Genomic DNA, 56,924 nt, shown 5'->3' with positions numbered 1-56,924 from the left:
CCGCCTGCGGATCCTTGGCCGTCTTCGGGATGACCCAGGTCCGGGCGTAGTTCTTGGTCGCCGCGTAGAGCGGGGTCTTCGGCCAGGGCATCACGTCCCAGTCGATGTCGGCGTTGACCTGCGCGGCGACGTCCATCCCCTGCCAGGCCATGGCCAGCTTGCCGGAGTTGAACAGCGGCAGGGTGTCGATGTCGACCGTCGGCGCGAAGCCACCGCGGATCAGCTGGATCAGACCGTCGATCGCCTGCTCGGTCTCGGGCTTGGTGAATCCGCACTCGGTCTGATCTTCGTTCAGGGCGACGTCGCCCGCGCCGTAACCGCACGGCTGCACCACGTTGGCGGCGAACTGGATCCCGTACACCTCGGTCCGGTCGCCGTCCCGGACGGTCAGTCGGTTGACCGCGTCGACGAACTCGTCCCACTCCCAGGCCTCAGCCCACGAGGTCGGCGCCTGCAGCCCGGCCTTGGCGAACAGCGCCTTGTTGTAGAACAAGGTGTTGGCGCTCACCGCCGGCGTGACCGAGAACTGGTAGCCCTCGACCGCGACCTTGGTGGCGAAGCTGTCACTGTAGGCATCCAGATCCCAACCCAGGTTGGGATCCAGCATGAACGGGTCGAGCTGGTGGATCTTGTTGTCGACCGCGAGGGCGTAGACCCGATCATCGTCGATCCGCTGCACGTCACAGACCGTGCCGGACGCGAACTGCAACATCACGCTGTCCCAGCCGTCACCCGGCGCCGGCTTCCAGATGATCTTGATCTTGAGCTCGTCCAGCGTCTCCGTCTGGGCGGCGGCGATCATGTCCTGGAACATCTGCTGCGACTTCGCGTCGCCGATCGAACTGAACGTCACCTCGGTCCAGCCGGGCGGCGTGGTCGACTGCGGGCCACCGCTGCAGCCGGCGAGCATCGAGCCGCCGGCCACAGCGGCCGCGACGCCCCCGGACAGGAAGCCGCGGCGCGAGAGCGAACCGTTTCCGTTCATGTCTCTGATCCCCCTCGATCGAGTGCCTGGTCGCACCCCGCACGCCGGACTCAGGAAATGTTTTCCGTTAGACGGAATTTTACGTCCGTCATCCGATCGGAGACAGGGCCAATTCTGACCGATTGGTCCCTCGTGGCGGGCGGAGCGTACGGCGGCCGGACGGCTACCGTGGTGCGGGCAGGTCGGAGAATTCGGACGGGGCTGGCAGGAAGGGATGCGAATGACGCGGCGGAAGGCGACGGACGTCGCCGTCGACCGGGTCTACCTCGGCGACGTGTACGCCCGGGTCAGCACCGTCGGCGACACCGGCACCCGGGCGTTCGTGCTGGTGCCCGGGATCGGGGTGTCGGCCAACTACTTCGAGCAACTGGCGGCCGAGCTGAACGAGTTCGGCCCGGTCGTCGCGCTCGACCTGCCCGGCTTCGGCGGCGTACCGCATCCGCGCGGCCGCCGGTTCGGCATCGGTGAGTACGCCGAGCTGGTCGGCACCGTGATCGAGCGACTCGGCCTGCGCGACCCGATCCTGGTCGGTCATTCGATGGGCACCCAGATCGTCGCCGAACTGGCCGCCCGCTCGGCGCCGGGCACCTTCCGTTCGGTGGTGCTGCTCGGCCCGGTGATCAATCCGGCGGAGCGCCGGCTGCGCACCACGGTGCTGCGCTTCCTCCAGTCCTGCCGCCGCGAGCCACCCCGGGTCGCCCTGCTCGCGATCTACGCCTACCTGCTCTGCGGCCCGCGCTGGTTCGCCCGGACGCTGCCCGAGATGCTGGCGTACCGGATCGAGGAGACCCTGCCCAAGATCACCGCCAGCACCTTGATCATCGCCGGCGAACACGACCGCCTCTGCCCCCGACCCTGGCTCGAACGCGCCGCCGAACTCCTCCCCCGCTCCCGGATCTGGATCATCCCCGACGGCGCCCACTCCGTCATGCACGCCCAAGCCGACCAGGTCGCCCAACTCTGCGTCGAACACGCCCGCCACCCCGACGCCGCCGACGAGGACGAAGCCCGGGTCGCCACCGACGAACCCGACACCCCCGACCACGCCGAGCCGGCGAAGCAACTGGCCGGCCAGGCCGAAGAACTGATCGGCATCGTCACCGACGACGACGCCCTGATCGCCGCCGGCAAGACCAAGCAAGCCGAAGCCCTGGACCACCCCGAGGAGTAGCGCCACCTGCTCGGACCGAACCAAAGAAAGGACCCCGCGACCAAGAAGATCTTGGTCGCGGGGCCCTTGTCGATCAAGAAATCACCCTTCGGCGGCGGCCTGCTTGTCGCCACCATCAGAGGCGGTCCCCTTGACGATGTTGTCGAATTCCACCGGCGGCGAGTCCGGCAGATCGGAGCGCGGCGTGCCGACGAAGGTGAAGGCGTTCTCCGAGCCCTCGTCCGCGACGTCCACGACCACGATCTCGCCCGACTTCACCTCGGAGAACAAGATCTTCTCCGCCAGGACGTCCTCGACGTCGCGCTGCAGCGCCCGCCGCAACGGCCGGGCCCCGAGCACGGGGTCGTAGCCGCGCTTGGCGACCAGGCTCTTCGCCGCCGGGGTGAGCTCGATGCCCATGTCCTTGTCCTTCAGCCGGACCTCGATCTCGGCGACCAGAAGGTCGACGATCTTCTCGATGTCCTCGATGCTGAGCTGGCGGAAGACGATGACCTCGTCCACCCGGTTGAGGAACTCGGGCCGGAAGTTCTGCTTCAGCTCGTCCGAGACCTTGGCCTTCATCTTCTCGTACGAACCCTCGGCGTCACCGGCCTGGGAGAAGCCCAGGCTGACCGCCTTGGCGATGTCCCGGGTGCCCAGGTTGGTGGTCATCACGATCACCGTGTTCTTGAAGTCGACCACCCGGCCCTGGGCGTCGGTCAACCGACCTTCGTCCAGGATCTGCAGCAGCGAGTTGAAGATGTCCGGGTGCGCCTTCTCGATCTCGTCGAAGAGGACCACGCTGAACGGCTTGCGCCGCACCTTCTCGGTCAGCTGGCCGCCCTCTTCATACCCGACATAGCCGGGCGGGGAGCCGAACAGCCGGGAGGCGGTGTGCTTCTCGGAGTATTCGGACATGTCCAGCGTGATCATCGCGTCCTGATCACCGAACAGGAACTCGGTCAGCACCTTGGTCAGCTCGGTCTTACCGACACCGGACGGGCCGGCGAAGATGAACGAGCCGCTGGGCCGGCGCGGGTCCTTCAGGCCGGCCCGGGTCCGCCGGATCGACCGGGACAGCGCCTTGACCGCGTCGTCCTGACCGACATACTGCTTGGCGATCTCGGATTCCATCCCGATCAGCCGCGAGGACTCCTCCTCGGTCAGCTTGAAGACGGGGATGCCGGTCGACGAGGACAGCACCTCGGCGATGGTCTCCTCGTCCACCTCGGCCACGATGTCCAGGTCGCCCGACTTCCACTGGGCTTCCCGTTCGGCCCGCTGGGCGAGCAGCTTCTTCTCGTCGTCGCGCAGTCCGGCCGCCCGCTCGAAGTCCTGCGCGTCGATCGCGGTTTCCTTCTCCAGCCGTACGGCAGCGACCCGCTCGTCGAACTCGCGCAGATCCGGCGGCGCGGTCATCCGGCGGATCCGGAGCCGGGCGCCGGCCTCGTCGATCAGGTCGATCGCCTTGTCCGGCAGGAACCGGTCGGAGATGTAGCGGTCGGCCATCTGGGCCGCCCCGACCAGCGCCTGGTCGGTGATGGTGACCCGGTGGTGCGCCTCGTACCGGTCGCGGAGACCGCGCAGGATGTCGATCGTGTGGGCGATTGTCGGCTCGGCCACCTGGATCGGCTGGAACCGGCGCTCCAGCGCGGCGTCCTTCTCCACGTACTTGCGGTATTCGTCGAGCGTGGTGGCACCGATGGTCTGCAGCTCACCGCGGGCCAGCATCGGCTTGAGGATGCTGGCGGCGTCGATCGCGCCCTCGGCCGCACCGGCTCCGACCAGGGTGTGGATCTCGTCGATGAACAGCACCACGTCACCGCGGGTACGGATCTCCTTGAGCACCTTCTTCAGCCGCTCTTCGAAGTCACCGCGATACCGGGAGCCGGCCACCAGCGCGCCGAGGTCCAGCGTGTAGATCTGCTTGTCCCGGAGCGTCTCCGGCACGTCGCCGCGGACGATCGCCTGGCTCAGCCCCTCCACGACGGCGGTCTTGCCGACGCCGGGCTCGCCGATCAGCACCGGGTTGTTCTTGGTGCGGCGGGACAGAACGGTCATCACCCGCTCGATTTCCTTCTCCCGGCCGATCACCGGGTCGAGCTTGTTCTCCCGCGCGTCCTTGGTCAGGTTGCGGCCGAACTGGTCCAGCACCATCGACGACGAGGGGGCGTTGCTGCCCTGCTCCGGCGCGCCGGACGTCGCGGACTCCTTGCCCTGGAAACCGCTCAGCAGCTGCAGCACCTGGTTGCGGACCCGGTTGAGGTCGGCACCCAGCTTGACCAGCACCTGCGCAGCGACGCCCTCGCCCTCCCGGATCAGCCCGAGCAGGATGTGCTCGGTCCCGATGTAGGCGTGGTTGATCTGCAACGCTTCGCGCAGGCTCAGCTCGAGCACCTTCTTGGCGCGCGGCGTGAACGGAATGTGCCCGCTCGGGGACTGCTGACCGTGACCGATGATCTCTTCGACCTTCTGGCGGACGGCCTCGAGCGAGATGTTCAGCGACTCGAGCGCCTTGGCGGCGACTCCTTCGCCTTCGTGGATCAGGCCCAGCAGGATGTGCTCGGTCCCGATGTAGTTGTGGTTAAGCATCCGGGCCTCTTCTTGCGCCAACACCACGACGCGCCTGGCCCTATCGGTAAACCGCTCAAACATTCCCATCTCCCTCGGCTCGGATGCGGCCCGTCTGGAGCCGGAGTCCGCATCTCGTCACCACTGTACTCAGCGGGATCGGCTCGACCCGCCGGTGTTCCGCCCCGAGAGCCCCTCATCGCTAACAGCGAAACGCGGGCCGTCCGTTCAGCCGCCGTCCGGGCAAGCAAAGAGGGGCCGGAGTGACCCGACCCCTCAGCACGCAGCAAGCTCAGTGCGCCTTGTCGTACGCCTCACGGATCTCGGCCGGAACCCGACCGCGGCTGCTGACCTCGTAACCCTGGTCGACCGCCCAGGCCCGGATGTCGCTGGTGCTGCCCCGGCCACCGGACTTCGCGGCGACGGCCCGGGTCGAATTGCGCCGGCGACGACCGCCGGTCCGCCGGGCCACACCGACCCACGGATCGAGGGCGTTACGCAACGCCTTCGCATTCTTGGCCGACAAGTCGATTTCGTAATCGACACCGTCGAGCCCGAAACTCACTGTCTCCTCGGCTTTGCCGCCGTCGAAGTCATCCTCAAGGATGACCTGAACGCGCTGTGCCATGAAGGCCCCTCTCGCTGTCAAGAATTAGTGGGATGCCCAAAACTCACGCCATGGTATCGCCTGTCCAAAGTCCGGACAAACCGTGCTTTCAGGGCTCCACGAAATCAAGGGCGAGATCGAGAATTGGCGCCGAGTGGGTGATTGCGCCGACCGCCACATAGTCCACCCCGGTGGCCGCCGCGGCCGCCGCATCGGCCAGAGTCAATCCGCCGCTGGCCTCAAATACCACGGCATCCCCGAATTCCGCAACAACGCTTCGCATCGTTTCCGGTGCCATGTTGTCCAGCAGTATCTCGGTGGCTCCGGCGGCGACGAGTTCTCCGACCTGCTCGGGTTTCGTCACCTCGACCTGAATGGGCAGTTCCGGATAACGGGCGCGGACCGATCGATAGGCCGGGACCACTCCGCCGGCGGCGATCACGTGATTGTCCTTGATCAACGCGGCGTCGGCGAGGCACTTGCGGTGATTCACGCCACCGGCGATCCGGACGGCGTATTTCTGCAACGTGCGCAATCCCGGGGTGGTTTTCCGGGTGTCCCGGACCCGGGTCGAGGTGCCGGCCAGCGCGTCGACCCAGGCGCTGGTCGCGGTGGCGACCCCGGACATCATCGTGATCAGATTCAGCGCGATCCGCTCGCCCGTCAACACCGCCCGGGTGTTGCCCTCGACGGTGAGCACCAGGTCGCCGCGGCGCACCGGGGAGCCGTCGACGCCGGTCACCTCGATCGCGTACGGACCCGCCGGTTCGCAGACCCGGGCGAACGTCGCAGCCGCAACCGCCGTACCGGCCAGCACACCGTCCTCCCGGAGCACCAGCCGGGCCACGGCCCGGGCGTCGGCGGCGATCGTCGCCACCGACGTGACATCGACCCCGTAGCCGGCACCCTCGGGCAGCACGCCACGACCACCGAGATCCTCGGCCAACGCGTCATCGATGATCATGAACACCGCGGCGACGTCCAGCCCGGCGGCCTTGATCAATTCGCCGGCCCCGGCCAGGTCGGTGATGCTCATCGATGATCTCCCCTCGGTTCGAAACCATGATCAAGTCGGGCCGGGCCGCGGGCGCCGGCCGGATCCGAATTCCCCGCCAGCCAGGTGATCAGGTGTCCCTGCCACTCCGCGCACTCGGCGTCGAAATCATCGCGCCAGTGGGCGCCCCGGGATTCTTCGCGTAACCGGCCCGAGGCGACGATTGCCGCGGCCACCGTGAGCAGGTTCGTCGCCTCCCACGCCTCGAGTCCGGGCTCGGCGTGATTGCGTTCCGCCAGCCGGCGCAATTCCCTAGCCGCCCGATCCAATGACACCGCCGATCGCAACCCACCGGCATCGCGACTCATGATCTGCTGGAGTTCGGTGATCACCGACGCGTTGATCAATCCGGGCGGCCGACCGTCATTCGCCGGGGCCCGCCGCTGCGGCAACGATTCCCGCAACCGGGCGGCGATCCGACGAGCGAACACCAATCCCTCGAGCAGCGAATTCGACGCCAACCGATTGGCCCCGTGAACACCCGACGATGCCACCTCACCGCACGCGTACAAGCCGCCCAGACTCGTCGCCCCGTCAAGATCGGTTTCCACCCCGCCACAGAAATAGTGACAGGCCGGTGCGACCGGGATCAGATCCTTCGCCGGATTGATTCCCATCTGCCGGCAGCTGTGCAGAATCGTCGGAAATCGGACCCGCCAGGTCTCCTCACCGAGCATGGTGCCGTCGACGAAGACGTGATCCGTCCCGGCGGCGGCCATCTGGCGCATGATCGCCTTGGCCACGACATCGCGCGGCGCGAGCTCGGCGAGCTCGTGCTGGCCGACCATGAACCGCTCGCCGGCGGCGTTGAGCAGATGGCCTCCCTCCCCGCGGACGGCCTCGCTGACCAGCGGCAACTGGCCCCGGGCGCCCGCGCCGAGGAAGAGCACCGTGGGGTGGAACTGGATGAACTCGATGTCGCGCAGCCGGGCCCCGGCCCGCAGCGCCGCCGCGATCCCATCGCCGGTGGACACTCCGGGATTGGTGGTCACGGCATAGATCTGGCCGATCCCGCCGGTGGCCAGGACGACTGCGCGGGCGTGCACCGCGCCGACCCCGGTCCGGCTGCCCTCGCCCAGCACGTGCAGCGTCACCCCGGCGACCGCCGGCGGCTCCCCCGGCGCGGTCGCGGCCGGGATCAGGTCCAGCACCAGCGCGTGTTCGATGATCTCGATCGCCGGATCGGACCGGACCGCGTGGACCAGGGCCCGGGCGATCTCGGCGCCGGTCGCGTCGCCGCCGGCGTGCGCGATCCGGTTGCGCCGGTGACCGCCCTCCCGGGTCAGCTGCAGGTCGCCATTGGGATCCCGGTCGAACTCCGCGCCGCGCGAGATCAGGGTGTCGACCGCTTCCGTACCCTCACCGACCAGGACCCGGACCGCTTCCTCGATGCAGAGCCCGGCACCGGCGATCAAGGTGTCGTTGACGTGCTGTTCGACCGTGTCGCCCTCGTCCTGCACCGACGCGATACCACCCTGCGCCCAGGGGGTCGAGCCGGCCGCGACGACGTCCTTGGTGACGACCATGACCCTGCCGAGGTCACGGCATTCCAGGGCCGCGGTCAGTCCGGCGATGCCGGAGCCGACGACGACCACATCGACCTCACGGACCCACCCCGGAGCCTCGGCCGCCAGCCGGAGCGGCAACTCGGGCAGCGGCGGCGGATCGGCGGCGCCGGCACCGTCAGTTCGACGGGACGGCAATGGACCAGCGGGAACGGAGCCCAAGGTCTCGAGCATCTGAATATCGTCCCGCACCACCGCGGGTCGATCCCGGCCGGGTCCGCTCTGCGGGCACCGCCGGGGTGATGATCACATGGCCTGTTTGTGCTCCGGATGGGCCTGCTCGCGCTCTTCGGCGTCGACCAGTTCGAGCATCGCGGCGACCGCCTTGAGGTCGATCACCGTCGGATGATCACCGTCGCTCCACAGCTCGTCGGCCTGCGGCACCCGATCCCAGAGCGACTCGTGCTCGGACCGGACCCGGCGCGGCAGCGCGTGCACCTCGGCGTCGCCGGCGTGCTCGGCGGCCTCGTCGGACTCGGCCGGCTCGCGCAGCCCGGCGATCGTGTTCTCGCGCAGCGCGACCTCGGCCTTGAGCGCGGCCTTGTCGCCGTGCAGCGAGGCGATCACGCGTTGCAGCTGAACCCGGTCGACCCGCAACCGCTCGGCCTCGCCCGCAGCCGCCTTGGCCCGGTCGGTGAGCGTATCCACGACGGAGGTGTTGTGCCGGCGTTCCTCCGACAGGGCCTTGCCGTGATTACGGGCAGCGGACAGCATCGCGGTCGAGTGCTCGCGGCGGGCCAGAGCCAGCTCACGCCAGGCACAGGCACAGGCGACGGCGGCGGCGATCACCAGGGCGGCGACACCGGCGCGGATCAGCCAGACCGGGCCGAACGCGGCAGCCACCGCGACGGCGATACCGAGGACCAGGACGACCTTCGAGGTCGTCACCAGGGCTGAGGTGGCGGCGCGTCGTCGCGCTGCTGGTGGAAGTGGTGGAGTAACTGGGCGCGTAGGGACATCGGCAGGGGAAGTCACATTGAAACGATAGGTCTCAGGCACTCGCGGATGTGGGATTTCACGCTGAGTGTCACCGCTGCGCCGGGCGTGGAACCGGCGTTCTCAGTCGCCCGAATCGGCCGGTTCGTCCCGTTTCGCGGAATCGGTTTCAGAATCCGGATCGTCCTTCGGCACCTTGCAGGCCCGTTCCAGCAGCATCCCGGCCGCGCAGAGGGCCACCCCGCCGACGACCGCGACCAGGGACAGGATCACCCGTTCCCGCGGCGACTCACCGTCGATCCGGGCCAGGAACATCAGCGCGTAGACCAGATAGCCACCACCGACCAGGGCCCCGGCCAGCGCCGAGGCCTTGCCCAGCACCAGGAACGAGACCGCCCGCTGCGAATCCATCCGAAGCCGGCGCCGATGGATGCGGACGTACGTCTGCCAGGCCAGCACGCCCACCGCGAGGGCGAGCAGGATCACCGCGACCGGCGCAGTCCCCGGCACCTGCGGCGGACTGGTGCCCAGCGCGCGGGCCCCGACGACGACCAGCCAGCCGGTCAGGCCGCCGAACAGGGCCGCGACCCCGATCGCGAGCGGAGGGGTCGTCTTCAGCGTCCCGCCGTTCTGGGGATCAGCCAAGGTGCGGACCCTATTCGGTGATGGCGAGGTCGTCGCGACGGACGACGCCGGACAGGTCGGCGGTCTTGATCAGATCGGAGATCTTGCCCTGCCCGGGCACCTCGCCGGCCGGATCGACCTCCAGCCAGGGCACCAGCACGAAGCCGCGCTCATGCGCCAGCGGATGCGGCAGCTTGAGGTAGTCCTCGTCCTTGACCGTGTTGCCGACGATCACCAGATCGACGTCCAGGGTGCGCGGCGCCCAGCGCTCCTCCCGCTCTCGGCCGTACGCGTCCTCGATCGCCAGCGCCCGCTCGAGCAGCGTCCGCGGCTCCAGGGTCGACTCGGCGACGATGACCAGGTTGAGGAACTTGTTGGAGTCGTCCGGACCACCGAGCGGCTCGGTCTCGTACACCGAGGACACGTCGACGACGATCACGTCGGGGGTGTCCTTGATCGCGTCCACGGCGCCCTGCAGGATGGTCAGCCGGTCGCCGAGGTTGGAGCCGATCGAGTAGACGACCTTCCGCAACGGTTTCATGCCACTGAGCGTGTCGGCGTCGATCGCGTATGGGTTGGGGCTGCTCATATCGGTCTGCTCCTCGTCACTGTGACGGCCACGTCGGCCACCTCTACCGGCATCGGCGCCCCCGGCTTGTGCACGGTGACCTGGACCGTGTCCAAACGCTGATGCTGCTTCAGGCACGTCTGTGCAATTCTCTCCGCCAAGCCCTCAATGAGGTTCAGCGGGTCCCGCTCGATGTCGGCCACCACCGCAGCCGCCAGCGCACCGTAGTCGATCGTGTCATCAAGATCATCACTGGCCGCGGCCGGAGAAAGATCGAGCTGGCAGGTGACGTCGACCACGAACTGCTGGCCCTGACGCCGTTCGAAGTCGAACACGCCATGGTGCCCGAAACCGACAATACCCCGCAGAGCAACGGAATCCCGCCCGGCCGTCGCGGCCGCATTCGACTCTCTCGCCCCCGCCGTCATCACCCTCCCTTCGCCCGCCGACCCTATCGAACCGGTTACCGGACGGGCAGTCCCCGTCCGCGAATCCGATGACGGTATCGCTCCCGCTCCGTCTTGGGTACGATCGCGCCGCTATTGCGACGTGGCAGGCTGCTCGGCCGAGTCGATCCGGTGCAGCCGTTCGATCACCTCGATGGCGTCCCGATGGGGCCGTACGGCATGGACCCGGACCCCCCACAGCCGCTGCTGCCGAGCGGCGATCACGGTCAGCGCCATCGACGCGTCGTCGCACTGGCGGGCCGGCCGCAGCCGGTCGCCGTCGGCCAGCAGCCGGCTGAGGAATCGCTTCCGGGAAACCCCGAGCAGCAGTGGCAGGCCGAGCACGTCGAACTCGTCGAAGCGGCGCAGCAGCTCCCAGTTGTGCTCGGCCGTCTTGGCGAAGCCGAAGCCCGGATCGATGATCAACCGGCCCGGCTCGATCCCGGCCGCGACGGCCTGATCGAGCTGCTCCCGCAACTCGATGATCACTTCGGCGACGACGTCCCGGTATACGGCACGGCTGTACATGTCCTCGGAGTGGCCGCGCCAGTGCATGCAGATGTAGGCGACCCCGAGCCCGGCGACCGTGCGCAGCATGGCCGGGTCGGCCCGGCCGCCCGAAACGTCGTTGATCATCCGCGCCCCGGCCGCCACGGCCGCCTCGGCGACCACGGCCCGCATCGTGTCGACGCTGACCACCGCACCGGCCGCCGTGAGTTCACGGATCACCGGCAGCACCCGGCGCAGCTCCTCCTCGATCGACGGCCGCACCGCCCCGGGCCGGGTCGACTCGCCGCCGACGTCGATCAGGTCGGCGCCCTCGGCGATCAACTCGTGCCCGTGCCGGATCGCGTCGTCGGGGTCGAGCCATTCGCCGCCGTCGGAGAAGGAATCGGGTGTGACATTGACGACACCCATCACCGTGGTCCGCCCTGGTGCGGGCAGCCCGGTCACCACGGGAATCCTCTTCATCGCCGTGATCCTAGTGGTCTGGCTCGGGCCGAAGTACGTACACGATCGGCAGCAGCTTGCCGAGGAACTGGTACGCCTCCCAGTGCAGGTTCGCCTCCACGTGCGCGACGATCTCCGCGCCGTGGGCGGCGACGAACCGGGCCCGGTCGCGGCGCAGCCGGGCGAGCCGGAGCAGGGCCTTCGACACCGGCCGGCCGCGCTCCTCCGACCACTCCCGCCACTCGGTGCCGATCTCGTGCGTCGCCACCGTCGCGAGCCCGGCCGCGGTGAACGCCGCCTCGACCGCATCCCGGGACAGGTTCGCCGCCACGTTGCCCAAGTGATGCCCGAGCAGCGCGGCCTCCGCCGGGGCAAGCAGCTCCGTGGTCACGGTCGTGAACACCACCAGCAATCCGGCCGGACCGGTCAGTCGGGCAAGATCAGCGACGGCTCCGGGCAGGTCGGCGACCTGCTCGAGCACGTCCCGGCACCAGACAAGATCGAAGGTACGACCTTGCCCGGCGACGGTTGCGATCTCGCCGAGGATGATCTTCACCCGGTCGGAGAGGCCAGCCGCGACGACCGCCTCCTCCGCCGCCCGGACATGGACCGGCACCGGCTCCACACCGACGCCGGTGATGCCCGGCAGGTCCCGAGCCAGTTGGATCAGATGGGCCGCGTCGCGGCAGCCGGCGTCGAGGACGCTGCCGTCCGGTGGCAGCAGACCGGCCGCCAGCCCGCGCAGCCAGTCGGGGCTGCGCGGATTCGACGACACGTCGAGCTGTTCGTACAGGGTCCAGGTCAGTGGTCCGTACACCCGCTCGAGGTTCCGGCCGTGGTCCTCGGCGTCCCGGCTCACGTCGCCTCCCGGGGCGCACCGAAGGGCAGCAGTCCGGTCAGGTCGCGGTGCGGGAACCCGCGGTAGTAGGTCTCGGCCGACATCCGGGTACGGTCCCGCATCGCCGACAGGTGGACAACCCGATTTCCGCGATCGAGCCGTCAGATCGACTGCGACACGCCGCCGAAAACGGCCGCGGATGTGACGGGTCGGCGGAATTGGGGAGTGACAAACGGCACTGGTGGATGGGCTCCTGTTCACTAGGATCGGTGGATCCCTTGTCTGGCAGGAGTCCTCGCATGCGCATGCCCGAAGCTGAAATCGACCTGTCCGCCGACCTGGTGCGGACCTTGATCACCGATCAGCATCCTGATCTTGCCGGCCCACTCACCCTGATCGCCAACGGCTGGGACAACGTGATCTTCCGGCTCGGTGACGATCTGCTGGTCCGGCTGCCCCGCCGCGCGGTCGCGGCCCGGCTGGTGATCAACGAGCAGCGCTGGCTACCCGTGATCGCCGATCAGCTGCCGGCTCCGATCCCGACCCCGGTGCGGATCGGTGCCGCGACCGCGGACTATCCGTGGCCCTGGACGATCTGCCGCTGGCACACCGGCATGCCGCTGATCGACGTACCGGTCGAGCAGCGGACAGTCCTGGCCGTGCCGTTGGCCGAGTTCCTGGCCGCCTTGCATCAGCCGGCGCCGGCCGAGGCGGTGACCGGCCCGGACCGGCCGGAGAATCCGGTCCGCGGAATCCCGCTGGCCGGCCGCAGCGAACTGGCCGAAGATCACCTCGGCAGCGGCGCGATCCCCGACCCGGAACGGTTCCGTACCCTCTGGGCCGAACTCGTCGCGACCCCGACCTGGAGCCACGACCCGGTCTGGGTGCACGGCGATCCGCATCCGGCCAACCTGCTCGCCGACCATGATCAACTCGCCGCGGTGATCGACTTCGGCGACATCACCGTCGGCGACCCGGCCACCGACCTGGCCGCCGTCTGGCTCGCCTTCAATGCCGCCGGCCGCCGCACGTTCCGCGACCGCTACATGGAGCTGACCGGCCCCGACCCGGACACCTGGCAACGCGGCCGGGGCTGGGGCCTCTCGATCGGCATGTCCCTGCTGGCCAACTCCGACGACAACCCCCAGCTCGCCGCCGTCGGCCACCACGCTCTTAGCCAGGTCGTCCTTGACATGCAGTGATATCGTGATATCACCAGCCGAGTTCGGAGGTGTCCGGTGACTGACGTTCTGATCCGAGGGCTTTCCCGAGAGGCCGTCGCCCATCTCGATGAGCAGGCGGCCAAGGCCAACCTGTCCCGCAACGAATATCTCGTGCGCACGCTGGAAGCCGATGTTCAGCGGAACCGACCCGCAGCAATCACCGCGCAGGACTGGGCGGACTCGGCCGACGCGTTCGCCGACTTGTCCGACCCCGTGGTGATGAAGGGCGCCTGGGAGTGACGACCTGGTTGATCGACAAGTCTGCTCTCGTCCGTCTGGCCCAGGGACAGGTGGCCGATCGCGCCGAGTGGGATCAGCGAATCCAGCGGGGCTTGGTGCACATCAGCACGATCACGCGACTCGAGCTCGGCTACTCGGTTCGCACCGGGAAGGACGGACGCGCTGCGTTCGCCCGCCCGCCGGTGTCTCTGATGCCGGTCGAGTACTGCACCCCGCGTGCTGAGGATCGGGCCCACGAGGTGCAGCTGCTGCTCGCCGACGCAGGCCGGCACCGAGCACCGTCCGTGCCCGACCTGTTGCTAGCCGCGATCGCGGAAACCGCCGGGTTGTCGATTCTCGCGGTCGACAAGGATTTCGGCCTGATCGCGGAGATCACCGGCCAGCCGGTCCAGCAACTGACGGTCAGCGACCTGAGTCGCTGAAAGACGAAAGACGCGGCAAGGACGGGCGGTTTGATCGGGGCTCGAGCAGGGCGGCCGACTGTTGGATGGTTGCCGTGGTCGGCTGCGCCGATTCTTGTGCGAGTGGACACTTTGGCCACGCTTCAGGCACAGAATCGTGGCCAAAGTGTCCACTCGCGGATCCCCTTGGCGGGCACCGGGCCGAAAGCCGGCCGCACCAGCCGCACACCACCCGGCGCGCCCGTCCTGGGCGCGTCTTTCACTCCGAGGACCGATCCGACGCCCGCACGGAGACTCAACCTCAGCGATCCCTGAAGCTTCAGCGAGCGAAGCTCAGAGGGGGAGGACGGCGGGGCGGGGGAGGCCGGCGACGTCCGTGGTCGGCCAGTCCGGGTCGGTGGTGAGCACCTCGAAGCCCTGGTCGGTGCGGAGCAGGGTGTCCTCGACTTTGCAGCCGGGTGCGGTCGGGTTCCAGGCGAAGGCCTGGTCGGCGACGATCCGGTCGGTGGCGCCGACGACGCCGCGCGGGTCCCGGCCGTTATAGCCGGCGATGCCGCCCTGGTGGTGTCGGGTCCACTCGTCGGCGGCGAAACCGTGTTCGGCATAGCCGGCGCAGCCGGCGCGGAAGGCGTCACCGAGGGTCGCCCCGGGTACGGTCGCGGCCAGGAACTCGGCCTCGACGGCCAGGATCCGCTCGTCGGCCGACCGTTCGGCGTCGGTCGCCGGACCGAACCGGACCCAGCGGCTGACGTTGATCACCAGGCCGTGCCGCCGGGCACAGATCACGGCCAGGAAGCGGCGGCCGACCGGCTCGTCGGTCGGCAACGGATGCCGGTACGACGACCGGGTGGCACCGCCGATCAGCGCAACGAGCGGCTCCGCCCCGGCCTCGGCGATCCGGCCGGTCAACGATGCCGCGAGGGCCCGCTCCGAGGCGTCCGGCGTGCTGGCGCTCAGCACCTCGGTCATCAGCCGGGCCGCGTCCCGGCCCAGCTCACGGAACCGGCCGAGCTCCCCGGGCAGCAACGGCGCCCGCGCGGCCCGGAGCTGGTCGGCGACCTGATCTTCGACCAGCGTGCCCGGGCCCGGGTCGACACCGCCCGGCGCGACGGCCCAGTCGAGCTCGCGGACCGCGATCCCGGCCGGCAGTTCCTCGGCCCGGAGCCGCTCGGACTCGTTGCCGGTCAGGATCACCTCGTCGCCTTCCGCCGAGACCCGGACCGCGACGATCGGCGGGGCGGCCAGGCTGACGTGCACCCGGGCGCCCTCCAGATACCAGCCCAGGGCCGGCTGCGAGGTCAGCAGCAGCCGCTGCGCCCCCTGGTCGGCGATGATCTTGAGCAGCCGGTCCCGCTTGATCGCCTGATCATCGACCGATCCGCCCATGCCCGATTCGATCACTTGAGTCCCGTCGTCGCGATGCCCTTGATCAGGAAGCGTTGGCCGAAGAGGAAGGCCAGGAAGATCGGCAGCAGTGAGATCACCGACATGGCGAACATGGCGCCCCAGTTGCTGCCGCCGGTGGAGTCGATGAACGACCGGAGCGCGATCGGCACGGTGAACATGTCCGGCGCGGTCAGATAGATCAGCGCGGTGAAGAAGTCGTTCCAGGTCCAGATGAACGTGAAGATCGCCGCGGTGGCCAGGGCCGGCACCATCAGCGGCAGGATGATGTAGCCGAAGATCTTGATGTGGCCGCAACCGTCGAGCCGAGCGGCCTCGTCCAGCTGGGTCGGGATGCCGCGGATGAACTGGACCATCAGGAAGACGAAGAACGCGTCGGTGGCCAGGAACTTCGGCACCAGCAGCGGCCAGAACGTGTTCACCCAGTCCAGCTGGGAAAACATGATGTATTGCGGCACCACGGTGACGTGGAACGGCAGCATGATCGTCACCAGCATCATCGCGAACCAGACCCGGCGCAGCTTGAACTTCAGCCGGGCGAAGGCGTACGCGGCCAGGGAGCAGGAGACCAGGTTGCCCACGATCGAGCCGAGCACCACGATCGCCGAGTTGGCCAGATACTGCCCGAACGGGAAGGCCAGCGCGTGCCAGCCGACCTGGTAGTTCTCCACGTTGAGGCTGCTCAGCCACAGCCCGGGCTGACGGAAGATCAGATCGTTGGGCCGCAGCGAGCTGACCGCCATCCAGAGCAGCGGATAGATCATCAGCACGCCGGCGGCGATCAGAAGCACGTGCTTGATCACCGACCGGACCATCGCCCCGACCGGGCGCTGCCTGGTCTGGTTGCGGCGCACCGGCGGCGGCGCGGTCCGGGTCCGTTCGGCCTCGATCAGCTCAGTCATCGTAGAACACCCAATACTTGGCAGCCAGGAAGTTGATCGCGGTGAAGCCGCCGATGATCACCACCAGCAGCCAGGCCATCGCCGAGGCATATCCCATGTCCAACTGCCCGAATCCCTTCTGGTACAGGTACAGCGTGTAGAACATGGTCGAGTCCGACGGCCCACCGGAGCCGCCCGAGACGATGAACGCCTGGGTGAAGGACTGGAACGCCCCGATGATCTGCAACACCAGATTGAAGAAGATGATCGGCGACAGCAGCGGCAGCGTGATGCTGACGAACCGGGTCCTGCGACTGGCCCCGTCGACCTCGGCCGCCTCGTAGTACATCCGCGGGATCTGTCGCAGCCCGGCCAGGAAGATGATCATCGGCGAGCCGAAGGTCCAGACGTGCAGCAGGATGATCGCGCCCAGGGCCGTGTCCGGGTTGGAGATCCAACCCGGCGGCGACTGCACTCCGAGGAACAGCAGCAGCTGGTTGACCAGGCCGGTGGTGCCGAAGATCTGCCGCCACAGGATCGCCACCGCGACCGAGGAGCCGAGCAGTGACGGCAGATAGAAGATCGACCGGTAGAAGGCCAGGCCACGCATGCCGCGATCGAGCACGATCGCGATGCCCAGCGCCAGCATCAGCTGCAGCGGCACCGAAACGATCACGTAGGTGAACGTCACCCGGAGCGAGTTCAGCAGCCGGGCGTCGTTCGCCATCGCGATGAAATTCTCCAACCCGATCCACTTCGGTGCCTGGATCAGGTTGTAGTCGGTGAAGGAGAGGAACAGCGAGGCGATCATCGGCCCGATCGTGATGCCGAACAGACCGATCAACCATGGCGCCAGGAACAGGTAGGCGACCTTGTTGTCCGGCGTCTCCTCCTTGGTGCCGCCCTTCTTCGCCCGGCGCAGCGCGCTGAGCTCCCCGACAACACTCATCGTGTGACCCTGTCCCTACTTCTTGATGTTGGCGTTGATCTCGCCGATCATCTTGGCCGCGGCATCGGCCGGCTTGGACTGGCCGAACAACACCTCCTGCCCGTACCGCTTGACCACGTCGGGCAGGTTTCCGGCGCCGATCGGCGGCGGCAGCGGGGTGTCGCCGAGCTCGGGCTTGATCTTGTCGAGGAAGGTGATCACCTTCTTGTCCGACGCGTTCAGGTCGGCCTCGATCGCGCCGCGGACCTCGGTGTTCGGCGGGACGCCGCGCTCGGTCAGCCCGATCTTGCCGGACTCGACGGAGTTGACCAGGAAGTTGACGAAGGCGACGGCCGCATCCGGATCACCCGACTCGGCCGAGATCGACCAGAACTGGGACGCCTTGTACCAGAGCTTGGCCTCGGCGGCGCTGCCCGCCTCGCTCGGCAGCCGGAGCAGCGTGATGTTCTCGCCCGAGGCGTTGTCGAAGGCGCTGACCTGGTTGGACCAGGCGAAGCCGAGGCCGAGCTTGCCGGTCGCGAAGGCCCCCTGGTCCAGCGACTGGCCGTCCTCCTCGGCCACCACGCTGGCCGGCTGACCGGCCTTGGAGTTCATCACCTCGAGGTTGTACGCGTACCACTCGGTCGCGTCGGCCTCGTCGAAGGCGAGTCCGGTGGCCGTGAACAGGCCCTTGCCGCGCTGCCGGAGGAAGGCACTGAAGGCGGCGTCGTTGGAGATCATCGACCCCATCCCGAAGGTGCCGTCCGGGCTGTTCTTCGTCACCTCGGCCGAGATCTTGATCAGGTCGTCCCAGGTCCAGGTCGAGTCGTCGGGCGGCTCGACCCCGGCCGCGGCGAAGACCTTCGGGTGGACCATTCCGACCGGCGCGTTGACCCCGGCATTGATCGCCATCAGGCCGGTGTCCGTCTGACCGGGTTCGACCGTACCCGGAGCGAACTTGGACACGTCGACCTTGCCGTTCAGATCCAGCAGGGCCCCGCGGCCGCCGTACTCGCGCACGTACTTCTCGTCCATCTGGATGATGTCCGGCGCATCGTTGCCGGCCACCTGAGTGGCGAGCTTGTCCCAGTAGGCACTCCAGTCGCCGGGCTCGGGACTGAGCGTGACGTCCGGTTTCACGGCCTTGAAGGCCTCGATGATCTTGCGGGTGTTGGCGTTTCTGGTGTCGTTGCCCCACCAGGTGACGCGGAGCTGGCCGGTGCCGCCGCCGCTCTGACCGCGGCCACAGCCGGCCAGCGCGACCGCCCCGGCCGCGGACAGCCCGAGGCCGAGCACAGAGCGCCGGCTCAGTGCCGCCGGGCGTTGGTTCGGGGATCCTGGAATCATCGTCGACTCGTCCTTCCGATTCACCGAGCTGGGTTGGGAAGCTCAGTAATCGCTTTCTAACAGCCCCGAGGTGGCTGTGTCAATGTCGGCGAGAAGAGCCCAGAAACCGATTCCGGTCAGTTTCCGGCGGTCGAGACGCGGGCCGTGCTGCTGCGGGCCACCAGCCGGGGACGGAACATGGCGCTCCGCTGCGGCTTCTCGCCGTTCAGCATCGCCCGCAGGCTCTCCCAGGCCAGCTCACCGAGCTCGAGCTGCGGCACCGAGGCCGTGGTCAGGGCCGGGCTGGTGAACTTCGCGAACGGGATGTCGTCGAAGCCGGCGACGGAGAGCCGGTCCGGCACCTCGACGCCGAGCTCGTGCAGTGCGCCGAGCAGCCCGAGAGCGACCACGTCGTTGAACGCGATCACCGCGGTGGCACCCGAGTCGAGCACCTCGCCGGCGGCCGCGTGCCCGTCGGAGAACATCGCCCCGCAGGGGATGGAGACGAGCTCGATGGTGTCGGCGAAACTCTCGAACCCGCGCAGCCGGGCGGCATTGGAGGCGCTGATCGGCGGACCGGCGAGATAGGCGATCCGGCGGTGACCGAGCCCGGTCAGGTGCCGCACCAGATCCCGGATCCCGGAGGCCCAGTCAATCCCGAGCAGCGGTGAGGAGTCGTCGGTCGGCTCCCGGTTGAGCAGCACCACCGGCGCCAGCTCGGGCAGCAGCCGGCGCAACTCTTCCTCCGGCATCCGCGGCGCCACGAGCACCAGGGCGTCGCAGCGGCGACGGGACTCGACGGCGAGGATCGCTTCCTCCTCCACCCGCTCGGCGGTGTCGGCGACCAGCACCCGGTAGTTCTCCTTGGCGGCGGCGAGGCTCAGGCCCCGCATCGCGCCGTGGAATGCCGGGTTGGTCAGATCCGGGACGATGTAGCCGATCGTGTGGGTCCGGCCCAGAGCCAGGCTGCGGGCGGCGGCGCTGGGGGTGTAGTTCAGCCGCTCGGCCGCCTTGAGCACCCGTTCGCTGATCTCGCGATCAACCGTCGGCAGGCCGTTCATCACCCGGGAAACGGTTGCTCGTGAAACCCCCGCCTGAGTGGCAACGTCCGCAATGGTGACTCTGGCCTTGTCGCGCGAACGCGCCATCAACTCCCCGCTCTCTCCCAGGCCGGATCCCGGTTTGCCTCATGACCCCCGTCGATTTAATCCAATAACGCGCAGCATATCCGGTCGCCGCTCAGACTGGGGACCTTTGGCTTGCGATTGCCGCGACTGCCCGAATAGAGTGCAGAAATCGGTTACTCACGGCGGTAACGCCCACGAGGAGAGATGTGATCATGACCAGGAAACGGTACGCACTCGTCGGGACCGGCTCCCGGGCCCGGATGTATCTCAAGGCCCTGACCGAGACCCACGCCGACGTCGGCGAGCTGGTCGCCCTGTGCGACACCAACCCGGTCCGGCTGGCGTACCACTCCGAGCAGTTGCAGCCGGCGACCGTGGCCACCTACCCCGCCGCCGACTTCGAGAAAATGCTCGACGAGCAGCGGCCGGACTGTGTGATCGTCACCTCGATCGACGTGACCCATTCCGACTACATCTGCGCCGCCCTCGATCGCGGCCTGGACGTGATCACCGAGAAGCCGATGACGACGACGGCCGAGCGGATCGGCAAGATCGTCGACTCGGTGGAGAAGTCGTCCGGGACGCTGACCGTCACCTTCAACTACCGCTACTCGCCGCGGAACTCGATGGTCCGGAAGCTGATCGCCGACGGCGAGATCGGCACCGTCACCGCGGTGCACTTCGAGTGGCTGCTGAACACCTCGCACGGCGCCGACTACTTCCGCCGCTGGCACCGGGAGAAGAAGAACTCCGGCGGCCTGCTGGTGCACAAGTCCACCCACCACTTCGACCTGGCCAACTGGTGGCTCGGCCGCTCACCGGAGAGCGTGTACGCCCGGGGCGGACTGCGCTACTACGGCGACGAGAATGCCGCCGCCCGCGGTCTGGAGCCACGACCGGCGCTGAGTCGGGACACCGATCCGGCCACCGACCCGTTCCACTTCGACCTGGCCGCCAACGAGACCAACCGGCGGCTCTACCTCGAGGCCGAGCAGGCCGACGGCTATCACCGCGACCAGGACGTCTTCGCCCCCGGCATCACGATCGAGGACAACCTCAGCCTGCTGGTCGGCTACGCCGGTGGCGCCAACCTCTCGTACAACCTCACCGCGCACGCGCCGTGGGAGGGTTACCGGGTCGGCTTCACCGGCACCGCGGGCCGGCTGGAGATCGAGGTGGTCGAGTCCTCCTGGGTCCGGCCGGCCACGACCAACGTCGACCCGACGGCGAACGACGACGGCGAGCATGCCGACGTCCGGCCCAAGGGCGCCCGGATCCTGCTGCAGAAGCACTGGCAGCAGGCGACCGAGGTGGAGGTCCAGACGAGCAGCGGCGGCCACGGCGGCGGCGACGTGATCTTGCTCGACGACCTGTTCCGCGAGCCGCGGGAGGACGCGCTCGGGCGCAAGGCCGGCTACCTCGACGGGATCCGGAGCGTGCTGGTCGGGGTCGCGGGCAACCAGAGCCTGGAGACCGGGCTGCCGGTCCGGCTGGCCGACCACGGGTTCCCGTTGGAGGAAGGTCCCGCATGAGGGTCGTGGTGACCGGCGGCGCCGGCCGACTGGGGCGGAGCGTCGTCGCCGGCCTGGCCGGCCATGGGCACGAGATCGTGTCGGTCGACCTGCGGGAGCCGCTGCGGCTGGCGCTGGACGGCGTGACCGAGCGACAGGTCGACCTGACCGATGCGGCGGCCTGCGACGCCCTGTTCGCGGCCGTCCGACCGGAGGCGGTGGTCCACCTGGCCGGGATCGCGGTGCCGTTCGCGGCGCCGGAGCGGCAGATCTTCACCACCAACTCGACGATCGCGTTCACCACTCTGCAGGCGGCGATCGAGCACGGCACCCGGCGGATCCTGGTCGCGTCCAGCCCGACCCCGCTGGGCTACGGGTCGCCGCACGGCTGGATGCCGGAATACCTGCCGATCGACGAAGATCATCCGCTGCGACCGTGGAACGCCTACGCGCTGTCGAAGCAGACGATCGAGAACACGGTGGCGACGTTCAGCCGGCAGACCGGCGGCTCGGTCCGGCTCGGCGTCTTCCGGCCGTGCTTCGTGATCTCGCCCGAGGAGTGGCGCGGCGCGCCGACCCAGCAGGGCCACACGGTACGGGAGCGACTCGACGACCCCGGCCTGGCCGCGGTCTCGCTGTTCAACTACATCGACGCCCGGGACGCCGCCGACTTCATCGACACCTGGATCGGCGCCGCCGACGAGGTGCCGGGCGGTTCGATCTTCTACGTCGGGGCGGCGGATGCGATGGCCCGCAAGCCGCTGGCGGAGTTGATGCCGCTGTACCATCCAGGCACCGAGCAACTCGCCGCCGGGCTGACCGGCACCGAGCCGGCGTTCTCGATCACCAAGGCCGAGCGACTGCTCGGCTGGCGGCCGAAGCGCAGCTGGCGGTCCGAGTTGATCGACTCCGACGAATCCCCGCTGTCCTAGGAGCCCGATGTCCATGAAGTTCGATGGCGTGCTGTTCTTCCCGGTCACCCCGTTCGATGATCATTCCCGGGTCGTGCCGGAGTTGATCACCGAGCAGATCCGGTCCCGGCTGGAGCACGGGCCGGGCGGCATCTTCGCGGCCTGCGGCACCGGCGAGTTCCACGCCCTGTCGGTGGCCGAGGTCGGCCAGGTGGTCGCGGCGACCGTGGCCGCGGCCGGCGGGAAGGTGCCGGTGATCAGCGGCGCCGGCGGACCGCTCGGACACGCGATCGACTGCGCCCGGGCCGCGCAGGACGCCGGGGCGGACGGCTTGTTGCTGTTGCCGCCGTATCTGGTCAACGCGCCCGTCGCCGGCTTGATCAACTACGTCGAGACGGTGGCCGCGGCGACCGAACTGCCGATCATCGTCTATCACCGCGCGAACGCGAAGTTCACGGCGGCGGCGATGGCCCGGCTGGCCGCGAACCCGAAGGTGATCGGCTTCAAGGACGGCGTCGGCGACCTGGCCGAGGCGCAGCGGATCGTGCTCGCCGTGCACGCCGCCGGCCGGACCGACTTCCAGTTCTTCAACGGCCTGCTCACCGCCGAACTGTCCCAGGCGGCCTACCGGGCCGTCGGCATCCCGCTCTATTCCTCGGCCGTGTTCGCGATGGCGCCGAAGATCGCCACCGCCTTCTACACCGCGCTGGCCGAGGGCGACGAGCCGCGCCGGCTGGAGTTGCTGACCGGCTTCTACGAGCCGCTGGTCGCCCTGCGGGACCGGGTGCCGGGCTATGCCGTCTCGTTGATCAAGGCCGGCGTGGTCGACGGCGGGCTGGCGGCCGGCGGTGTGCGGCCGCCGTTGGTCGACCCGACCGCCGAGGATCTGGCCCGGTTGCGGGAGATCCTCGCCCGCGGCCACGAGCTCGTCGGTTGACGATGATCGGAACGGTCGCGAAGGTCAGGACCCGGCTGCTGACCGCGCCGCTGCCGCGGCCCTGGGGACCGGACGTGCCTGAGGTGCACGTGATCGTGGTCGAGGTGATCACCGATGACGGCCGCCGGGGCACCGGGTTCAGCTGGACGCCGACGATCGGCGCGGCGGCCGTGCAGGCCCTGCTCGATCACGACATCACCGCTTTCCTGATCGGCAAGCCGGCGCACCCGGTCGCCGTCTGGGACGATCTCTGGGCGCACCTGCACGAGGCCGGTGGCGGCGGGATCACGACGATCGCGATGGCCGGAATCGATCTTGCTCTCTGGGACCTGCAGGCCCGCGATCTCGACCGGTCGGTGCCGGCCCTGCTCGGCGTACGACATCGGGAGCTGCCGGGGTACGGCAGCGGGGTGAACCTGCACTATCCGACCGACGAACTGCTGGAGCAGGTCCGCCGCTGGCTCGCCGTCGGCTATCGGGCGATCAAGATCAAGATCGGCAGCCCCGAGCTGGAGCGCGATCTGGACCGGGTCGCGGCGGTCCGCGAGCTGATCGGCCCGGGCGTGGCGCTGATGCTGGATGCCAACCAGCGCTGGGATCTGCCGGCCGCCCTCCGCGGCGCGAACGCGCTGACCCGGTTCGATCCGTACTGGCTCGAGGAGCCGGTCCGCGCCGACGACACCCACAGCTACGTCGAGTTGCGCCGCCGGACCTCGATCCCGATCGCCGCCGGCGAGAACGTCCATCACCGGTATCGGTTCGCCGAGTTGATCAAGGCCGGTGGCATCGACGTGGTGCAGCCCAACCTGGTCCGGGTCGGCGGCATCACCCCGTTCCTGCGGATCGCCGACCTGGCCGCGACCAGCGGGCTGCAGCTCGCACCGCACCTGCTGGCCGACGTGTCGGCGCAACTGGCTGTGACCTTGCCCGGGCCGGTGTGGGTCGAGGAGGTCGAGGACACCTCGTTCGAACAACTGGGGCTGGTGACGACGCCGACGCCGGTGGTCCGGGACGGCGCCCGGATCCGGATCGAGGATCGCCCCGGCCTCGGCCTCGCCTTCAGCTGACCCTCAATCGTGATGCCGCAGGCGTGTTCCGGGCCGCCTCACGTTGTCTATGCTGACCCCCGATGACTCAATCGGGACCACCGGGTTGGCCCCCGCCGTCGGGCCAGCCCTCCTGGGGTCCAACGTCGACCGGTCCCTCCGATCCCCGGCCAACCTGGGGCGCCGTCCCGCCGGGATCGCCGCCGTCCGGACCGCCGACGGGGTTCGGCTGGTCCGCTCCGCCGCCACCCCCGCCGCCCAAGCGCGGTGGCGGGCTGATCATCCTGCTGGTCGGCGGGATCGTCGTGATGCTGATCGCCGTGGTCGGCATCTCGGTCGGGGTCCTGTCGGCGCTGAGCAACCGCGACCAGGACGCCGGGTCGATCCCGACCTGGACGCCGACCGAAACCCCGAGCCGCCGGCCCACGCCCACCCCGCGACCGACCACGCCCTCCCCCAAGCCGACTCCGACACCGACCAAGCCGTCGCCGACCAAGCCGCCGCGCCAGGAGCCGGAGACCGGCTTGACCAAGAACTCGCTCTACAACCTCGAGCTGAAGCGCGGCGCGGGTGAGTGTTCGATCAAGGTCCGACGGCCGAAGCCGGCGCTGAAGAATTCCAAGCTGAAGCCCTACCTGGAGGACCTGGTCGACTGCATGGTCAAGGTCTACCGCAAGCCGTTCGCCGGGCTCGGCTTCGAGTTGAGCACGCCGAAGGTGCGGCCGTACTCCGGCAAGATCGAAGCGCCCTGCGGCGACCTCGACCAGGACGGTTCGCCCGCCTACTACTGCTCCGCCGACGAGACGATCTACTGGCCGGTGACGAGCGACGACGACCGGGAGGCGTACACCTTCGCCCGGCTCGGCTACGTCGGCCTGCTGGCGCACGAGTTCGGCCACCACCTGCAGTCGGAGACCGGGATGTTCCGCGAGTACTCGTACGCCTGGGCCGAGGCCAGCGAGAAGAAGCAACTGGAGTTGAGCCGGCGGCTGGAGTTGCAGGCGCAGTGCTTCGAGGGTGTGTTCCTCAGCTACGCCGAGGACTCGATCGAGCTGGACAGCGATGATCTCTACGAGATCCGAGAATGGCATTCCTACACCGGCGACGAGGACCCGCCGGAGTCACGGAAACCCGATCACGGCTCCAGCTCGGCCCAGTACCGCTGGCTGGAACGCGGCTACGAAAGCACCGACTTCGGCCGCTGCAACACCTGGCGCGCCACTTCCAAATCAGTGAAGTAAACCCCGAGTTGTCAGAACGAGGGCACGCTACAGCGTCCCCTAGTTCTGACAAGTCGGGGTTTAGTGCTGGCCGTTCATGATCAAGGACATGGCCTCGGCCCGGGTGGCGGCGTTGCGGAGCTGACCGCGGACCGCACTGGTGACGGTCCGGGAGCCGGGCTTGCGGACGCCGCGCATGGTCATGCACAGGTGCTCGCACTCCAGCACCACGATCACGCCGCCGGGCTCGAGGAAGTCGACCAGGGCGTCGGCCACCTGGGTGGTCAGCCGCTCCTGCACCTGCGGCCGTTTGGCGAACACGTCGACCAACCGGGCCAGCTTGCTCAGCCCGGTGATCCGGCCGTGCGCCCCCGGGATGTAGCCGACGTGGGCGACGCCGGTGAACGGCACCAGGTGGTGCTCGCAACAGCTCCACACCTCGATGTCCTTGACCAGCACGAACTCGTCGTGGCCCAGGTCGAAGGTGGTGGCCAGCACGTCCTCCGGGCGCTGGGTGAGCCCGACGAACATCTCCGCGTACGCCCGCGCCACCCGGTCCGGCGTGTCCTGCAGCCCGTCGCGATCGGGATCCTCCCCGATGCCGATCAGAATCTCGCGCACCGCCGCGGCGATCCGATCATGATCGAAGGGCTTGCCGTCACTCACCGCTGCTCGGGGTCGTGCGGCGGCTGGGACGGCTGCGGCGGCCACTGAGACGAGTCCAGCGGCTGCTGCGGTCCGGGCCCACCGGTCGGCGGCTGCGGCCCGGTCGGCGGCTGGCCCGGCAGCTGCGGCGGCATCGGCTGATGCCCCGGCGGCAGCGACGTGCCGCCCGGCGAGCCGTGCGAGCCCGGCACGCCGTTGCCGCTGGCGTGCTGCCCGTTGGGCGAGGCCGGCTCGAGCTGAGGCGGCGGCGGCATCACCGGCGGAATGCTCGACGGCTGGCGCTGGTCCGAGCCGGTCCAGGCCGGGCGCTTCGGCCACAGCTTCAGCGGCTTGAACACCTCCGCGACCTCTTGCCGGTCCAGGGTCTCCCGCTCGAACAGCGTCCGGACCAGGTCGTCCAGCACGTCGCGGTTCGCGGTCAGGATGTCGAACGCCTCCTGGTGCGCGGTGGCGATCAGGGCCGCGACCTCCTCGTCGACCGCGGCCGCCTTCTGCTCCGAGTAGTCGCGGTGGCTGGCGCCCATGTCGCGGCCGAGGAACGGTTCCGCGTCACCGCTGCCGAGCTTGACCGCGCCCAGCCGCTCGGTCATCCCGTACTGGGTGACCATGGCGCGGGCCAGGTTGGTGGCCTTCTCGATGTCGTTGCTGGCGCCCGTGGTCGGGTCGTGGAAGACCAGTTCCTCGGCCGCCCGGCCGCCCATCATGTAGGCGAGTTGATCAAGGAGCTCGGCCCGGGTGTTGGAGTACTTGTCCACCTCCGGCAGCACCATCGTGTAGCCGAGGGCGCGGCCGCGGGGCAGGATCGTCACCTTCTGCACCGGGTCAGTGCCGGGCAGCGCCGCGGCGACGAGGGCGTGGCCGCCCTCGTGATAGGCGGTGACCAGCTTCTCCCGCTCGTTCATCAGCCGGCTGCGCTTCTGCGGCCCGGCGACGACCCGGTCGATCGCCTCGTCCAGGAAGTGGTTGGTGATCATCCGCGCGTTCTGCCGGGCGGTCAGCAGGGCGGCCTCGTTGAGCACGTTGGCCAGGTCGGCACCGGTGAATCCCGGGGTCCGGCGGGCCACCGCTTCAAGATCGACATCGGGCGCCATCGGCTTGCCGGCCGCGTGCACCTGCAGGATCGCGAACCGGCCCTTCAGGTCCGGGCCCTCGACCGAGATCTGCCGGTCGAACCGGCCCGGCCGCAGCAGCGCCGGGTCGAGCACATCCGGCCGGTTGGTGGCGGCGATCAAGATCACGCCGCCGCGGACGTCGAAGCCGTCCATCTCGACCAGCAACTGGTTCAGCGTCTGCTCGCGCTCGTCGTGGCCGCCGCCCATGCCCGCACCGCGGTGCCGGCCGACGGCGTCGATCTCGTCGATGAAGACGATGGCCGGCGCATTCTCCTTGGCCTGTTCGAAAAGATCACGGACCCGGGAGGCGCCGACACCGACGAACATCTCGACGAAGTCCGAGCCGGAGATCGAGTAGAACGGCACGCCGGCCTCCCCCGCGACCGCGCGGGCCAGCAGGGTCTTGCCGGTGCCGGGCGGCCCGTACAGCAGCACACCCTTGGGGATCTTGGCGCCGACCGCCTGGAACTTGGCCGGCTCGGCCAGGAACTCCTTGATCTCCTCGAGCTCCTCGATCGCCTCCTCGCAGCCGGCGACGTCGCTGAAGGTGGTCTTCGGGGTGTCCTTGTTGGCGATCTTCGCCTTCGACTTGCCGAACTGCATCACCCGACTGCCGCCGCCCTGCACGGAGTTGAGCAGGAAGAAGAACAGCACGCCGATGATCAGGAACGGGATCAGGGTGCCGAGCAGGGAGGAGAAGAAGCCCGGCGTCGGGTTCTCACCGTCCCAGTTGTCCAGCGTCTTCTCGGCGTAGCGCTGATCCAGCCGCTCCCGCAGCGCGTCGTCCTGATTGCCGACCCAGGTGGCCTTGAGCTTCTGCTGGTCGTTGACGGTGACCTGGATGGTCTGCTCACCGTCGATCAGCTTGACCTCCTTCAGGTGGTCGTTGCCGTTGATCAGGGCCACCACCTGCGAGGTCGGCACGTCCTGGAAACCGCCGGCCAGCCGGCCGCTGAAATCGATCAGCAGGCCGATCACCACGACACCCAGGATGATCCAGAGGATGGGCCCGCGGAGGATGCGCTTCAAGTTCATTACCTGCCTGCTGAGTCGGGTTCGTCGGCCTGTGCACGGCACGAGGCATGCACCAGTACGCAGGCCAGAGTATCGTTCGCGCCCAACCGCGCCCTACGTCACCGTGGACTCACAGCAGGCTCACAGGTCGGTACGGTCCCAGAGGTCGCGCGCCGTGGTCAGGTCGGCCCGCACCAACTCCGCCACCTGGTCCGGGCCCGATGCGTCGCTGTATTCCGCGGTCAGGCAGACCGGTCCGGCCCAGTCGCGACGCCTGAGGTGGGCGATGATCCGGGCCCAGTCAGCCATCCCGGAGTCCGCCGGGCCCGACCTGACCCGATAGCGCGGTTCGCTCGAAGCGGAATCCGCGGCCGTCCGGTAGTACTCGCCGTTCTTCAGGTTGACCAGCCCGAGCCGCGGCCAGGCCAGGTCGAGACTGCGCACCGGGTCGACCCCCGTCAGCGCGTCGTGCGCCGCGTCCCAGACCAGCTCGAAACCGGGCAGCTCCTCGATCAGCGCCAGGACGCCGAGGGTGGTCTCGACGTACTTGCCGCGGTGCAGCTGCACCCCGACCCGGACGCCGTGGCTCGCGCTCAACGGGACGACCCGGTCGGCCCAGTCCCGCCGCAGCCGATCCACGGACGCGCGATAGCCGTCGTCGCCGACCGGGGCCATGGTGCGGATCATCCCGACCCCGGCCTCGGCGCAGGCCGCGAAGACCGGCTCGACGGGGTCGGCGGCGACGCTGATCACCTCGATCCCGTGCTCGGCCAGCGTCCGGACGAAACCCGGCAACTCCGCGCCGGCGTTGTCCGGGTCGAGGAAGCAGCCCGGCCGGACCGGCACCTCGACGCCGGTGAAGCCGAGTCCGGCGATCAGCTCGGCGAGCGGACCGGGGGCCAGGGTGCGCCAGGGCTTGCTGAAGACCGACCAGGTGACCATCTTTTCCTCTTCCTCTTTCCTACAGCTCGCGGGCGGTCGCGCGGATCCGGTCCTCGTCGACCTCGACGCCGAGCCCGGGCCGGTTCGGCACCGTGGCGATCGCGTCGTCGATCTCGAGTCCCTCGACGTAGAGCTCGGAGAGCAGCTCCGGCCCGTTCAACTCGGCCGGCAGGGCGAGGTCGAGCAGGCTGAACAGGTGGAGCGCCGCGGCGAAGCCGACGCCGGTGTCGGTCAGCCCGCTGGACAGGATCTCGAGCCCGTGCGCCTTGGCCACCGCGGCGGTCCGCAGCGCCGGCCGGAGCCCGCCGGCCTTGCAGATCTTGATCACCACCAGGTCGGCGGCGCCGAGCACGGCCGTCCGGGCCAGGTCGGCGGCGGAGAAGCTGCCCTCGTCGATCGCCACCGGCAGGTCGGTCCGCTCCCGGACCTTGATCATCCCGGCCCAGTCGGTGCTCGGCACCGGTTGCTCGACGCAGTGCAGGCCGGGCAGGTCGCCCACCTGCCGCAGCAGTTGGTGCAGCGCCGACGGCCGGTAGGACTGGTTGGCGTCCAGCCAGATCGGCTTGCCAGCGGCCGGTTCCGTGATCGCGCGCAGAGCCGCGGCGTCGGCCGCGACGTCACCCCGGATCTTGATCTTGTACGCGTGGTAGTCGGCACTGGACCGGACCCGGTCGACCATCGCCTCCGGGGTGTCGATCCCGATCGCCGAGCAGAGCGCGAGCTCCTGGTGCACCGCCCCGCCCAGCAATGCGTGCACCGGCACCGCGGCCAGTTTCCCGGCGAGATCATGCAGCGCGAGATCGACCGCGGCCCGGGCGAACGGGAAGCCGTTGGACACCGACGGGCTGAGCGCCTTGTCGGCCGCGCGATGGAAGCCCTCGATCGCGAACGGGTCGGCGCCGATCAGCAACGGCGCCAGCTCCTTGTTGATCACCGTCAGGATCGTGTCGGCGGTCTCATAGCTCCAGCTGGGCAGCGCCCGCTGCTCGCCCCAGCCGACGACGCCGTCGCCGGTGGTGAGCTTGACGAAGATCACGTCCCCGGTCGCCGCCGCGCCGCCGACCGGACCACTGCCGATCACGAACGCGTGCCGGAACGGGACCGGCACCACGAAGGTCTCCAGCTTCGTGATCACCGTGCTCATAAAGACCTCCGGGATCGAGGGGGCGCAGGTTTGATCGAGCGGCAGGATCGTGTTCCGTTCCCTGAGCCTGTCGAAGGGCAAGGGTGATGTGGCCTGCCCTTCGACAGGCTCAGGGAACGAACAACCCGAACGTGCCGATCAGCGCCGGGCCTCATGCGAGCACCGACCAGCGGGCGGGATCGACCCAGCTGGGCCCGTGGGATCCGTGGTCCAGGAAGGCGATTACGTCGTCGAGCACGTAGCGGACCAGGGCCAGATGGCCCTCGACCGAATCGCCGGCGATGTGCGGGGTGAGGAGCACATTGGGCGCGGCGAACACCTCGGGCGACAGTCGGGCCGGCTCGGGGTCGTACACGTCCAGCGCGACCTGCAGCCGTCCCGACCGTATCTCCCGCTCCAGCGCCTCGGGGTCGATCGCTCCGGCCCGGGCGGAGTTGATCAAGACCCCACCGTCCGGCATCCGGGCCAGCAGTTCGGCGGTGATCATGCCGCGGGTGGCGGGCAGGTCGGGCACGTGCACCGAGACGATGTCGGCGGTCATCACCTCGGGCAGGTCGGCCGGGGTGACGTCGAGCTCCCGGGCCCTCTGTTGATCAAGGTAGGGGTCGTACAACAGCACCCGGACACCGAACGGTGCGAGCAGAGTCCGGAACGCCCGGGCGGTCGAGGAGCCGCCGATCAGCCCGACGGTCCGGCCGCGCAGCTCCCGGCCGCGGAAGGCGTCCGGCTTCCAGCCGCCGGCCCGGGTCCGCGCGTCGTAGGCCGGCAGCCGGCGATGCAGGGTCAGGCAGGCGGCGAGACAGTACTCCCCCACCGACCAGGCGATCCGGGTCGCCGCGGAGAAGACGGTCAGCCGGTCGGCCAGCAGCTCGACCGGGACCAGCCGCTTCACGGTGCCGGCCGCGTGCGCGACGATCTTGAGGTCGGCCGCGCCGGCGAACAGCTCCGGCGGGATCGGCGGCGTGCCCCAGCTGGTGATCAACACCTCGGCGCCGTCGGTCAGCCGGACCAGCTCGGCGGCGTCCAGCGAATCGCTGCCCCAGCTCACCTCGAACCGTTCCTCCAGCAGCGACCGGGTGGCGTCGTCGCAGACGTCGGCGGCACGGGCAGGGGTCATCGCCATGGCGAGTCTCATGCTGGAACCGTAGGGTGACCGGGCGATACCCGTCCAAGTCGATCTCGGCATCGACCGATACCGTCAGGGCATGGACTATTCCTTGGCCCAGTTGCGCGGCTTCGTCGCGGTCGCCGAGGAACTCCACTTCGGCCGGGCCGCGGCCCGGCTGTCGATGACCCAGCCGCCGCTGACCCGGCAGATCCAGACCCTGGAACGCGCGCTGCAGGTCCGGCTGTTCGACCGCGGGCCGGGCGGCGTCGGCCTGACCGCCGCGGGCCGCGCCTTCCTCGCCGACGCTCGCCGGGTGCTGGCCCTGGTCGAGGCCGCCCCGGACTCGGCCCGCCGGATCGCGGCCGGCGAGATCGGGACGATCCGGCTCGGCTTCACCGCCATCGGCGCGTACGCCGTGCTCGGCGACTTCCTGACCATGATCACCAAGTCGCTGCCCGGCGTGTCGGTGGCGCTCACCGAGGAGACCAGCGAGGTCCAGTTCGCCGGCCTGGCCAGCGGCACCCTCGACCTCGGTCTGGTCCGGCCGCCGATTCCGGATGATCTTGCCTCGGCGCCGATCCACACCGAGCAACTGGTGCTGGCGATCCCCGCCGGGCATGCGCTCGCGCACGGTTCCGGACCGGTCCGGCTGAGCGAGGTGGCGTCGGACTACATCGGCTACAGCCCGGAGGGATCACGCTATCTGCACGACGTCTGCGCCGCGCTGGTCGGGGTGCAGGATTTCCTGAAGGCACAGATCGCCTCCCAGGTGCCGACCATGCTCGCCCTGGTCCGGGCCGGCCGCGGCTTCGCCCTGGTCCCGCGCTCCTGCACCGCGATGCGCGTCGAGAACGTCGTCTACCGCGAACTCCACGACTCCGACGCCCGCACCGTCACTCTGCACGCCGCCTGGCACCCCGACTCGACCAACCCGGCCCTGGCCCGCCTGCTCCCGGAACTCGGCCCGGCCGAGAACCCGGACCAGCCTCACCGCTGAAAGATCAGTCCAGATCGATCAGTTCTACGTCCGGCGCGTACCGGGCCAGCGCCAGCCGGAGTTTGCCTTTGTCGAGTTCCCATCCCGAGATCGGCCGACTGCACATCGCGACCCAGTGCGAAACATGGGAGACGTGGGACGCGCCGAACATGTCGAGCCCACGCAACTCCGGCACCGGAACTGGTCGCCCTCTGCCGTCCAGTCCGAGGTAGCGCTGGGGCGGAAGGCTCAGTTTGTGACTTCGGAACAGGACGATGGAGCCGATTTCGGCCCACCTGATCAGGCGCTCGGGATTTCCGAGCGCCCTCCGACCGAAGTGCACGCCTTCATGGTCTACCCGTAATGCCGGCTTGCCCCATTGCACGATCGCGACATAGACCACGCCGGCCATGGATCCGACTCCGAAAAGGAGGAAGGGGATCGCCAGGGCGAATGCCGCGGGGTGGCCGGTGGCCAGGATCCCCAGACCGCCGACCGCAGCCGCCACACCGGCACCGAAGGCGATCGCCTCGCCGAAACTCAACCCGTAGCGCTCTTCGTACCCTGTGCCGTCCACGGGAAGGATGGTAGACGTCCACCCGCTCAGGACAGGATCAGCTGTAGATGTGCGGCGACAGCGTGCCGACGCTGCGCAGGTTGCGGTAGCGGCCGTCGAAGTCGAGGCCGTAGCCGACCACGAACTCGTTCGGGATGTCGAACCCGACGTAGGCGACGTCGACCGCGTTGCGCTGGGCCTCGGGCTTGCGGAACATGGTCATGATCTTGAGGCTGGCCGGGTCGCGCGACTGCAGGTTGCTGATCAGGTACGACAGCGTCAGGCCGGTGTCGATGATGTCCTCGACCACCAGCACGTGCTTGCCGCTGATGTCGGTGTTGAGGTCCTTGAGGATCCGCACCACGCCGGAGGACTGGGTGCCGGAGCCGTAGGACGAGATCGCCATCCAGTCCATCGTGCAGTGCCCGCGGATGGCCCGGGACAGGTCGGCCATCACCATCACCGCGCCGTTCAGCACCCCGACCAGCACGAGCTCCCGGTCCTCGTAATCCGCGTCGATCTTGGCGCCGAGCTCGGTGATCCGTTCCGCGATGTCCTCGGGGGTGTAGAGGATGCTCGTCAGGTCGCCGGAGATGTCGGTGTCATCCACGATCGCCAAGCCTGCCACACGTGATCAGCCGCCCGTCCCGTCGGGTGACGGTCAGTGCCGGCAGATCGACCCCGGCCTGCCCGTGCCACGCGGTGAGCAGCCGCTCGACCTCACCGAGTTGGGCCGCGGAGACCTCCGCCGCCCCTCGCTCGAGCAGCCAGCGGCGCAGGATCCGGGTCCGGAGCGCGGTCGGCTGGGCCAGGGTCGCGGCGCAGTCCAACCCGTCGCCGGTACGACAGCCCGCCGCGGCCTGGTCGGCCAGCCGGTCCAGCAGATCCGCGTCGGTGCGGGCCAGCCGGGCGGTCCGGGCCAGCGCCGCGGCGACGCCGGGTCCGAGCTCGGATTCCAGCAGCGGCAGCACCCGCTCCCGGACCCGGACCCGGGTGTAGGCCGGATCGGCGTTGTGCGGGTCCTGCCACGGGGTCAGCCCGGCCTCGACACAGGCCCGCTCGGTGGTCGTCCGGGGCAGGTCGAGCAGCGGCCGCAGCAACCGGCCGGACCGGGTCGCCATGCCGGCCAGGGACCGCGTCCCGGAGCCGCGGGCCAGGCCGAGCAGCACGGTCTCGGCCTGGTCGTCCCGGGTGTGGCCGAGCAGAATGGTGGTCGCGCCGAGCCGGTCCGCGGCTGCGTGCAGCGCGGCGTACCGGGCCGACCGCGCGGCCGCCTCCGGGCCATCGCCGGAATCATGATCGACTTCGACCGCGACGATCTCGACCGGTTGGAGACCGTACCGAGTGAGTTGATCAACGACACCGGCGGCGACCGCGGCCGAGCCGGCTTGCAGTCCATGATCAACGATCACCGCGGCCAGTGGCCGACCGGTCCGACGAGTCACCTCACGAGCCCCCGCGGCCAGCGCGAGCGAATCCGGGCCGCCGGAACAGGCGACCAGCAGACCATGATCAGCTTCCGTCAACGCCGCCGACACGGCCTGGACCACGTCCAGCAGTGCCGGGCCCAACGCGCGAACGGCCATCTGGGATCGAGAGTCAGGCCGCGGTGCCGTGCACCCGGTTCAGCCACAGGTCCGGGAACGCGATCTCGTCCTTGCTGGGCAGGGTTTCCGCCGACGTCCAGGCCTCGTTCAGACCGGCCATGCCGACCCGGTCGAGCACCCGGCGGCAGAACGCGGCGCCGTCACGGTACTGCCGGATCTTGGCGTCCAGCCCGAGCAGCTTGCGGATGATCTTGTCGAACCCCTGGCCCTGCCGGCGGACGTTGAACTTGCGCCGGATCTGCACGATGGACGGGATCACGTCCGGTCCGACACTGTCCATCACGACGTCGGCGTGGCCCTCCAGCAGCGACATGACAGCGGTCATGGCGTCGACCGTCTCGCGCTGCTCCGGGGTCTGGATCAGGTCGACGATCGAGACTTCCTGATCACCGCGCAGCCCGTCACCGATCTTCTGCGCCGCGGTCTTGATCATGTCGGCCATCGCGTCGGCATCCAGGTCGGCTGTCGAGACAAGCTTGGCGATCAGGCCGTTCAGATGATCACGCAGCCAGGGCACGGCAGTGAACTGGACCCGGTGGGTCTCCTCGTGCAGGCAGACCCAGAGCCGGAAGTCGGCCGGGTCGATCTGCAGCTCCCGCTCGACGTGCACGATGTTGGGCGCGACCAGCAGCAGCCGGCCACCCGGCTCACCGTCGGCGCCGGGATGGAACGGGTCGAACTGTCCGAGCACCTTCGGCGACAGATAGCTGAGCAGGGCGCCGATCTCGACCCCGGTCACCCGGGCCCCGACCTGCGCCATCGTCTGCTGCATCTGGGACGGGTTCTCGCCCAGCCGGTCGTTGAACTTGTCCGCCAGCGGGGCGACGATGTGCCGGAACCCGTCCAGGTTGGCCTGGATCCAGCCCGGCCGGTCCACCACCAGCACCGGCGCCGTCGGACCGGGCACCCGCAGCTCGGTCACCTCGGCCACGTACGCCTCGGCCCGCACGGCCGCTTCGCGCAGCGCGGCAACGGCCGACTGCGCTCCGGCGCGGGAGATCTCGGGACCGGGCTTCACCAGCCGGCGAGCAGTCTGCGACGCGACGTTCCAGTCGACCATCGTGGTAGCCATGCCCCCGACTCTATGCCGCTCAGGTGCGACAACCCATCGGCGGTATCCCTGACTTTCCCATCCCTCGTGTCTCGCTTCGTCAGCGTCGTTGGAGGGATCACAAACACAGCAAAGAGGACAGGTCGCGCGTCGGTCCGTCCTGGCGGCCGACTACCGGTCGGGCGACATCAAAGGGTCAAAGATGCAGCAAAGGGAGGGCAGGTTGAGCAGCGGTGCGCCTGGGCGTCCGGCTACCGGTACGGCGGCGCCGAGTGGGACGAAAGCGACGCCGATCCAGCGCATCTACGGCGCTAACGTCACTCTCGCGCGCGACACCCGGCCAGCTCCGCCTCAGTCGGTGCAGCCACAGCCGGCGAGGGCGGTCGAGGCCCTGGCCAGCCATTCTCGGGCGAGCCACTCGTCCTTCGGCTCGTTGATCACGAACGCGTACGCCAGCAGCGAGCCGTCGGCGGTCCGGACGACGCCGGCCAGCGACTGGACTCCGGTCAGGGTGCCGGTCTTGCCCCGGACCAGGCCGATGCCGGCCACCGCCCGGGGGTCGGTGAAGCGAGTGCGCAGCGTGCCCTCGGCGCCGGCGACCGGCAGCCCGGTGAGCACCGCGCGCAACTCGGGGTGGTCGCTCGTCGCGGCCAGCCGCAGGGCCTTGACCAGGGCGTCGGCCGGCACCCGGTTCTCCCGGGAGAGGCCGCTGCCGTCGTGGATCACCATCTCGTCGTCCCAGACCTTCAGCTCGGTCAGGATCTCCTCGATCGAGCCGCGCGCCTGCCCGATCGAGCCCGGCCCACCGGAGGCGACGGCGAGGTGCCGGAACAGGACCTCGGCGCCGTCGTTGTCGCTGGTCAGCAACACCTGCTCGACGATCCGCTCCAGCGGCATCGAGGTCACCTCGGCCAGCTGCTTGGCCTTGGGCGCGGCCGTCTCCTCGCTGATCTTGGTCACCGTGATCTTGTGCCGTTGCAGCGCCTTGCCGAAGGCCGTGGCCGCGGCCAGCGCCGGGTCGGTGTCGCGTGGTGCGCCCTGATGCCGGCCCTCGTTGACCCACAGGGCCGAGGTCGGCGTGACCTGGTCGCCGTAGTTGCTGGGCCAGGTCGGGTTCCAGGCCCGGCCGGTGAACAGGCTGGCGTCGTAGCCGAGTTTGATCTTGGTCTGGCCGGAGGCGCGCAGCTGTTCGGCGGTGGTGGCGGCCAGCTCCTCGATCGAGCCGCGGACCGGGTAGCTGTCCGGCGCGGCCTTGTCGGTCAGGTACGGGTCGCCGCCGCCGAGCAGGATGATCCGGCCCTTGCCGTCGGCCACCACCCGGGTGCTGAACTCGTGCCCGGGCCCGAGCGCGACCAGCGCCGCGGCGCCGGTGAGGATCTTCAGCGTCGACGCCGGCATCATCGGCTCGTCGCCGTCGTGGTCGTACACCTCTTTACCGCTGAACACGTCCTGCACCACGGCCCCGAGCTCGGACTTCGACGACCCCACCTTCTCGATCACCCGCTCGACCTCGTCGGCGTCCGGCACCGGACCCTTGCTGACCGGCTTGAGCACCGGCGCGGGTGCGGCGGCCGGTTCGGGCTTCGGGGTGGGAGTCGGCGCCACGCTGGGGGCCGGAGTCGGATCGGTGGCCGAGACGGGCGTCCGCCACGGCCCGACGGCGTACCCGACGCCGACCAGGGCCAGGACCAACACCAGGCCGACGCCGATGATCAACAGCCGTCGCGTCGACGGACTGATCCGTGGCATCGGGCCCACCCCCTGGTCGCAGATCTCGATCCACGCCGGGCTTACTATGCTCGGCGTGCCCGGCCCATCCTAGATTGTGGAGGAGGAGCGATGAGCGACCGGCTGACCTTCGATGTGACCGTCGAGATCCCGAAGGGGCAGAAGAACAAATACGAGGTCGATCATGCGACCGGCCGGATCCGGCTGGACCGGACCCTGTTCACCTCCACGGCGTATCCGGCCGACTACGGCTTCATCGAGGGCACCCTCGGCCAGGACGGTGACCCGCTGGACGCGCTGGTGCTGTTGCCGGAGCCGACGTTTCCGGGCTGCCTGATCGAGTGCCGGGCGGTCGCGATGTTCCGGATGAAGGACGAGGCCGGCGGCGACGACAAGGTGCTCTGCGTCCCGGCCGGCGATCCGCGCGGCGACGGGGTCAAGGACATCTCCGACATCTCCGACTACCTGCTGCTCGAGGTGGAGCACTTCTTCACCGTCTACAAGGACCTGGAGCCCGGCAAGTCGGTCGAAGGCGCGACCTGGACCGGGGTCGAGGAGGCCGAGAAGGAGGTCCGCGCCTCCTTCGAGCGGGCCAAGGAGCAGCACTTCTGAGCCATCCCGCTCGGCAGATCGGGAGTCCAGCGGTCGGCAGTTCGGCGGTTTCCGGGACGGCAGATCTACGATCCGATACTCGGCAGATCTACGATCTGACAGTCGGCAGATGTACGATGCGAGCATGAGAGGACTCCTTCTCCGAATCTCGGCACACCGTCGGCGATGATCCCCAGCAGCGGAGACCGGCCACCGCTCCTACCCCGGGCGGTTGCGGACCAACTGCGTGAGTCCGCGGCCGCGTTCCGAGTGGTCATCGTGAACGGCCCGCGCCAGGCAGGCAAGACAACCCTGCTGCGGCAGTACGAGCGCGATCACGGAGCCGACTTCCGAACACTCGACACGGTGGCCACGCGCGAGTTCGCGGAAGCCGATCCTGAAGCATTCGTGCGGACCGCCGACCGCACGGTGATCATCGACGAGGTTCAGCTAGGGGGCGATCGACTGATCCGCGCGATCAAGCAGGTCGTCGACGGCAGTCAACGCCCCGGCCAATTCGTCCTGTCCGGCTCGACCCGATTCCTCACCACGCCTGGCATCTCGGAGTCCCTGGCCGGCCGCGCCGTCTTCACCGAGCTCTGGCCGATGAGCCTGGCGGAACTGACCGAAACGACCGAATCGAGCCTTCTTCCTCGGGCCTTCGCCGATCCGAGATCCATGATCGAACACACGTCGTCGGATTGGACCAGGGACGGCTATATCGATGCTGCCTGCGCCGGCGGGTTCCCAGAAGCCCTTCGGCTCCCGGACACACGGGTTCGTCAGCGATGGTTCGCCGGCTACGTTCAAACGATCATCTCCCGGGATGCGGGGGTCTTCGCCTCGGCCCAGGAAACCAGGCTCATCACCCGGTTGCTGAGCCTCGTCGCGGCCCGCTCCGGCGGTCTGCTGGTGTTCAGTGACCTTGCGAAGTCACTGGCCATCACCAATCAGACGGTTCAGACCTATCTCGACCACCTCGACACCGTGTTCCTGACCTCGACGATCCCCACCTGGTCCACCAACGCGACGTCACGGATCACCAAGGCACCCAAGGTGTTTCTGACCGACACCGGGCTGCTGGCGCAGCTGCGAAGGGTCGGCCGCGAGACACTGCTGACACCCGGGGCGCCCGGATTAGGCAGCCTGATCGAGTCCTTCGTGTTCACGGAATTGATGAAGTCGCGTGCAGTCGATGAGGACTTCGATCTCTTTCATTTCCGCGACCGGGATGGCCGGGAGATCGACTTCGTCTGTGAGGGCGCGGACGGTCGGGTCGTCGCGATCGAGGTCAAGGCCTCGACCTCTCCGCGTTCGGACGCAGGCCGCCATCTCCGCTGGCTGCGGAGCAAGATCAAGGATCGGTTCGCGGCCGGCATCGTGCTCTACCTCGGCCAGTTCGCCGGCTCGCTGGGCGACGACATCTACCTCCTCCCGATCTCGGCCCTCTGGGGTCACCAGCCGCTACAGTCCTCACAATGACCGAGTACGTGATCTTGCTGGCACCGTCGGCCAACCGGGTCTACACCGACCAGGCGGCGCGGCTGACCGGCGCCGAGCTGGCGATCCTGCTGCGCCGGGACGTGTCCCTGGATCCGGTCACGCTGGCCGGGGTCGACTATCTGGCGCTGACCGCGGACGATCCGGCCGACCTGGCGCCACTGGGATTCGGTTCGGCGGCACTGGCGCTGTACCGGCGCGACGGTGATCATCTGCTGCCGGTGCCGCTGGAACGGCCGGACGCGTTCGACGACGATCTGGTCACCATCCCGAAATACGCGGGCAAGACCAACGAGCAGTTCACCCGGCTGTTGATCAACGTGACGCTGGCCGCCCGACCGGCGGCCCAGACCGAGCGCCCCCGTCGTCCCTCCATCCTCGATCCGTTGTGCGGAAGGGGAACGACGTTGAGCACCGGGCTGACGCTGGGCTACGACGTCAACGGCGTCGAGTTGGATGCGGCGGCGTTCGAGGCGTACGCGGCGTTCCTGCGCACCTATCTGCGGCGGAAGCGGATCAAGCACTCGCTGGAGGTGAACCCGGTCCGCCGGGACGGCCGGCATCTGGGCAGCCGGCTGGAGGCGACCGTCGCGCCCCGGCCGGACCGGCAGTTCAAGATCACCGTCTTCAGCGGCGACACCCGACAGTCGGCCTTCCTGTACGGCAAGCGCCGGTTCGACGCGGTGATCACCGACGCCCCGTACGGGATCGCCCACGGCAGCCACTCCGGCCCGCGGTCCCGGGACCGCTCGGCGGCCGCCCTGCTGGCCGAGGCGATCCCGGTCTGGGTGGAGCAGCTCCGGCCCGGCGGCGCGCTCGGCCTGGCCTGGAACACGCACGGCCTGAGCCGGCCGGATCTGGCCGAGATCACGATCAAGGCCGGCCTGACCCCGCTCGACCACGGCCCGTACACCGACCTCGGCCACCGGGTGGACTCCTCCATCCACCGCGACATCCTGGTCGCGGTGAAACCCGACTAACCGAAGAGCTCGCCGAACCACTCCAGCTGCGCGGCGGTCTGGTAGATCCCGCCGCCCTCGTGCTCATTGTGCGAATAGACGTTGATCGACTTCTCCACTGTCGCGTCGCCGCCGTAGAAGTTGTACGCGGCGTAGACGGTGGACGGAGGGCAGACCGGGTCCATCAGGCCGACCGAGAACAGCGCGGCGGCCCGGGCGCGGCGACCGAGGTTGACCCCGTCGAAGTAGCCGAGCGTGCGGTAGGCGGTCTCCACCTGATCCCGCCAGCCGGCGAGGAAGGTGGTGATCTCGCCGTACGGGTTGCGGTGGGTGATCTGCAGGGCCCGCTGGAAGTGGCAGAGGAACGGGACGTCCGGCGCGGCACCGAGCAGGTCGATGCCGGCGGCCGGGGCCAGGCCGGCCGCGGCGATGGTGATCCCGCCACCCTGGCTGCCGCCGGTGACGATGATCTTGCTCGGGTCGGTCGTCGAGTGGCCGAGGGCCGCGTCGAGCAACCGGACCGCGTCGATGTAGACCCGGCGGTAGTAGTACTGAGCCGGGTCGCCCAGGCCGGCGGTCATGAAGCCGGGCACGTGGTTGGCCCCGGCCTCCGGGGCGGCGTCGATGGTGGTGGAGGCCCCGCCGGAGGACCAGCCCTGGCCGCGGGTGTCCATCACCCAGTGCGCCCAGCCGGCCTGCGCCCACTGGGTGAACGAATGCGGGAAGCCCCGGCCGCCGGAGTAGCCGTGATACTGCACCACCGTCGGCAGCGGCCCGGTCGCGCCGGCCGGCACGTGCAGCCAGGCCCTGATCGGCGAACCGCCGAAGCCGGGGAACGTCACGTCGTAGGTGTCGATCACCGCGAGCCGGTTGTCGATCTTGGTCACCTCGACCGCACCGCCGGCGGCTCGGGCCTCCTCGATCGAGCCGGACCAGAAGGTGTCGAAGTCGTCGGGCTCGGCCACCGTCGGCCGGTATTCGCGCAGCTCATCCAGGGAAAGATCGAACATCGCCATGGCCGCTGATCCTAGTGGGTGGCCGCCGCCCGGCTCGCCCTGGCCCTTCTCGTCGGCTGCGCGGGCCGATGAGCGCGGATCCCGTCCCAGCTCTTCGATCATGGTCATAACCGAGACGGTAAGGTTGCCTTACTTCCGTCGAAGGCCGAAGTCGGTTAACGCCGCGTCGAATTCCAGAACCGGAGAAAACAATCCACCGAGGTTGCATACTCTTTGCAACTTATCTCCGCGAACGGGTTGTTCGCCTTCCCTGCCGAACAGCGCCGAAAGGGTATCCTTTGGAGAGACGTTCGGTCCGGCCGCGCAAGGGAGGCGGGCCGGTCCGACGGTCACGGGGGATGGACCCTTATGAAATCGGGGTTATTAACGCGAACGGCCGACGCCGTCGTCATGACGAGCGTCCTGGGCCCGGACGCGGTCGCCAAGTCTGAAACGGCACGAAATCGCCGCGAGGAACGGAAGAACCTTCGATGAATTCATAGGCCGCGTGCGGCGGTCGACGATCATCGCCAGGCATCGAAGTTTGCCCCCACCGATGTCCGAGCGAGGTCGTCCTCGCGCCTCGTCTGCAGCGAGGCTGGCCGCCGTACGCCCCTCCAGGAGGGTGCTGGGCAACGAATTCTTGAAACTTCTAGCGAAGCGTCCCGGGACGGGTTACGCTCCAGTTACCTTGAGTCACGGGGGGAGATTACTCAGGGGTTTGTAGGAGCGCGCGTCGGTGAATTGGCCCGATCGACTCCTCACACCTCTTAACTCGAACCCACGGAGTCATGGCTGCTGACTTGCGCCGTCACGGGGGTGACGGGCAGCTTCTGGGAAAGTCGGGGGGCATGATGTTTGCCAGAATAGCGGTTTTGCATGTGCGGAATTCCGTACCGAACTCCGGTGTCTGCTGATGTCGGCGATGGCGCCGGCACCGAACACCAACCCAGCGGACGGGGTATTCGTCCATCCGCAGGGATTGTGCGACAGCAACGAGGTCGGTGCGGGAACTCGGATCTGGGCGTTCGCCCATGTCATGGCCGGCGCCCGAATCGGGCGGGACTGCAATATCGGCGGCGGTGCTTTCGTCGAAGGGGGCGCCGAGCTCGGCGACCGGGTGACGGTCAAGAACCAGGTGATGATCTTCGACGGGGTGTGGATCGAGAACGATGTCTTCCTCGGCCCCGGAGTGATCTTCACCAACGATCTGCGGCCGCGGGCCAGCATCAAGCGCAGCTGGCCCGACCTGCTCTCGACCAGGGTCTGCGACGGTGCCACACTCGGCGCGGGCGTGATCGTGGTCTGCGGGATCACCATCGGGCACAACGCGTTCGCCGGCGCCGGCGCGGTGCTGACCACCGACGTGCCGGACCATGCCCTGATGGCCGGCAACCCGGCGCGCCAGCACGGCTGGGTCTGCGCCTGCGGCCAACGGCTGGACAAGGCGCTGCGCTGCCGTTGCGGCCGGCGGTACGCGAGCTCGGTGTCCGGCGTGATCGAACTCGGCCCGGTGCGGGTCCGCGAGGCGGGCTAGATGTACGTCTCGCTGCGTGAATCCCCGACCGGCTCCAAAGCCAAGGGCGTCCCCGGTGGCATCAAGAGCCGGATCCCGGCGACGGTGATCGGGCTCGGTCTGGTCAGCCTGCTCACCGACGTCTCGTCGGAGTCGGTGGCCGCCGTGCTGCCGCTCTACCTCACCGTCGTCCTCGGCTTCGGGCCGCTGGCGTACGGCTTCATCGACGGGATCAACCAGGCCGTGTCGGCTCTGGTCCGGCTGGTCGGCGGCTTCTGGGCCGACACCACCCGGCGGCCGAAGCCGATCGCCACGCTGGGCTACGCCTCCTCGGCGGCGTCCAGGTTCGGATTGCTGCTGCTGCAGGGATTCTGGCCGATCACCGCGATGATCAGCGTCGACCGGTTGGGCAAGGGGCTGCGGACCGGGCCGCGGGACGCCATGATCGCCGCCGCCTCCGATCCGCGCGCCCTCGGCCGCAACTTCGGCGTGCACCGCGCGCTGGACACCACCGGGGCGTTGATCGGCCCGCTGCTCGCGTTCGCGATCTTGGTCACGGTGCCGTACGGGCTCGGCGGCTACCGGTCGGTGTTCGCCGTCTCGGCGGCGTTCGCCGTGATCGGCGTGGCCGTCCTGGTGCTCGCGGTGCCCGGCGCCAAACGCAACCGGGCCCTGACCGCGGCGGTCGAGGGGCGCCCCGACCGGCCCCGCTGGCGGGACCTGGTGCGGCCGCGGAACGCCCGGTTGTTGATCGCCGCCGGTCTGCTCGGCCTGATGACGATCGGCGACGGCTTCATCTATCTGGCGCTGGCCGACTCCGGCGGCATCCCGCCGCAGGCCTTCCCGCTGCTCTTCGTCGGCACCAGCGCGACCTACCTGCTGCTCGCCGTCCCGTTCGGCCGGCTGGCCGACCGGTTCGGCCGCTGGAAGATCTTCCTCGGCGGCCAGGTGCTGCTGCTCGTCGCGTACCTGATCACCGCCGGCGGCGAGGTCGGGATCGTCGGCGTGATCGCGATCCTGGGCCTGCTCGGGCTCTACTACGCGGCCACCGACGGGGTGCTCAGCGCCCTGGCCGCACAGGAGGCGCCGGAAAGCGGCCGGGCCAGTGGGATCGCCGCCGCCCAGACGGTGGTCGCGATCGCCCGGTTCGGCGCGTCGGTCGGCTTCGGAGTGCTCTGGCAGTTCACCGATCAGCGGACCGCTTTGCTGGTCGTCGCCACCGGGCTGCTGGCCGTCATCCCGGTCGCCGGCTGGCTGCTGGCCAAGGCCGGCCGCAGGGCGGCGGCGTCATGATCAGCCCACCGATGATCACCACCCGGCTCCGGATCACGCTGCTGGTGGCGATCAGTGTGATCGCGCTCGGAGCGGCCGGGATCTACCTGGTCCAGAACAGCACCCGGGCCGTCACCGGGGCGCCGACCGAGGCCACGCCGGTCGGCTCGATCCCGGCGCTGGAGGGGCCGCACATCGTCTTCCGGTCCAGCCGGCTCGGGCCCGACTACGGCAAGCTCGCCGTGGTCGGCGCCGACGACGCGGCCGGGCCGCGGACCGTGCTCGACCTCGGCTGTGAACGGATCTATGCCACCCCCGGCTCCAGTGCCTGCGTCGCGGCGAAGCGGGGCATCGTGCCCAGCTATCGCCTGATCAGTCTCGATGATCGACTTCGGCCGGTCGCCGAGGAGGAGCTCATCGGTCTGCCCAGCCGGGTGCGGATGTCGGCCGACGGCGCGATGGTGGCGACGACGACGTTCGTCACCGGTCACTCCTACGCCGGATCGTCCTTCTCCACCGAGACGATCGTGCGGCACGACGGCCGCCGGGTCGGCAATCTCGAGGAGTTCGCGGCGGTCGTCGACGGGCGCCCGATGACCGCGGTCAACCGCAACTTCTGGGGCGTCACGTTCGCCGCCGACGACGACACCTTCTACGTCACCGCCGCCATCGCCGACAGCACCTGGCTGATGCGCGGATCGGTGTCGAAACGGACCCTGACCTCGATCCGCGGCAACGTCGAATGTCCGTCGCTGTCGCCAGACGGCACCAAGATCGCCTACAAGAAGCGACTCCCGCAGCAGGTGCCGGTCGAGTGGCGGATCGCCGTCCTCGATCTCGCCAGCGGGGTCGAGACCATGATCGCCGACGATCGTTCGGTCGATGATCAAGTGGAGTGGCTGGACAACGGCCACCTCCTGTACGCCATCCCGCGTCCCGGCGACGAGGCAACGGTCACCGACGTCTGGGTCACCCCGGCCGACGGCACCGGCGCTGCGCGGATCGCCATCCCCGAGGCCGGTTCGCCGGCCGTGGTACGAGGAGGTTCCCGGTGAGAAAACGGACCACAACCATGACTACCGCCCTGTCGCTCGTCGCGCCGTCGGTGCCGGCCACGTCGACCGCCCCGGCCGAACACATCTTGATCATCGTGCAGAACCTCCCGGTGCCGCTGGACCGCCGGGTCTGGCTGGAGTGCCAGGCCCTGGTCGCGGCCGGCTACCGGGTCAGCGTGATCTGTCCCAAGGGGCCCGACGATCCGCCCGAGCAGTGGCTGGACGGCGTGCATCTGTACAAGTACCGGCCGGCACCGGAGGCCCGCGGGCTGGCCGGATTCCTGCTGGAGTTCAGTTACAGCTGGTTGCGCACGGCCTGGCTGTCGATGACGGTCTGGCGCCGGCACCACTTCACCGTGATCCAGGCATGCAACCCGCCGGACACGTACTGGCTGCTGGCGTGGCTCTGGCGGGCCCGGCGGGTGTCCTTCGTGTTCGACCAGCACGACCTGAATCCGGAGCTCTTCCTGTCCCGGTTCGGTGTCCCGCAGTCGGCCAAGGGGCGGGCCGAGCTGGCCGGGCTGCGGTGGCTGGAACGGATGACGTACCGGGTGGCGGACAAGGTGATCTCCACCAACGAGTCCTACCGTGGCATCGCGATCGCTCGCGGCCGGCGATCACCGGCCGACGTCACCGTGGTCCGCAGCGGCCCGGACACCCGGACGATGCGGCCGGTCTATCCGACCGAGCCGAAGCGGCGGGCGAAGTTCAGCCTGGTCTATCTCGGCATCATGGGGCCGCAGGACGGGGTCGACGTGATCATCGACGTGATGGACGACCTGGTCCACCGGCGCGGCCGGCGCGACGTGCACGCCACCTTGCTCGGCTTCGGCGACTGCCTGGCCGACCTCCGGCGGCGGACCACCGAGCTCGGACTGGACGACTACGTGACGTTCACCGGGCGGGCCGACCGGTCCATGATCGCCGAGCATCTGAGCGTTGCCGATGTCGGGCTCAGCCCGGACCTCAAGACGCCCCTGAACGACGTCTCGACGATGAACAAGACGATGGAATACATGGCCTACGCGCTGCCGTCGGTGGCCTTCGACCTGATCGAGACCAGGGTCTCCGGCGGCGACTCGGTGCGCTACGTGCCCTCCGGTGATCGCGAGGCGTTCGCCGATCAGGTCGTCGCCCTGTTGGACGATCCCCGGCTTCGGGTGGAGCTCGGACTCCGGGCCCGGCGGCGGGTGTCGGCCGAGCTGGACTGGCGGCCGCAGTCGCTGGCGTACGTCGATCTCTACGACCGGCTGACCGAGACGGAACACGAGCCCGACGAGCCGTTCGACCCGGACGAGGCGGATCTGATGCACGAGTCGTTCGAGCCGGCGTTCGACGAGCAGGGCCGCAGATATGTCGACCTCACCGACGAATCGGAGTTGCGTCGGTTCATTCGCGATCGGACCACACCATGATCAATCTTCCTGACCCGGAGCTGGCCGAGAGCTACCTCACGGTCTCGGTGATCGGCTGCGGCTATCTGGGCGCGGTGCATGCCGCGTCGATGGCGGCCCTCGGGCACACCGTGATCGGCCTGGACGTCGATCAGCCCAAGATCGACCGGCTGGCCCAGGGGCGGCCGCCGTTCTACGAACCGCAGTTGGCCGAGCTGTTGTCCGACGGCGTCGGGGTCGGCCGGCTGCGGTTCGGGACCGATCCGGCCGAGGTCCGCCAGGCCCGGATCCACTTCCTCTGTGTCGGAACGCCGCAGCAGCAGGGCAGCTACGCGGCCGACCTGCGGCACCTCGACGCCGCGGTGGACGGGCTGCTGCCGTACCTGAAGCCGGGCGATCTGGTGGTCGGCAAGTCCACCGTTCCGGTCGGCACCGCGGCCCGGCTGCGGGACCGGATCCACGCGGTCGAGCCGGCGGCCGTGCTGGCCTGGAACCCGGAGTTCCTGCGTGAGGGCCACGCGGTGAAGGACACCCTGGCCCCGGACCGGCTGGTCTACGGGGTGCCCGACGACGCGACCGGCGACGTCGCGGTCGAGCTGCTCAACCGGGTCTACGCCAAGGCGTTGGCCAACAGCACCCCGGTGGTGATCACCGACTATCCGACGGCGGAGCTGACCAAGGTGGCGGCGAACGCGTTCCTGGCGACCAAGATCTCCTTCATCAACGCGATGGCCGATCTGTGCGAGGCCGCCGGTGGCGACGTGGTGCAACTGGCGGACGCGATCGGTCATGATCGGCGGATCGGCCGCCGCTTCCTCGGCGCCGGCCTCGGCTTCGGCGGTGGCTGCCTGCCCAAGGACATCCGTGCCTTCGTCGCCCGGGCCGACGAGCTCGGCGCCGGGTCGTCGGTGACCTTCCTGCGTGAGGTGGACGCGATCAACCTGCGCCGGCGCTCGCTGATGACCGAGCTGGCCGTGGAGGCCAGCGGTGGTTCGGTGGCGGGGCGGCGGATCGCCATCCTCGGGGCGGCGTTCAAGCCGGAGAGCGACGACATCCGGGACTCCCCGGCGCTCGACGTGGCCGAGCAGTTGACCACGCTCGGGGCCCGGGTCGTGATCACCGATCCGCAGGCGGTCGACAACGTCGCCCGCAGCCACCCGCGGCTCAGCGTCACGACCTCGTTGGACGACGCGGTCGACTGCGCCGACCTGGTGCTGCTGCTCACCGAATGGCGGCAGTACGTGCAGCTGGATCCGACCGTGCTGCGCGAACTCGTCGACCGGCCGGTGATCTTGGACGGCCGCAACGCTCTGGACCCGGACCGCTGGCGGGCGGCGGGCTGGACCTATCGGGGGATGGGGAGACGATGACCATGATCATCAATGGGCCACGGACCAGGCTGCATCACCTGATCGAACACAGCGCGACGATCCGACCGACGGCAGCAGCGTTGACCGTCGGAGACCGGACGCTCGACTACGCGGAGCTGTGGCGCGGTGTCGCCGCCGTCGGCGCCGGGCTGGCCGGGCTGGGTCTCGGCCGTGGTGACCGGGTCGCGGTGTTCGCCGAGAAGCGGATCGAGACGGTGCAGGCGATCTTCGGCACGTCGGTCGCGGACGGGCTGTTCGTACCGATCAATCCGGTGCTCCGGGCACCGCAGGTCGGCCACATCGTGCGGGACTGCACGGCGCGGCTCCTGATCACCACAACCGAACGGCTGGCTTCGCTGCTGCCGGTGCTGAGCGGCATGGCGTCGCTGGAACACATCCTGATCATCGGGCCACCGCCCCAGCACGCGCTGCCGGACGGCGGTCCGCGGATCCAGACCCTGGAATCGGTGATCACCGCCGCGACCCGGGCGGAGCCGAACCCGACGCCGGCCGGCGTCGATCTCGACCCGGCGGCGATCCTCTACACCTCGGGCAGCACCGGCAGTCCGAAGGGTGTGGTGCTCAGCCACCGCAACCTGATCGCCGGCGCCGAGAGCGTCGCGGGCTATCTGCGCAATGATCATCACGACGTGATCTTGTCCGTGCTGCCGCTCAGCTTCGACGCCGGCTTCAGCCAGCTGACCACGGGATTCCTGGCCGGGGCGCACGTCGTGCTGATGAACTATCTGCTGCCGGCCGAGGTGGCCCGGCTGTGCCAGCGGCACGGCGTGACCGGGCTGACCTGTGTGCCGCCGCTGTGGCTGCAGTTGATCAGCGTCGAGTGGCCGGCCGAGGCGCGGGAGCGGCTGCGCTACTTCGCCAACACCGGTGGCCGGATGCCGCGGAGCACGCTGGCCCAGCTGCGCACCCTGTTTCCGACCGCGCTGCCGTACCTGATGTACGGCCTGACCGAGGCCTTCCGTTCGACCTATCTCGAGCCGGCTCAGGTGGATCTCCGCCCGGACTCGATCGGCCAGGCCATTCCCAATGCGGAGATCCTCGTGGTCCGTCCGGATGGGTCTCGTTGCGACCCGGGTGAGGAGGGCGAGCTGGTGCATCGGGGGAGCCTGGTCGCCCTCGGGTATTGGAACGATCCCGTCCGGACGAGCGAACGGTTCCGCCCGGTCCCGGGCCTGACGGACGGCTGGCGACAGTCCGAGCTCGCCGTCTGGTCCGGCGACCGGGTGGTCCGGGACGAGGACGGCTATCTCTACTTCGTCGGGCGCAACGACGAGATGATCAAGACCTCCGGCTACCGGGTCAGCCCGACCGAGATCGAGGAGGCCGCCTACGCCACCGGCATGGTCCGGGACGCGGTTGCCCTCGGCGTCGCGGACGAACGGCTGGGGCAACGGATCGTGCTGCTGGCCACCGAGAACGGCCACCCGTTGACGCCGACCGCCCTGATCGCGGCGATGCGGCGCGAACTGCCGCTGTTCCAGGTGCCGTCCGAAGTGATCGTCCGCGAGGAACTGCCCCGCTCGGCCAACGGGAAGTACGACCGCACGCTGATCCGGACGGAGCTCCGATCATGATCACCTTGCGGTCCGGCCCGGCCGGCTTCGCCGTGATCGACGGCGAGCTCGCGGTCGGCGGCATCCCGCTGTCCCGGCTCGCGGCGCGGGTCGGCGGCACGCCGTTCTTCGCCTACGACCGGTCCTTGATCACCGAGCGGGTGGCGAGCCTGCGGCAGGTGTTGCCGGCCGGCCTCGAGCTGAGCTACGCGATCAAGGCCAACCCGATGCCCGCCGTGGTGCAGCATCTGGCCGACCAGGTGAACTCGCTCGACGTGGCCTCGGCCGGTGAGCTGGCGGTCGCCCTGGACACCGGGATGCGGCCGGACCGGATCAGTTTCGCCGGGCCGGGCAAGGGACCGGACGAGATCGAACGGGCCGTCGCCGCCGGGGTGACCCTCGAGGTCGAGTCGGTGACCGAGGTGAACCGGATCGCCGCCGCCGGCCTGGCGTTGTCGCTGCAGCCGCGGGTCGCGGTCCGGGTCAATCCCGACTTCGCCGTCCGCGGATCGGGGATGCGGATGGGCGGCGGCCCGCAGCAGTTCGGGGTGGACGCCGAACAGGTGCCGGCCCTGTTGGACCGGATCGCCGACCTCGATCTCGACCTGATCGGCTTCCACGTGTTCGCCGGCTCACAGAACCTGCGCTCGGAGATCCTCTGCGAGGCGCAGCGGCGGACGGTCGAGTTGATCATCAAGCTGGCCGCGAGCCTGGCCGGCCCGATCGGCTATCTCAACCTCGGGGGCGGCTTCGGCATCCCGTACACGGACAAGGACGAACCGCTCGACCTGGAGCCCATCGCGGCCAACCTGGCCAGCCTGATCGACGGGCCGATCGCCACCCATCTGCCGCACGCCCGGACCGTGATCGAACTCGGCCGCTATCTGGTCGGCGAGAGCGGCGTCTACGTGACCCGGATCCTGGACCGCAAGGAGTCCCGCGGCCGCCAGTTCGTCGTCGTCGACGGCGGGTTGCACCACCAACTGGCGGCGTCCGGCAACTTCGGTCAGGTGATCCGGCGCAACTACCCGATCGCCGTCGGCAATCTGATCACCGAGCCACCGGACGAGGTGGCCACGATCGTCGGCCGGCTCTGCACCCCACTGGACCTGCTCGGTGATCAGGTCGCCCTGCCGCGCACCGATCTCGGCGACCTGATCGTGATCTTCCAGGCCGGCGCGTACGGCCTGACCGCCAGCCCGACCGCCTTCCTCGGCCATCCGGCGCCGACCGAGGTGCTGGTCTGAATGACCAGCAACTTTGGCCCCCTCATCGAAAGGAAAGACATGACCACCACCGCGACGAATCTGGACCGGATCCGGGCGATCCTGGCCGAGTCCCTCGGCCTCCCGGACGGCGGCCGCTCGCTCGGCCCGGAGACCAGACTGTTCGGCGCCATGCCCGAGCTGGACTCGCTCGCCGTCCTCGATCTGCTGGCCGGACTGGAGGCCGAGTTCGGCATCGTGATGGAGGACGACGAATTCGGCAGCCAGATCTTCGACTCGGTCGGATCGCTGGTGGACTTCGTCGATCACAAGCTCGTCGGCGTCACCGCCTGACCGCGTGTTTCGGACCATCGACCATGATCAGGAACCGACTGCGCGGCCTGGTCTGGCCGGCCGTCGGCGTGCTGCTGCTCGCGGCCGGCGGGTGTTTCGCGACGCCGAGCCCGATCGATGACGACGACCCGACTCCCGGGCCACCGCCGCGGGTGTACCCGACGGAGACGACGACCGGAGTGCCGGACGGCACCGAACTGACCGCCTACCAGGGGCCGTGCACGATCACCGTGGCCGGCACCGAGCTCGACGGGATGATCATCGAGTGCGACCGCCTGGTGATCCAGGCCGCCGACGTGATCATCCGATCGTCCCGGCTGCCACCGGTCGATGTGGACGGATCCGAGTGGTCGGTGGTGATCGAGGACTCCGAGATCAACGGCGGCAGCTATGAAGGTCCGTCGGTCGGCTACTCGAACCTGACGATCCGGCGCACAGAAGTTCGTGGCAGCCAGCATTCCGTGCTGTGCGGGGACAACTGCGTGATCGAGGACTCGCTGCTCCATGACCAGTTTCTGCCGGCCGACGGCGAGTGGCACAACAACGGGTTCCTCTCCAACGGCGGCGACGGCGTCCGGCTGACCGGCAACACGATCACCTGCACCCCGCCGGACAATGCCGTCGGCGGCGGCTGCTCCGGCGCCGCCTCCTTCTTCGGCGATTTCGCCCCGATCACCGGGATCGTGATCAAGGACAACCTGTTCCAGGCCACGCCCGGCGCCTACTGCGTCCGGCTCGGCTACGACCCGGACAAGAAGTTCGGCGCCGAGGCGGGCCGGGTCGAGTTGACGGGGAACGTCTTCGACCGCGGCCCGACCGGGGTCTGCGGCGGCGAGGGACCGGTGACGTCGACCCCACCGGGATCGGTGCTCGCCGACAACACGTGGACGGACGGAGGGCCCGTGCTGCCGAGTTGAGCCGGCACCTCGCCGCCGCAGAGATCATTTGGCCGGATTGATGGCCTTGCCGTCGACCCAACGGTTGCCGGACCACGAACTCCCGTCACCGCCGGAGAATCCGGTCACCGGGCCCCAGTAGCCACACTTGCCGCCGGATCCGGGCTCGAACACATTGTCGGTGACGACAACCTTGCTCGGTGTCCCGTACGGCTTGCCACTGTTGTAGCCGAAGGTGCCGCAATAGCCACCAGGAGTCGCCTTGAACAGGTTTCCGGTGATCGTGATGTCGGAGATCCTGGAGAAGTCACCGAAGAACGAGACATCGGCCGTGCAACCGCCCTTCGCCGAGTTGTCCCTCGGGGAGCACTGGAAGGTGTTTCCTCGAAGCACAACTCCGGTCCCACCGTTCGACAGGTAGGCCTGGTTGTGCCAATCGGCACCTGCCGGCAGGGCCTGATCATGCAGCCAGGAGTCCTCGACCAGGCAGTTGGTGCCACAGTTCACGCCGTCCTTGCCACCATAGAGATTCGATCGGCGGACTGTGACGTTCCGGAACCCGACGGCAGGTCCTTGGATCGTTCCGGCGTCGATCTCGGTGTCCTCGATCACCACCGAGGAGGAGCCGGTATCGGAGTCAACGTTGCCGTTGATCTTGGATCTCTTGATCGTCACGTTCGATGCCTCGATCACCAATCGACCGCGGATCTCCTTCGCGTCGATCACCGTGCCGTCCTTGGTGATCGTCATCGGGCCGTCATAGGGGGTGAGCTTGGTGCCGGCCGGAACGCCGGTGTTGTCCGGGCCCGGGAACTTTCCGTCGTCCGGAGCCGGGGTCGGGGTCGGCTTGGGCGTCGGATCCGGTTTCGGCGTCGGATCCGGTTTCGGCGTCGGGTCGGGCTTCGGCGTCGGATCCGGTTTCGGGGTCGGATCCGGCTTGGGCGTCGGCTCTGGCTCGGGGTCCGGGCTCGCGGCCTGGAACAGCGGCTGGATGCCGGATCTGGTCGGCTCGGATTCACTGGTCCGCCAGGTGTCGGTGCCGGCGATCCGGAGGACCCGGGCAGCGTCGACGAGCTGGTCGGCGTCGATCCGGCCGCGGTCGAACAATGACCAGCCGCTGAGGCCCGGTCGCTTGCCCGTCTTGGTCCCGATCGTCGCGAGATAGGTGTCGCCCTTCTCGACCCGGACCGGCCGATCGAAGCGGGCGTCCTGCCAGCCGGAGTCGGCGTCGCCGCTGAACTGCACCCGAGCGACGGCCTCCCCGGCCTCGTCGCGCAGGGTGCCGCGGCGGGCCCGCGACTCGTCGTCGGTGCGCAGGTAGCGCAGCCCGACGATGGAGCCGTCGGACGCGACGGTGAAGCGGAGTCCGAGGTCGACCTGGGTCACCCGGATCCGGTCCCGTTCGGCCGACCGGCCGCGCTGCTCACCGGCGTGCTGCTGGCCGGCGTCGTAGCGGCGGCTGTCCTGGTCACCGGACCGGCGCTCGCCGGCCTCCGGGCCCGAGGCCACGGTCGGCGTTTCTGCTGATGAGCGGGCGATACGGTCTCCGGGGACCGCCGCCACGGTACTGGCGATACTGAGGCACGCACTGAGCCCGAACAGGCCGGCGGCCGAGATGATGGCGTGTTTCGATCGAAACACCATGGGGCCTTCCCTCCATGACAGCGCGCAGCACCGTCGGGACGACTCCCCGTTCGATCCTGAGCTGTCAGTTGTGATGCCCCCACAACTGGACTTCGAGCTCCGCTCCGGCCGCGCTCGATCAACCAGGAACGAATATAACGGCACGATAACGGTCGGCTCTGCCGTTGGCAACCGGAGCCTCGGAATTCACCAGGGAACGCAGGTCAGCTCGCTGTAGAGGTAGTCGAGCTGGTCGGCGTCGAGCCGGTCGGACCGAAACATCTTGCGCCGGGTTTCCGGGAGGTCGACGGCGCCGTTCGGGTGGCCGACGAGTCGGATCTCGGCCAGCGTCGCCATCAGCCGGTCGCGCCGGATCAGGTACGACCGGAAGTCGGGCAGGGCCCGTTGCAACAGCTCCGGATCGCTGGCGTACAGGATCGAGGCGAAGGCGGAGATCCCCTTCCGCCGATCCTTCCGGTAGATCACGTGGCAGTGCTCGGTGCCGGACCGGATCAGCACCTGCCGGGCGGCCAGACAGCCGCGGTGATCCTGGTAGTGACGAAGATCATCGCCGGTCAGGGTGCCGGCCAGGGCCGCGTCGGATCCGGTCACGTCGATCGAGCTGCGGCCGAGCTTGGGCACGTTCGGCAACAGCACCGATCGGGTGTCGAACTCGGTGAACCGCAGCCGCCGATTGACCTCGAGCACGTTGCCACTGGGCGAAAGATCGGTGAACGTGTAGCCCGGCTGGGCCAGGGCCGACCGCAGCAGTCGTACGCCGTGGATCCGGTACTCCTCGATCACGCACCAGGCGGCGAGATTGCAGATCCGCTCGGGCCGGCCCATGATCAACCGCTCCGAATAGACGGCGAGCTGGACGCCGACGATCCGGTCGCCGGCCGCGAGCAGGAAGCCGTGGTTCGGCGCCTCGACCGGCCACGGCGGGACGATCGCGGCGGCCCAGGTCTCGACGGAGAGCCGGCCGTTGAGCTCCGCGCGCAGGAACGCCGCCACCCCGCCCACGTCCGCCGTGGTGATCGGGCGGAGGTCGAGTTCTCCACCGGCAGTCACAAGCTGACGATACGTTGATCGATCCTTGCCAGGGTGGGGTTTCCGGAATTTCGCCCGGTCCGGCGCCGACGGGATTATCGTTGGCTGCAACGGATCGTCGTACTACTCGGGGGGAGCAGATGGCGGCGACGGAACCTTCGATCAGCATCATCATCGCGGCCCACGACGAGGCCGCGGTGATCGACTCCTGTCTGGACGCGGTGGGGGCCCAGCGGGATGCGCCGTCGTACGAGATCATCGTTGCCGCCAACGGCTGTCAGGACGACACCGTCGCCGTGGCCGGCCGCCATCCCGGGGTGGTGGTGCTGGATCTGGAGCGGCCGGGCAAGACCGGGGCGCTGAACGCCGCCGACCGGGTGGCCCGCGGGTCGCGCCGGGTCTATCTGGACGCCGACATCCTGCTGCCACCGGGCTACCTCGCGGCCCTGGACCGCGCCCTGCCGGTGCACGGCCCGGCCCGCGCGGCGGTGCCGAAGCGACAGTTGCAACTGGCCGGCCGACCATGGCCGGTCCGCGCTTACTTCGCCATCAATCAACGGCTTCCGGTGTACGAGGACGGGTTGTTCGGGCGCGGCGTGATCGCCCTCTCGACCCGCGGCCGGAGCCGGTTCGGCCGGTTTCCCGAGGTGATCGCCGATGATCTCTTCCTCGATTCGATCTTCGACGACAGCGAGAAGCTCCGGTTGGATGTCACCGTCGAGGTGGCGACGCCGCGGCGACTCGGCCAACTGATCCGACGGTTGACCCGGGTCCGCCGCGGCAACACCGCGCTGCGCCAGGCCGACCGCGGCGGTCTGATCGGCCGGACCGTCCGGCCGGCTGATCACTGGGCCTGGCTGCGCGATGTCGTGGTCCCCGAACCCCGGCTGGCTCCGGCCGGAGTCGTCTACGCCGCGATCACCGTGATCGCGGCCGGCCTGGCCCGGTCCGGATCGCGCCAGGGCCTCGCCTGGACCAGCGACAGTTCCTCCCGGTCATGATCATCAACATCTGCTTCCACGGCATCGGCCGGCCGGCGCGTGAGCTGGAGCCGGACGAGGACGGCTACTGGATCGAGCCCGGGTTGTTCGAGGAGGTGCTGGATCGGTTCGGTGATCGTCCGGAGGTCCGGTTCAGCTTCGACGACGGGAATCTCTCCGATCTCGATCATGGTCTGGCCGGCCTGCTGCGGCGGGGGCTGACCGCGACCTTCTTCCCGGTGGCCGGCCGACTGGACGGGCCTGGCAGTCTCGGCCCCGACGACCTGCGGGTGATCGGCCGGGCCGGAATGGCGATCGGCAGCCACGGTCTCGATCACCGCCCCTGGCGTTCGCTCGATGATCAGGAACTCGACCGCGAGTTGATCACCGCTCGGAACAGACTGGCCGAGGTGGTCGGACGCCCGATCACCCAGGCCGCGCTGCCGCTGGGCCGCTACGACCGCAAGGTTCTGGGAAGACTGCGCAGCCTCGGCTATCGCCGCGTCTTCTCCAGTGATCGCGCGCCGGCCGAAAAGGGTGCCTGGCTGCAACCGCGCTACAGCGTGCGCGACACGGACACCATCTCGGGCCTGGAGCGAGAACTGTTCGGACCACGATCCCTGAAGCAGCGGGCCCGCTACCGCGCCGTAGCTCTCTACAAGAGCCAACGCCCCGGCATCGCCGTCCGCACCTAGCCTCGATATTTCGTGATCTCCCCGAGTGCAGTGGCATTCCGGGCGCTGCCCGACCTCGGCTGGCTGCGCAACCCAGCCGCAGCCCTGGGACACCGAACCCGAACCAAGATCATGAAGGCTCGAGGCTAGTGTCAGCGTTCATCCCCTGCATCTGTCGAAGGGCCAGCTGGATTGCGCTCTGCTTGAGATCTGCCGATCGCACCGGGTGATCAACGGGCCGCCCTTCGACGGGCTCAGGGAACGAACACCCCGCGCATCCCCCACGACCAGCGGGAACGGCTCGACCAACGGTGCTCGCGCCTTCACTCAGCCGGTCCCCGCCGATCACTCAGCCGGTCGACTCCTCCTCGTCCCCTGAGCCTGTCGAAGGGCAAGCCCGATCGCGGCCGTTTCGAGTCCCGGAATCGTGACCGAACAGAGTGTCAGTGGTGCCGGATAACGTTGCTGGTATGGAATCGGGGGCTGCGGTGATCGACGGCGACGGAGTCGTCATCGACCTGCCCACGCTCGACACCGACCAAACACTGGGCTTCACCAACAC

General features: G+C 69.0%; 53 protein-coding genes (1 of these 53 running past the window's edge). 24 read left to right on the top strand and 29 right to left on the bottom strand.

The annotated features are described in order from the left end of the window. Positions 1–985, bottom strand: partial view of an ABC transporter substrate-binding protein gene (locus tag FNH24_RS21110; RefSeq protein WP_152364218.1) — the 5' portion only. The gene continues 413 nt to the left of window position 1, outside the view; only the first 985 of its 1,398 coding nucleotides appear in the window; the start codon lies at positions 983–985; the stop codon falls past the left edge of the window. Positions 986–1,205: 220 nt separating this feature from the next. Here FNH24_RS21110 and FNH24_RS21105 point away from each other — a divergent pair, with 220 nt between their 5' ends. Beyond that, positions 1,206–2,156, top strand: coding sequence for an alpha/beta fold hydrolase (locus FNH24_RS21105; RefSeq protein WP_161606242.1), 951 nt, complete (start codon positions 1,206–1,208; stop codon positions 2,154–2,156). An 81-nt stretch (positions 2,157–2,237) separates the two neighbouring features. On the opposite strand, the gene FNH24_RS21100 is transcribed toward FNH24_RS21105, so the two are convergent. The 10 genes from FNH24_RS21100 to FNH24_RS21055 form a co-directional block, all read right to left on the bottom strand. Beyond that, a complete protein-coding gene (locus FNH24_RS21100) occupies positions 2,238–4,790 on the bottom strand; it encodes an ATP-dependent Clp protease ATP-binding subunit (RefSeq protein WP_152364216.1) in 2,553 nt (850 codons plus the stop codon). Between the two features lie 208 nt (positions 4,791–4,998). After that, positions 4,999–5,334 (bottom strand): histone-like nucleoid-structuring protein Lsr2, encoded by a 336-nt coding sequence (locus FNH24_RS21095; protein WP_152364215.1) that lies wholly within the window; start codon positions 5,332–5,334, stop codon positions 4,999–5,001. Positions 5,335–5,422: 88 nt separating this feature from the next. Then, entirely contained in the window at positions 5,423–6,349 is a 927-nt protein-coding gene (nadC, locus tag FNH24_RS21090) for a carboxylating nicotinate-nucleotide diphosphorylase (RefSeq protein ID WP_217428398.1), read from the bottom strand. Beyond that, positions 6,346–8,106 carry an L-aspartate oxidase gene (locus tag FNH24_RS21085; RefSeq protein WP_152364214.1) on the bottom strand — a complete coding sequence of 587 codons (1,761 nt, stop codon included), beginning with the start codon at positions 8,104–8,106 and terminating at the stop codon, positions 6,346–6,348. The genes nadC and FNH24_RS21085 overlap by 4 nt, the downstream gene beginning before the upstream one ends. 72 nt (positions 8,107–8,178) lie before the next feature. Then, a complete protein-coding gene (locus FNH24_RS21080; protein WP_152364213.1) occupies positions 8,179–8,820 on the bottom strand; it encodes a hypothetical protein in 642 nt (213 codons plus the stop codon). A gap of 171 nt (positions 8,821–8,991) precedes the next feature. Beyond that, on the bottom strand, positions 8,992–9,513 hold the full coding sequence (locus FNH24_RS21075; RefSeq protein WP_152364212.1) for a DUF3180 domain-containing protein: 522 nt from the start codon (positions 9,511–9,513) through the stop codon (positions 8,992–8,994). A 10-nt stretch (positions 9,514–9,523) separates the two neighbouring features. Next, positions 9,524–10,081, bottom strand: a complete 558-nt coding sequence (gene folK, locus FNH24_RS21070) for a 2-amino-4-hydroxy-6-hydroxymethyldihydropteridine diphosphokinase (protein ID WP_152364211.1) — start codon at positions 10,079–10,081, stop codon at positions 9,524–9,526. After that, positions 10,078–10,488 carry a dihydroneopterin aldolase gene (gene folB / locus FNH24_RS21065; protein ID WP_152364210.1) on the bottom strand — a complete coding sequence of 137 codons (411 nt, stop codon included), beginning with the start codon at positions 10,486–10,488 and terminating at the stop codon, positions 10,078–10,080. The genes folK and folB overlap by 4 nt, the downstream gene beginning before the upstream one ends. Positions 10,489–10,599: 111 nt before the next feature. Beyond that, on the bottom strand, positions 10,600–11,478 hold the full coding sequence (gene folP, locus FNH24_RS21060; RefSeq protein ID WP_152364209.1) for a dihydropteroate synthase: 879 nt from the start codon (positions 11,476–11,478) through the stop codon (positions 10,600–10,602). Between the two features lie 10 nt (positions 11,479–11,488). After that, on the bottom strand, positions 11,489–12,316 hold the full coding sequence (locus tag FNH24_RS21055) for a class I SAM-dependent methyltransferase (protein ID WP_152364208.1): 828 nt from the start codon (positions 12,314–12,316) through the stop codon (positions 11,489–11,491). Between the two features lie 278 nt (positions 12,317–12,594). Here FNH24_RS21055 and FNH24_RS21050 point away from each other — a divergent pair, with 278 nt between their 5' ends. From FNH24_RS21050 to FNH24_RS21040, 3 genes are read left to right on the top strand one after another with little or no spacing between them, the layout of a single operon-like run. Then, positions 12,595–13,497 carry an aminoglycoside phosphotransferase family protein gene (locus tag FNH24_RS21050; RefSeq protein ID WP_152364207.1) on the top strand — a complete coding sequence of 301 codons (903 nt, stop codon included), beginning with the start codon at positions 12,595–12,597 and terminating at the stop codon, positions 13,495–13,497. A 36-nt stretch (positions 13,498–13,533) separates the two neighbouring features. Beyond that, positions 13,534–13,758 (top strand): type II toxin-antitoxin system VapB family antitoxin, encoded by a 225-nt coding sequence (gene vapB, locus FNH24_RS21045; protein WP_152364206.1) that lies wholly within the window; start codon positions 13,534–13,536, stop codon positions 13,756–13,758. Then, on the top strand, positions 13,755–14,180 hold the full coding sequence (locus tag FNH24_RS21040) for a PIN domain nuclease (protein ID WP_246187004.1): 426 nt from the start codon (positions 13,755–13,757) through the stop codon (positions 14,178–14,180). Before vapB ends, FNH24_RS21040 begins: the two co-directional genes overlap by 4 nt. A 312-nt stretch (positions 14,181–14,492) precedes the next feature. On the opposite strand, the gene FNH24_RS21035 is transcribed toward FNH24_RS21040, so the two are convergent. The 5 genes from FNH24_RS21035 to FNH24_RS21015 all read right to left on the bottom strand — a co-directional run bounded on the left by FNH24_RS21035 (position 14,493) and on the right by FNH24_RS21015 (position 19,846). After that, positions 14,493–15,560, bottom strand: a complete 1,068-nt coding sequence (locus FNH24_RS21035) for a M24 family metallopeptidase (protein ID WP_217428397.1) — start codon at positions 15,558–15,560, stop codon at positions 14,493–14,495. Continuing rightward, on the bottom strand, positions 15,557–16,378 hold the full coding sequence (locus FNH24_RS21030) for a carbohydrate ABC transporter permease (protein ID WP_217428402.1): 822 nt from the start codon (positions 16,376–16,378) through the stop codon (positions 15,557–15,559). The genes FNH24_RS21035 and FNH24_RS21030 overlap by 4 nt, the downstream gene beginning before the upstream one ends. A 79-nt stretch (positions 16,379–16,457) precedes the next feature. After that, positions 16,458–17,393, bottom strand: a complete 936-nt coding sequence (locus tag FNH24_RS21025) for a carbohydrate ABC transporter permease (protein WP_152364203.1) — start codon at positions 17,391–17,393, stop codon at positions 16,458–16,460. Between the two features lie 15 nt (positions 17,394–17,408). Continuing rightward, the gene (locus tag FNH24_RS21020) at positions 17,409–18,719 is read right to left on the bottom strand and encodes an ABC transporter substrate-binding protein (protein WP_152364202.1); all 1,311 of its coding nucleotides are present in this window, start codon (positions 18,717–18,719) and stop codon (positions 17,409–17,411) included. 116 nt (positions 18,720–18,835) lie between these two features. After that, on the bottom strand, positions 18,836–19,846 hold the full coding sequence (locus FNH24_RS21015; protein WP_152364201.1) for a LacI family DNA-binding transcriptional regulator: 1,011 nt from the start codon (positions 19,844–19,846) through the stop codon (positions 18,836–18,838). Between the two features lie 191 nt (positions 19,847–20,037). On the opposite strand from FNH24_RS21015, the gene FNH24_RS21010 reads away from it, so the two are divergent. The 5 genes from FNH24_RS21010 (at position 20,038) to FNH24_RS31560 (ending at position 25,471) form a co-directional block, all read left to right on the top strand. Then, positions 20,038–21,357: a Gfo/Idh/MocA family oxidoreductase gene (locus tag FNH24_RS21010; RefSeq protein WP_152364200.1), complete on the top strand. Its 1,320-nt coding sequence runs from the start codon at positions 20,038–20,040 to the stop codon at positions 21,355–21,357. Continuing rightward, the gene (locus FNH24_RS21005) at positions 21,354–22,268 is read left to right on the top strand and encodes an NAD-dependent epimerase/dehydratase family protein (RefSeq protein WP_152364199.1); all 915 of its coding nucleotides are present in this window, start codon (positions 21,354–21,356) and stop codon (positions 22,266–22,268) included. The genes FNH24_RS21010 and FNH24_RS21005 overlap by 4 nt, the downstream gene beginning before the upstream one ends. A 7-nt stretch (positions 22,269–22,275) precedes the next feature. Continuing rightward, positions 22,276–23,184, top strand: a complete 909-nt coding sequence (locus tag FNH24_RS21000) for a 5-dehydro-4-deoxyglucarate dehydratase (RefSeq protein ID WP_217428392.1) — start codon at positions 22,276–22,278, stop codon at positions 23,182–23,184. Between the two features lie 2 nt (positions 23,185–23,186). Further along, the gene (locus tag FNH24_RS20995) at positions 23,187–24,251 is read left to right on the top strand and encodes a mandelate racemase/muconate lactonizing enzyme family protein (protein WP_152364198.1); all 1,065 of its coding nucleotides are present in this window, start codon (positions 23,187–23,189) and stop codon (positions 24,249–24,251) included. Between the two features lie 62 nt (positions 24,252–24,313). Next, positions 24,314–25,471 carry a neutral zinc metallopeptidase gene (locus tag FNH24_RS31560; RefSeq protein ID WP_161606241.1) on the top strand — a complete coding sequence of 386 codons (1,158 nt, stop codon included), beginning with the start codon at positions 24,314–24,316 and terminating at the stop codon, positions 25,469–25,471. Between the two features lie 60 nt (positions 25,472–25,531). Here the strand turns inward: FNH24_RS31560 and folE are convergent, their stop codons facing one another. From folE to FNH24_RS20960, 5 genes are all read right to left on the bottom strand, one after another. Then, a complete protein-coding gene (folE, locus tag FNH24_RS20980; protein WP_217428391.1) occupies positions 25,532–26,116 on the bottom strand; it encodes a GTP cyclohydrolase I FolE in 585 nt (194 codons plus the stop codon). Beyond that, entirely contained in the window at positions 26,113–28,263 is a 2,151-nt protein-coding gene (gene ftsH, locus FNH24_RS20975) for an ATP-dependent zinc metalloprotease FtsH (protein ID WP_152364194.1), read from the bottom strand. The genes folE and ftsH overlap by 4 nt, the downstream gene beginning before the upstream one ends. Before the next feature lie 120 nt (positions 28,264–28,383). Then, complete coding sequence (locus FNH24_RS20970) at positions 28,384–29,184, bottom strand: sugar phosphate isomerase/epimerase family protein (RefSeq protein ID WP_152364193.1); 801 nt, start codon at positions 29,182–29,184, stop codon at positions 28,384–28,386. Between the two features lie 19 nt (positions 29,185–29,203). Then, positions 29,204–30,328: a mandelate racemase/muconate lactonizing enzyme family protein gene (locus FNH24_RS20965; protein WP_152364192.1), complete on the bottom strand. Its 1,125-nt coding sequence runs from the start codon at positions 30,326–30,328 to the stop codon at positions 29,204–29,206. Between the two features lie 151 nt (positions 30,329–30,479). Further along, the gene (locus FNH24_RS20960; protein WP_152364191.1) at positions 30,480–31,463 is read right to left on the bottom strand and encodes a hydroxyacid dehydrogenase; all 984 of its coding nucleotides are present in this window, start codon (positions 31,461–31,463) and stop codon (positions 30,480–30,482) included. Between the two features lie 70 nt (positions 31,464–31,533). Between FNH24_RS20960 and FNH24_RS20955 the strand changes: the two genes are divergently transcribed. Further along, positions 31,534–32,433, top strand: coding sequence for a LysR family transcriptional regulator (locus FNH24_RS20955; RefSeq protein ID WP_152364190.1), 900 nt, complete (start codon positions 31,534–31,536; stop codon positions 32,431–32,433). Positions 32,434–32,437: 4 nt separating this feature from the next. On the opposite strand, the gene FNH24_RS20950 is transcribed toward FNH24_RS20955, so the two are convergent. The 5 genes from FNH24_RS20950 to dacB all read right to left on the bottom strand — a co-directional run bounded on the left by FNH24_RS20950 (position 32,438) and on the right by dacB (position 37,375). Next, a complete protein-coding gene (locus FNH24_RS20950; RefSeq protein WP_152364189.1) occupies positions 32,438–32,989 on the bottom strand; it encodes a hypothetical protein in 552 nt (183 codons plus the stop codon). Positions 32,990–33,026: 37 nt separating this feature from the next. Further along, positions 33,027–33,578 (bottom strand): hypoxanthine phosphoribosyltransferase, encoded by a 552-nt coding sequence (hpt, locus tag FNH24_RS20945; RefSeq protein WP_152364188.1) that lies wholly within the window; start codon positions 33,576–33,578, stop codon positions 33,027–33,029. Then, on the bottom strand, positions 33,571–34,554 hold the full coding sequence (tilS, locus tag FNH24_RS20940) for a tRNA lysidine(34) synthetase TilS (protein ID WP_152364187.1): 984 nt from the start codon (positions 34,552–34,554) through the stop codon (positions 33,571–33,573). Before tilS ends, hpt begins: the two co-directional genes overlap by 8 nt. Before the next feature lie 13 nt (positions 34,555–34,567). After that, a complete protein-coding gene (locus FNH24_RS20935; RefSeq protein ID WP_246187003.1) occupies positions 34,568–35,647 on the bottom strand; it encodes a zinc-dependent metalloprotease in 1,080 nt (359 codons plus the stop codon). A 330-nt stretch (positions 35,648–35,977) separates the two neighbouring features. Next, positions 35,978–37,375: a D-alanyl-D-alanine carboxypeptidase/D-alanyl-D-alanine endopeptidase gene (gene dacB / locus FNH24_RS20930; RefSeq protein WP_152364186.1), complete on the bottom strand. Its 1,398-nt coding sequence runs from the start codon at positions 37,373–37,375 to the stop codon at positions 35,978–35,980. A gap of 90 nt (positions 37,376–37,465) precedes the next feature. Between dacB and FNH24_RS20925 the strand changes: the two genes are divergently transcribed. The 3 genes from FNH24_RS20925 (at position 37,466) to FNH24_RS20915 (ending at position 40,425) form a co-directional block, all read left to right on the top strand. Beyond that, the gene (locus FNH24_RS20925) at positions 37,466–37,966 is read left to right on the top strand and encodes an inorganic diphosphatase (protein ID WP_152364185.1); all 501 of its coding nucleotides are present in this window, start codon (positions 37,466–37,468) and stop codon (positions 37,964–37,966) included. A gap of 249 nt (positions 37,967–38,215) precedes the next feature. Next, positions 38,216–39,427 carry an ATP-binding protein gene (locus FNH24_RS20920; protein ID WP_217428390.1) on the top strand — a complete coding sequence of 404 codons (1,212 nt, stop codon included), beginning with the start codon at positions 38,216–38,218 and terminating at the stop codon, positions 39,425–39,427. After that, entirely contained in the window at positions 39,424–40,425 is a 1,002-nt protein-coding gene (locus FNH24_RS20915; protein WP_152364183.1) for a TRM11 family SAM-dependent methyltransferase, read from the top strand. The genes FNH24_RS20920 and FNH24_RS20915 overlap by 4 nt, the downstream gene beginning before the upstream one ends. Here FNH24_RS20915 and FNH24_RS20910 read toward each other — a convergent pair. Then, complete coding sequence (locus FNH24_RS20910) at positions 40,422–41,528, bottom strand: acetylxylan esterase (protein WP_217428389.1); 1,107 nt, start codon at positions 41,526–41,528, stop codon at positions 40,422–40,424. The genes FNH24_RS20915 and FNH24_RS20910 overlap by 4 nt on opposite strands. 796 nt (positions 41,529–42,324) lie before the next feature. Between FNH24_RS20910 and FNH24_RS20905 the strand changes: the two genes are divergently transcribed. From FNH24_RS20905 to FNH24_RS20865, 9 genes are read left to right on the top strand one after another with little or no spacing between them, the layout of a single operon-like run. Then, positions 42,325–42,936 (top strand): acyltransferase, encoded by a 612-nt coding sequence (locus tag FNH24_RS20905; protein WP_152364182.1) that lies wholly within the window; start codon positions 42,325–42,327, stop codon positions 42,934–42,936. Beyond that, positions 42,937–44,208, top strand: coding sequence for an MFS transporter (locus FNH24_RS20900; RefSeq protein WP_152364181.1), 1,272 nt, complete (start codon positions 42,937–42,939; stop codon positions 44,206–44,208). Next, on the top strand, positions 44,205–45,242 hold the full coding sequence (locus FNH24_RS20895; protein WP_152364180.1) for a TolB-like translocation protein: 1,038 nt from the start codon (positions 44,205–44,207) through the stop codon (positions 45,240–45,242). The genes FNH24_RS20900 and FNH24_RS20895 overlap by 4 nt, the downstream gene beginning before the upstream one ends. 17 nt (positions 45,243–45,259) lie before the next feature. Beyond that, positions 45,260–46,657, top strand: a complete 1,398-nt coding sequence (locus tag FNH24_RS20890; protein ID WP_152364179.1) for a glycosyltransferase family 4 protein — start codon at positions 45,260–45,262, stop codon at positions 46,655–46,657. After that, positions 46,654–48,006, top strand: coding sequence for a UDP-glucose dehydrogenase family protein (locus FNH24_RS20885; protein ID WP_152364178.1), 1,353 nt, complete (start codon positions 46,654–46,656; stop codon positions 48,004–48,006). Before FNH24_RS20890 ends, FNH24_RS20885 begins: the two co-directional genes overlap by 4 nt. Further along, positions 48,003–49,601 carry an acyl-CoA ligase (AMP-forming), exosortase A system-associated gene (locus FNH24_RS20880; RefSeq protein ID WP_217428388.1) on the top strand — a complete coding sequence of 533 codons (1,599 nt, stop codon included), beginning with the start codon at positions 48,003–48,005 and terminating at the stop codon, positions 49,599–49,601. The genes FNH24_RS20885 and FNH24_RS20880 overlap by 4 nt, the downstream gene beginning before the upstream one ends. After that, positions 49,598–50,827: a pyridoxal-dependent decarboxylase, exosortase A system-associated gene (locus tag FNH24_RS20875; RefSeq protein WP_152364177.1), complete on the top strand. Its 1,230-nt coding sequence runs from the start codon at positions 49,598–49,600 to the stop codon at positions 50,825–50,827. The genes FNH24_RS20880 and FNH24_RS20875 overlap by 4 nt, the downstream gene beginning before the upstream one ends. A gap of 39 nt (positions 50,828–50,866) precedes the next feature. Then, positions 50,867–51,139 (top strand): acyl carrier protein, encoded by a 273-nt coding sequence (locus tag FNH24_RS20870; RefSeq protein ID WP_152364176.1) that lies wholly within the window; start codon positions 50,867–50,869, stop codon positions 51,137–51,139. A gap of 23 nt (positions 51,140–51,162) precedes the next feature. Continuing rightward, entirely contained in the window at positions 51,163–52,056 is an 894-nt protein-coding gene (locus FNH24_RS20865; protein WP_152364175.1) for a hypothetical protein, read from the top strand. A 24-nt stretch (positions 52,057–52,080) separates the two neighbouring features. Here the strand turns inward: FNH24_RS20865 and FNH24_RS20860 are convergent, their stop codons facing one another. Together FNH24_RS20860 and FNH24_RS20855 are read right to left on the bottom strand one after the other, a co-directional pair. Continuing rightward, positions 52,081–53,544 carry a DUF4082 domain-containing protein gene (locus FNH24_RS20860; RefSeq protein ID WP_161606240.1) on the bottom strand — a complete coding sequence of 488 codons (1,464 nt, stop codon included), beginning with the start codon at positions 53,542–53,544 and terminating at the stop codon, positions 52,081–52,083. 321 nt (positions 53,545–53,865) lie between these two features. Then, positions 53,866–54,729 carry a hypothetical protein gene (locus FNH24_RS20855; RefSeq protein WP_217428387.1) on the bottom strand — a complete coding sequence of 288 codons (864 nt, stop codon included), beginning with the start codon at positions 54,727–54,729 and terminating at the stop codon, positions 53,866–53,868. A 119-nt stretch (positions 54,730–54,848) separates the two neighbouring features. On the opposite strand from FNH24_RS20855, the gene FNH24_RS20850 reads away from it, so the two are divergent. Next, the gene (locus tag FNH24_RS20850; protein WP_152364173.1) at positions 54,849–55,709 is read left to right on the top strand and encodes a glycosyltransferase family 2 protein; all 861 of its coding nucleotides are present in this window, start codon (positions 54,849–54,851) and stop codon (positions 55,707–55,709) included. Then, complete coding sequence (locus FNH24_RS20845; RefSeq protein WP_152364172.1) at positions 55,706–56,383, top strand: polysaccharide deacetylase family protein; 678 nt, start codon at positions 55,706–55,708, stop codon at positions 56,381–56,383. The genes FNH24_RS20850 and FNH24_RS20845 overlap by 4 nt, the downstream gene beginning before the upstream one ends. Positions 56,384–56,924: the final 541 nt, after the last annotated feature.

Source organism: Microlunatus speluncae (assembly GCF_009299835.1).
Classification (GTDB): domain Bacteria; phylum Actinomycetota; class Actinomycetes; order Propionibacteriales; family Propionibacteriaceae; genus Microlunatus; species Microlunatus speluncae.
This window is presented reverse-complemented; position numbering and strand designations above follow the sequence as displayed.

Excerpts from the sequence above, each read along its gene's own strand:
- FNH24_RS21105 (WP_161606242.1), top strand. The coding sequence starts at position 1,206 with ATGACGCGGCGGAAGGCGACGGACGTCGCCGTCGACCGGGTCTACCTC.
- FNH24_RS21100 (WP_152364216.1), bottom strand. The coding sequence starts at position 4,790 with ATGTTTGAGCGGTTTACCGATAGGGCCAGGCGCGTCGTGGTGTTGGCG.
- FNH24_RS21095 (WP_152364215.1), bottom strand. The coding sequence starts at position 5,334 with ATGGCACAGCGCGTTCAGGTCATCCTTGAGGATGACTTCGACGGCGGC.
- nadC (WP_217428398.1), bottom strand. The coding sequence starts at position 6,349 with ATGAGCATCACCGACCTGGCCGGGGCCGGCGAATTGATCAAGGCCGCC.
- FNH24_RS21085 (WP_152364214.1), bottom strand. The coding sequence starts at position 8,106 with ATGCTCGAGACCTTGGGCTCCGTTCCCGCTGGTCCATTGCCGTCCCGT.
- folK (WP_152364211.1), bottom strand. The coding sequence starts at position 10,081 with ATGAGCAGCCCCAACCCATACGCGATCGACGCCGACACGCTCAGTGGC.
- folB (WP_152364210.1), bottom strand. The coding sequence starts at position 10,488 with ATGACGGCGGGGGCGAGAGAGTCGAATGCGGCCGCGACGGCCGGGCGG.
- folP (WP_152364209.1), bottom strand. The coding sequence starts at position 11,478 with ATGAAGAGGATTCCCGTGGTGACCGGGCTGCCCGCACCAGGGCGGACC.
- FNH24_RS21050 (WP_152364207.1), top strand. The coding sequence starts at position 12,595 with ATGCGCATGCCCGAAGCTGAAATCGACCTGTCCGCCGACCTGGTGCGG.
- FNH24_RS21030 (WP_217428402.1), bottom strand. The coding sequence starts at position 16,378 with ATGGTCCGGTCGGTGATCAAGCACGTGCTTCTGATCGCCGCCGGCGTG.
- FNH24_RS21025 (WP_152364203.1), bottom strand. The coding sequence starts at position 17,393 with ATGAGTGTTGTCGGGGAGCTCAGCGCGCTGCGCCGGGCGAAGAAGGGC.
- FNH24_RS21020 (WP_152364202.1), bottom strand. The coding sequence starts at position 18,719 with ATGATTCCAGGATCCCCGAACCAACGCCCGGCGGCACTGAGCCGGCGC.
- FNH24_RS21015 (WP_152364201.1), bottom strand. The coding sequence starts at position 19,846 with ATGGCGCGTTCGCGCGACAAGGCCAGAGTCACCATTGCGGACGTTGCC.
- FNH24_RS21010 (WP_152364200.1), top strand. The coding sequence starts at position 20,038 with ATGACCAGGAAACGGTACGCACTCGTCGGGACCGGCTCCCGGGCCCGG.
- FNH24_RS21005 (WP_152364199.1), top strand. The coding sequence starts at position 21,354 with ATGAGGGTCGTGGTGACCGGCGGCGCCGGCCGACTGGGGCGGAGCGTC.
- FNH24_RS21000 (WP_217428392.1), top strand. The coding sequence starts at position 22,276 with ATGTCCATGAAGTTCGATGGCGTGCTGTTCTTCCCGGTCACCCCGTTC.
- FNH24_RS20995 (WP_152364198.1), top strand. The coding sequence starts at position 23,187 with ATGATCGGAACGGTCGCGAAGGTCAGGACCCGGCTGCTGACCGCGCCG.
- FNH24_RS31560 (WP_161606241.1), top strand. The coding sequence starts at position 24,314 with ATGACTCAATCGGGACCACCGGGTTGGCCCCCGCCGTCGGGCCAGCCC.
- ftsH (WP_152364194.1), bottom strand. The coding sequence starts at position 28,263 with ATGAACTTGAAGCGCATCCTCCGCGGGCCCATCCTCTGGATCATCCTG.
- FNH24_RS20970 (WP_152364193.1), bottom strand. The coding sequence starts at position 29,184 with ATGGTCACCTGGTCGGTCTTCAGCAAGCCCTGGCGCACCCTGGCCCCC.
- FNH24_RS20965 (WP_152364192.1), bottom strand. The coding sequence starts at position 30,328 with ATGAGCACGGTGATCACGAAGCTGGAGACCTTCGTGGTGCCGGTCCCG.
- FNH24_RS20960 (WP_152364191.1), bottom strand. The coding sequence starts at position 31,463 with ATGAGACTCGCCATGGCGATGACCCCTGCCCGTGCCGCCGACGTCTGC.
- FNH24_RS20955 (WP_152364190.1), top strand. The coding sequence starts at position 31,534 with ATGGACTATTCCTTGGCCCAGTTGCGCGGCTTCGTCGCGGTCGCCGAG.
- tilS (WP_152364187.1), bottom strand. The coding sequence starts at position 34,554 with ATGGCCGTTCGCGCGTTGGGCCCGGCACTGCTGGACGTGGTCCAGGCC.
- FNH24_RS20935 (WP_246187003.1), bottom strand. The coding sequence starts at position 35,647 with ATGGCTACCACGATGGTCGACTGGAACGTCGCGTCGCAGACTGCTCGC.
- dacB (WP_152364186.1), bottom strand. The coding sequence starts at position 37,375 with ATGCCACGGATCAGTCCGTCGACGCGACGGCTGTTGATCATCGGCGTC.
- FNH24_RS20925 (WP_152364185.1), top strand. The coding sequence starts at position 37,466 with ATGAGCGACCGGCTGACCTTCGATGTGACCGTCGAGATCCCGAAGGGG.
- FNH24_RS20915 (WP_152364183.1), top strand. The coding sequence starts at position 39,424 with ATGACCGAGTACGTGATCTTGCTGGCACCGTCGGCCAACCGGGTCTAC.
- FNH24_RS20910 (WP_217428389.1), bottom strand. The coding sequence starts at position 41,528 with ATGACCATGATCGAAGAGCTGGGACGGGATCCGCGCTCATCGGCCCGC.
- FNH24_RS20905 (WP_152364182.1), top strand. The coding sequence starts at position 42,325 with ATGGCGCCGGCACCGAACACCAACCCAGCGGACGGGGTATTCGTCCAT.
- FNH24_RS20900 (WP_152364181.1), top strand. The coding sequence starts at position 42,937 with ATGTACGTCTCGCTGCGTGAATCCCCGACCGGCTCCAAAGCCAAGGGC.
- FNH24_RS20895 (WP_152364180.1), top strand. The coding sequence starts at position 44,205 with ATGATCAGCCCACCGATGATCACCACCCGGCTCCGGATCACGCTGCTG.
- FNH24_RS20890 (WP_152364179.1), top strand. The coding sequence starts at position 45,260 with ATGACTACCGCCCTGTCGCTCGTCGCGCCGTCGGTGCCGGCCACGTCG.
- FNH24_RS20885 (WP_152364178.1), top strand. The coding sequence starts at position 46,654 with ATGATCAATCTTCCTGACCCGGAGCTGGCCGAGAGCTACCTCACGGTC.
- FNH24_RS20880 (WP_217428388.1), top strand. The coding sequence starts at position 48,003 with ATGACCATGATCATCAATGGGCCACGGACCAGGCTGCATCACCTGATC.
- FNH24_RS20875 (WP_152364177.1), top strand. The coding sequence starts at position 49,598 with ATGATCACCTTGCGGTCCGGCCCGGCCGGCTTCGCCGTGATCGACGGC.
- FNH24_RS20870 (WP_152364176.1), top strand. The coding sequence starts at position 50,867 with ATGACCACCACCGCGACGAATCTGGACCGGATCCGGGCGATCCTGGCC.
- FNH24_RS20865 (WP_152364175.1), top strand. The coding sequence starts at position 51,163 with ATGATCAGGAACCGACTGCGCGGCCTGGTCTGGCCGGCCGTCGGCGTG.
- FNH24_RS20850 (WP_152364173.1), top strand. The coding sequence starts at position 54,849 with ATGGCGGCGACGGAACCTTCGATCAGCATCATCATCGCGGCCCACGAC.
- FNH24_RS20845 (WP_152364172.1), top strand. The coding sequence starts at position 55,706 with ATGATCATCAACATCTGCTTCCACGGCATCGGCCGGCCGGCGCGTGAG.